The 57,025-nt window shown below is 59.7% G+C and carries 56 protein-coding genes and 1 tRNA gene (2 of these 57 running past the window's edge); 44 read left to right on the plus strand and 13 right to left on the minus strand.

Features of this window, described 5'->3' with window-relative positions:
- Positions 1–328, minus strand: the start of a protein-coding gene (locus tag KW824_RS14080; protein WP_041205015.1) for a methyl-accepting chemotaxis protein. The gene continues 923 nt to the left of window position 1, outside the view; only the first 328 of its 1,251 coding nucleotides appear in the window; its start codon is at positions 326–328; the stop codon falls past the left edge of the window.
- Between the two features lie 32 nt (positions 329–360).
- On the opposite strand from KW824_RS14080, the gene KW824_RS14085 reads away from it, so the two are divergent.
- The 9 genes from KW824_RS14085 (at position 361) to KW824_RS14125 (ending at position 10,215) form a co-directional block, all read left to right on the plus strand.
- Positions 361–1,182 carry a potassium channel family protein gene (locus tag KW824_RS14085; RefSeq protein WP_218410108.1) on the plus strand — a complete coding sequence of 274 codons (822 nt, stop codon included), beginning with the start codon at positions 361–363 and terminating at the stop codon, positions 1,180–1,182.
- Positions 1,183–1,335: 153 nt separating this feature from the next.
- Entirely contained in the window at positions 1,336–1,941 is a 606-nt protein-coding gene (locus KW824_RS14090) for a TIGR04211 family SH3 domain-containing protein (protein ID WP_025328281.1), read from the plus strand.
- A gap of 155 nt (positions 1,942–2,096) precedes the next feature.
- Positions 2,097–2,873 (plus strand): NAD(+) diphosphatase, encoded by a 777-nt coding sequence (gene nudC, locus KW824_RS14095; RefSeq protein ID WP_218410109.1) that lies wholly within the window; start codon positions 2,097–2,099, stop codon positions 2,871–2,873.
- Positions 2,874–3,029: 156 nt separating this feature from the next.
- Positions 3,030–4,097 (plus strand): uroporphyrinogen decarboxylase, encoded by a 1,068-nt coding sequence (hemE, locus tag KW824_RS14100; protein ID WP_218410110.1) that lies wholly within the window; start codon positions 3,030–3,032, stop codon positions 4,095–4,097.
- Positions 4,098–4,284: 187 nt separating this feature from the next.
- Positions 4,285–5,214 carry an ROK family protein gene (locus tag KW824_RS14105; RefSeq protein ID WP_218410111.1) on the plus strand — a complete coding sequence of 310 codons (930 nt, stop codon included), beginning with the start codon at positions 4,285–4,287 and terminating at the stop codon, positions 5,212–5,214.
- A gap of 49 nt (positions 5,215–5,263) precedes the next feature.
- Entirely contained in the window at positions 5,264–6,274 is a 1,011-nt protein-coding gene (gene epd / locus KW824_RS14110; RefSeq protein WP_005332817.1) for an erythrose-4-phosphate dehydrogenase, read from the plus strand.
- Positions 6,275–6,340: 66 nt separating this feature from the next.
- Complete coding sequence (locus KW824_RS14115; RefSeq protein WP_005332815.1) at positions 6,341–7,504, plus strand: phosphoglycerate kinase; 1,164 nt, start codon at positions 6,341–6,343, stop codon at positions 7,502–7,504.
- A 115-nt stretch (positions 7,505–7,619) separates the two neighbouring features.
- Entirely contained in the window at positions 7,620–8,699 is a 1,080-nt protein-coding gene (gene fbaA / locus KW824_RS14120; RefSeq protein ID WP_005332814.1) for a class II fructose-bisphosphate aldolase, read from the plus strand.
- Positions 8,700–8,910: 211 nt separating this feature from the next.
- Entirely contained in the window at positions 8,911–10,215 is a 1,305-nt protein-coding gene (locus tag KW824_RS14125) for an FAD-binding oxidoreductase (RefSeq protein ID WP_218410112.1), read from the plus strand.
- A 37-nt stretch (positions 10,216–10,252) separates the two neighbouring features.
- On the opposite strand, the gene KW824_RS14130 is transcribed toward KW824_RS14125, so the two are convergent.
- The 4 genes from KW824_RS14130 to cutA form a co-directional block, all read right to left on the minus strand.
- Positions 10,253–10,672, minus strand: a complete 420-nt coding sequence (locus tag KW824_RS14130; RefSeq protein WP_218410113.1) for a hypothetical protein — start codon at positions 10,670–10,672, stop codon at positions 10,253–10,255.
- Between the two features lie 79 nt (positions 10,673–10,751).
- Complete coding sequence (locus KW824_RS14135) at positions 10,752–11,285, minus strand: N-acetyltransferase (protein WP_218410114.1); 534 nt, start codon at positions 11,283–11,285, stop codon at positions 10,752–10,754.
- Entirely contained in the window at positions 11,286–13,064 is a 1,779-nt protein-coding gene (locus KW824_RS14140; RefSeq protein WP_218410115.1) for a protein-disulfide reductase DsbD, read from the minus strand.
- Positions 13,061–13,378, minus strand: coding sequence for a divalent-cation tolerance protein CutA (gene cutA / locus KW824_RS14145; RefSeq protein ID WP_005332803.1), 318 nt, complete (start codon positions 13,376–13,378; stop codon positions 13,061–13,063). The genes KW824_RS14140 and cutA overlap by 4 nt, the downstream gene beginning before the upstream one ends.
- Positions 13,379–13,572: 194 nt before the next feature.
- On the opposite strand from cutA, the gene KW824_RS14150 reads away from it, so the two are divergent.
- Positions 13,573–13,914 carry a hypothetical protein gene (locus KW824_RS14150; protein ID WP_218410116.1) on the plus strand — a complete coding sequence of 114 codons (342 nt, stop codon included), beginning with the start codon at positions 13,573–13,575 and terminating at the stop codon, positions 13,912–13,914.
- A 78-nt stretch (positions 13,915–13,992) separates the two neighbouring features.
- On the opposite strand, the gene KW824_RS14155 is transcribed toward KW824_RS14150, so the two are convergent.
- Positions 13,993–14,430: a PACE efflux transporter gene (locus KW824_RS14155; RefSeq protein ID WP_042648741.1), complete on the minus strand. Its 438-nt coding sequence runs from the start codon at positions 14,428–14,430 to the stop codon at positions 13,993–13,995.
- Between the two features lie 129 nt (positions 14,431–14,559).
- On the opposite strand from KW824_RS14155, the gene KW824_RS14160 reads away from it, so the two are divergent.
- The gene (locus tag KW824_RS14160; protein ID WP_171273227.1) at positions 14,560–15,441 is read left to right on the plus strand and encodes a LysR family transcriptional regulator; all 882 of its coding nucleotides are present in this window, start codon (positions 14,560–14,562) and stop codon (positions 15,439–15,441) included.
- 6 nt (positions 15,442–15,447) lie between these two features.
- On the opposite strand, the gene ygfZ is transcribed toward KW824_RS14160, so the two are convergent.
- Positions 15,448–16,353 carry a tRNA-modifying protein YgfZ gene (gene ygfZ, locus KW824_RS14165; RefSeq protein WP_152565375.1) on the minus strand — a complete coding sequence of 302 codons (906 nt, stop codon included), beginning with the start codon at positions 16,351–16,353 and terminating at the stop codon, positions 15,448–15,450.
- Positions 16,354–16,472: 119 nt separating this feature from the next.
- Between ygfZ and KW824_RS14170 the strand changes: the two genes are divergently transcribed.
- Both KW824_RS14170 and KW824_RS14175 read left to right on the plus strand, forming a co-directional pair.
- On the plus strand, positions 16,473–16,742 hold the full coding sequence (locus tag KW824_RS14170; protein ID WP_041205030.1) for a succinate dehydrogenase assembly factor 2: 270 nt from the start codon (positions 16,473–16,475) through the stop codon (positions 16,740–16,742).
- Between the two features lie 18 nt (positions 16,743–16,760).
- Complete coding sequence (locus KW824_RS14175; RefSeq protein ID WP_218410117.1) at positions 16,761–17,159, plus strand: protein YgfX; 399 nt, start codon at positions 16,761–16,763, stop codon at positions 17,157–17,159.
- Between the two features lie 44 nt (positions 17,160–17,203).
- On the opposite strand, the gene nadB is transcribed toward KW824_RS14175, so the two are convergent.
- On the minus strand, positions 17,204–18,811 hold the full coding sequence (nadB, locus tag KW824_RS14180; protein WP_042648726.1) for an L-aspartate oxidase: 1,608 nt from the start codon (positions 18,809–18,811) through the stop codon (positions 17,204–17,206).
- Between the two features lie 181 nt (positions 18,812–18,992).
- Between nadB and rpoE the strand changes: the two genes are divergently transcribed.
- From rpoE to pdxJ, 10 genes are all read left to right on the plus strand, one after another.
- On the plus strand, positions 18,993–19,574 hold the full coding sequence (gene rpoE, locus KW824_RS14185) for an RNA polymerase sigma factor RpoE (RefSeq protein WP_005332791.1): 582 nt from the start codon (positions 18,993–18,995) through the stop codon (positions 19,572–19,574).
- A 23-nt stretch (positions 19,575–19,597) separates the two neighbouring features.
- The gene (locus tag KW824_RS14190) at positions 19,598–20,185 is read left to right on the plus strand and encodes an RseA family anti-sigma factor (protein WP_218410118.1); all 588 of its coding nucleotides are present in this window, start codon (positions 19,598–19,600) and stop codon (positions 20,183–20,185) included.
- Positions 20,186–20,206: 21 nt separating this feature from the next.
- On the plus strand, positions 20,207–21,187 hold the full coding sequence (locus KW824_RS14195) for a MucB/RseB C-terminal domain-containing protein (protein ID WP_218410119.1): 981 nt from the start codon (positions 20,207–20,209) through the stop codon (positions 21,185–21,187).
- A 90-nt stretch (positions 21,188–21,277) separates the two neighbouring features.
- Positions 21,278–21,739 (plus strand): SoxR reducing system RseC family protein, encoded by a 462-nt coding sequence (locus KW824_RS14200; protein WP_218410178.1) that lies wholly within the window; start codon positions 21,278–21,280, stop codon positions 21,737–21,739.
- A gap of 170 nt (positions 21,740–21,909) precedes the next feature.
- Complete coding sequence (gene lepA, locus KW824_RS14205) at positions 21,910–23,703, plus strand: translation elongation factor 4 (protein WP_139434016.1); 1,794 nt, start codon at positions 21,910–21,912, stop codon at positions 23,701–23,703.
- 3 nt (positions 23,704–23,706) lie between these two features.
- Entirely contained in the window at positions 23,707–24,630 is a 924-nt protein-coding gene (gene lepB / locus KW824_RS14210; protein WP_042648729.1) for a signal peptidase I, read from the plus strand.
- A complete protein-coding gene (gene rnc / locus KW824_RS14215) occupies positions 24,631–25,302 on the plus strand; it encodes a ribonuclease III (RefSeq protein ID WP_218410120.1) in 672 nt (223 codons plus the stop codon).
- Positions 25,299–26,198, plus strand: coding sequence for a GTPase Era (gene era / locus KW824_RS14220; RefSeq protein WP_043128418.1), 900 nt, complete (start codon positions 25,299–25,301; stop codon positions 26,196–26,198). Before rnc ends, era begins: the two co-directional genes overlap by 4 nt.
- Positions 26,199–26,906, plus strand: coding sequence for a DNA repair protein RecO (recO, locus tag KW824_RS14225; RefSeq protein WP_218410121.1), 708 nt, complete (start codon positions 26,199–26,201; stop codon positions 26,904–26,906). It begins immediately after the preceding gene.
- Positions 26,907–27,049: 143 nt separating this feature from the next.
- Complete coding sequence (gene pdxJ, locus KW824_RS14230) at positions 27,050–27,787, plus strand: pyridoxine 5'-phosphate synthase (RefSeq protein WP_041205039.1); 738 nt, start codon at positions 27,050–27,052, stop codon at positions 27,785–27,787.
- Between the two features lie 169 nt (positions 27,788–27,956).
- Here pdxJ and KW824_RS14235 read toward each other — a convergent pair whose 3' ends face one another.
- The 3 genes from KW824_RS14235 to barA form a co-directional block, all read right to left on the minus strand.
- Positions 27,957–28,877, minus strand: a complete 921-nt coding sequence (locus tag KW824_RS14235; RefSeq protein ID WP_218410122.1) for an N-acetylmuramoyl-L-alanine amidase — start codon at positions 28,875–28,877, stop codon at positions 27,957–27,959.
- Positions 28,878–28,918: 41 nt separating this feature from the next.
- A complete protein-coding gene (locus tag KW824_RS14240) occupies positions 28,919–29,404 on the minus strand; it encodes a DUF1456 family protein (RefSeq protein WP_005332775.1) in 486 nt (161 codons plus the stop codon).
- A gap of 63 nt (positions 29,405–29,467) precedes the next feature.
- Complete coding sequence (gene barA / locus KW824_RS14245; protein ID WP_218410123.1) at positions 29,468–32,188, minus strand: two-component sensor histidine kinase BarA; 2,721 nt, start codon at positions 32,186–32,188, stop codon at positions 29,468–29,470.
- A 272-nt stretch (positions 32,189–32,460) separates the two neighbouring features.
- Here barA and rlmD point away from each other — a divergent pair, with 272 nt between their 5' ends.
- The 14 genes from rlmD (at position 32,461) to rpoS (ending at position 47,258) form a co-directional block, all read left to right on the plus strand.
- Positions 32,461–33,783 (plus strand): 23S rRNA (uracil(1939)-C(5))-methyltransferase RlmD, encoded by a 1,323-nt coding sequence (gene rlmD / locus KW824_RS14250; RefSeq protein WP_218410124.1) that lies wholly within the window; start codon positions 32,461–32,463, stop codon positions 33,781–33,783.
- Between the two features lie 251 nt (positions 33,784–34,034).
- A complete protein-coding gene (gene relA / locus KW824_RS14255) occupies positions 34,035–36,245 on the plus strand; it encodes a GTP diphosphokinase (RefSeq protein ID WP_182786455.1) in 2,211 nt (736 codons plus the stop codon).
- A 79-nt stretch (positions 36,246–36,324) separates the two neighbouring features.
- Positions 36,325–37,122, plus strand: a complete 798-nt coding sequence (gene mazG / locus KW824_RS14260) for a nucleoside triphosphate pyrophosphohydrolase (RefSeq protein ID WP_182786453.1) — start codon at positions 36,325–36,327, stop codon at positions 37,120–37,122.
- A 141-nt stretch (positions 37,123–37,263) separates the two neighbouring features.
- Entirely contained in the window at positions 37,264–38,901 is a 1,638-nt protein-coding gene (gene pyrG, locus KW824_RS14265) for a glutamine hydrolyzing CTP synthase (protein WP_005332766.1), read from the plus strand.
- A gap of 89 nt (positions 38,902–38,990) precedes the next feature.
- A complete protein-coding gene (gene eno, locus KW824_RS14270; RefSeq protein ID WP_025328247.1) occupies positions 38,991–40,289 on the plus strand; it encodes a phosphopyruvate hydratase in 1,299 nt (432 codons plus the stop codon).
- A 288-nt stretch (positions 40,290–40,577) separates the two neighbouring features.
- The gene (gene ftsB, locus KW824_RS14275; protein ID WP_182786451.1) at positions 40,578–40,895 is read left to right on the plus strand and encodes a cell division protein FtsB; all 318 of its coding nucleotides are present in this window, start codon (positions 40,578–40,580) and stop codon (positions 40,893–40,895) included.
- On the plus strand, positions 40,888–41,598 hold the full coding sequence (gene ispD / locus KW824_RS14280; protein WP_182786449.1) for a 2-C-methyl-D-erythritol 4-phosphate cytidylyltransferase: 711 nt from the start codon (positions 40,888–40,890) through the stop codon (positions 41,596–41,598). The genes ftsB and ispD overlap by 8 nt, the downstream gene beginning before the upstream one ends.
- Before the next feature lie 79 nt (positions 41,599–41,677).
- On the plus strand, positions 41,678–42,154 hold the full coding sequence (gene ispF / locus KW824_RS14285; protein WP_182786447.1) for a 2-C-methyl-D-erythritol 2,4-cyclodiphosphate synthase: 477 nt from the start codon (positions 41,678–41,680) through the stop codon (positions 42,152–42,154).
- Positions 42,154–43,212 carry a tRNA pseudouridine(13) synthase TruD gene (truD, locus tag KW824_RS14290; protein ID WP_182788983.1) on the plus strand — a complete coding sequence of 353 codons (1,059 nt, stop codon included), beginning with the start codon at positions 42,154–42,156 and terminating at the stop codon, positions 43,210–43,212. The genes ispF and truD overlap by 1 nt, the downstream gene beginning before the upstream one ends.
- A complete protein-coding gene (gene surE / locus KW824_RS14295) occupies positions 43,193–43,954 on the plus strand; it encodes a 5'/3'-nucleotidase SurE (RefSeq protein WP_042648740.1) in 762 nt (253 codons plus the stop codon). The genes truD and surE overlap by 20 nt, the downstream gene beginning before the upstream one ends.
- Positions 43,908–44,576 (plus strand): protein-L-isoaspartate(D-aspartate) O-methyltransferase, encoded by a 669-nt coding sequence (locus tag KW824_RS14300; RefSeq protein ID WP_205598792.1) that lies wholly within the window; start codon positions 43,908–43,910, stop codon positions 44,574–44,576. The genes surE and KW824_RS14300 overlap by 47 nt, the downstream gene beginning before the upstream one ends.
- Positions 44,573–45,154, plus strand: coding sequence for a YqaA family protein (locus KW824_RS14305; protein ID WP_043131999.1), 582 nt, complete (start codon positions 44,573–44,575; stop codon positions 45,152–45,154). Before KW824_RS14300 ends, KW824_RS14305 begins: the two co-directional genes overlap by 4 nt.
- A gap of 9 nt (positions 45,155–45,163) precedes the next feature.
- On the plus strand, positions 45,164–46,228 hold the full coding sequence (locus KW824_RS14310; RefSeq protein ID WP_043131997.1) for a LysM peptidoglycan-binding domain-containing protein: 1,065 nt from the start codon (positions 45,164–45,166) through the stop codon (positions 46,226–46,228).
- Between the two features lie 46 nt (positions 46,229–46,274).
- Complete coding sequence (gene rpoS / locus KW824_RS14315) at positions 46,275–47,258, plus strand: RNA polymerase sigma factor RpoS (RefSeq protein WP_043131996.1); 984 nt, start codon at positions 46,275–46,277, stop codon at positions 47,256–47,258.
- An 87-nt stretch (positions 47,259–47,345) separates the two neighbouring features.
- Here the strand turns inward: rpoS and tsaD are convergent, their stop codons facing one another.
- Positions 47,346–48,359, minus strand: coding sequence for a tRNA (adenosine(37)-N6)-threonylcarbamoyltransferase complex transferase subunit TsaD (gene tsaD, locus KW824_RS14320; RefSeq protein WP_043131995.1), 1,014 nt, complete (start codon positions 48,357–48,359; stop codon positions 47,346–47,348).
- Positions 48,360–48,538: 179 nt separating this feature from the next.
- Between tsaD and rpsU the strand changes: the two genes are divergently transcribed.
- From rpsU to KW824_RS14355, 7 genes are all read left to right on the plus strand, one after another.
- Positions 48,539–48,754, plus strand: a complete 216-nt coding sequence (gene rpsU / locus KW824_RS14325; RefSeq protein WP_005309452.1) for a 30S ribosomal protein S21 — start codon at positions 48,539–48,541, stop codon at positions 48,752–48,754.
- 15 nt (positions 48,755–48,769) lie between these two features.
- Positions 48,770–49,213: a GatB/YqeY domain-containing protein gene (locus KW824_RS14330; RefSeq protein ID WP_005331908.1), complete on the plus strand. Its 444-nt coding sequence runs from the start codon at positions 48,770–48,772 to the stop codon at positions 49,211–49,213.
- 88 nt (positions 49,214–49,301) lie between these two features.
- Positions 49,302–51,089, plus strand: a complete 1,788-nt coding sequence (gene dnaG, locus KW824_RS14335; RefSeq protein WP_218410125.1) for a DNA primase — start codon at positions 49,302–49,304, stop codon at positions 51,087–51,089.
- Between the two features lie 183 nt (positions 51,090–51,272).
- Positions 51,273–53,168, plus strand: a complete 1,896-nt coding sequence (gene rpoD, locus KW824_RS14340; RefSeq protein WP_305730020.1) for an RNA polymerase sigma factor RpoD — start codon at positions 51,273–51,275, stop codon at positions 53,166–53,168.
- 190 nt (positions 53,169–53,358) lie between these two features.
- A tRNA-Ile gene (locus KW824_RS14345) sits at positions 53,359–53,435 on the plus strand.
- Between the two features lie 830 nt (positions 53,436–54,265).
- Positions 54,266–55,435 (plus strand): reverse transcriptase family protein, encoded by a 1,170-nt coding sequence (locus KW824_RS14350; protein WP_218410126.1) that lies wholly within the window; start codon positions 54,266–54,268, stop codon positions 55,433–55,435.
- Between the two features lie 4 nt (positions 55,436–55,439).
- Positions 55,440–56,135: a retron Ec48 family effector membrane protein gene (locus KW824_RS14355; protein WP_218410127.1), complete on the plus strand. Its 696-nt coding sequence runs from the start codon at positions 55,440–55,442 to the stop codon at positions 56,133–56,135.
- 526 nt (positions 56,136–56,661) lie between these two features.
- Here the strand turns inward: KW824_RS14355 and KW824_RS14360 are convergent.
- Positions 56,662–57,025, minus strand: the final stretch of a protein-coding gene (locus tag KW824_RS14360) for a plasmid recombination protein (RefSeq protein ID WP_256351383.1). The gene runs 770 nt beyond the window's last position; only the last 364 of its 1,134 coding nucleotides appear in the window; its start codon lies beyond the right edge, outside the window — the gene reads right to left on this strand; it ends in the stop codon at positions 56,662–56,664.

The raw sequence follows: 57,025 nt of genomic DNA on the forward strand, positions 1-57,025 counted from the left end.
TGTGGCTGAGATCCTTGCGGGCGAAGCGCTCCAGCAGACCCACCAGATAGTGCACCTGCTTGACCATGAGCCGGGAGCCGGTCAGCAGCAGCACCACGAAGACGACCCCCATCAGCGCCGTCTCCATCAGACCGGTCCAGAGCAGACGATCGGCAATGGCATTCGCCTTGGTGGCGTCTATGCCCTCGCCGAGCAGGGTGGCTTCCAGGTTGCTGGCATCGAACCAGAGCTTGGCCAGCAAGAGCAGCGTACTGAACACCATGAGCAGCACCACCTTGGGCACCAACCGGATGTTGCTCATTCGCCTCTCCAGCGAGTTTAACTGCATAATCTTTCTCCTTCTTAATGGCCGGTTTTCCTTTGTCCTCAGGGATATCGGCATTATCTTCCTTTTTATTAATTCGCACCGTGCCTAAAGTAGGAAATTGTATGCGACATCACTTAACTCACCTGCGCGCCATGGATCTGCTGATGGCGTTTCTGTCGGTGATCTCCGTTTCTCTGGTCTTCGCCCGCTGGTGGGGTCGCAGTGAGTGGAGCCCGCAGACCCTGCAACTCTTCTATGACGTCGATAGCCTGATCTGCTATTTCTTCCTCGCCCACTTCGCCTACGGCTGGGTGCGGGCCCCCAATCGGATGGCCTTCTTCAAGGCCAACTGGTTCTATCTGCCGGGCAGCCTGCCCATGGTGGAACAGCTGCGCTGGGCGCGGCTGATCCAGCTGTGGCGGGTCTATCAGCTGCTGCGAGACAGGCCGGATCTGCTGGGCATGTTTCGCCGGGAGCGCAACGAAACCACCTTGTCCGGCATTCTGTTCCTCTTCTTCCTGCTGCTGGGGGTGGGCTCCGGTATCATGTACTGGCTGGAGACGGGCCAGCCAGGCAGCCTGATCCAGACCCCCTATGACGCCTTCTGGTGGACGCTTGTGACGCTGTCGACCGTGGGTTACGGGGATCTGGTACCCAAGACCGAGGAGGGGCGCTTCGTCGCCAGCCTGCTCATCCTGTTTGGTGTGGGTCTGTTTGGCGCCCTCAGCGGTTTCATGGCCAGCCTGTTCGTGCATCCCGGCAAGACCAACGACGACACCACCCTGTGGCGACGCCAGCAGAGCGAGCAGCAGGCGCAACTGTTGCAGGAGCTGAAGGCCCTGCGTGCCGAGGTGAGGGCATTGCAACAGAAGTAGCCTGCGGCGTCTGGAATGGTCGCGTGGCAAACGGGAGAGACGGTGAGACGCCTCTCAGTCAGGGGGGCGCCGCTTTTCTTTGCTTGTCCTTTGACCCGCTGGCGGCTTAACATTCGGCCTGCAACCTAATTCAACGAAGAGAATCGATCGACCATGCGCGCCCTTCTCGGGATCTTGATCTGCTTGTGTGCCCAACAGGTACTGGCCGATACCCGTTATGTCTCAGACAACATCTTTACCTATATCCACAACGGTCCTGGCACCCAGTACCGGATCCTCGGCAGCGTCAAGGCTGGTGAGCCGCTGGAGGTCAAGGCGGTGAACAACGACGCCGGTTTCACCCAGGTGGTGGACGGCCGTGGTCGTGAAGGCTGGATCAAGAACAGCGAGCTGCAGGCGGAGATCAGCCTGCGCGAGCGCCTGCCCCAGGTTCAGAAAGAGCTGGATGAGGCCAAGGCCCGTCTGCTGAACCTCAATGGCGACAACGAGCGACGCTTCGCCGAGAAGGATGGCCAGATCACCGAGCAAAGCAAGGAGATCGCCAGCCTGAAGGCCCAGCTCGCCAGCCAGAGCACCGAGATGAGCAGCCTCAAGGAGCAGAACGACGCTCTGACTCAGAGCTATGACAACCAGGAGCACGACATGCAGATGGACTGGTTCATCCGCGGTGGTGCCATGGTGCTCGGCGGCATACTGCTCGGCATTCTCCTCCCCATGCTGCCCCGTCGTCGCAAGAGCAGCGAGCGCTGGATGAACTGATCGCCCGGGCGATCGCCAAGAGAAAGGTCGCCACGGCGGCCTTTTTTCATGGGGGCGCATAGACCATGTCAGGGGTCGCCAGGGGGCCTCTGCGGCCGTAAGATGAGCCCAAGACCCGTGCCCTGCGCACCCTTCTCAACAAGAGCCTTCAACATATGTCATCAACCGAACAGGCCCGCTGGTTCGTGCTGGGGGGCGATCACCTCGTCCTGCTGGATGAACGGGGGCAGATCCCCCATGGCCCCAGGGCCTGCCTGCCCGTCCATCTGCACTCCGCCCATTTTGAGTCTTTCGATGAGTGGGACGGACTGCCCTGTTATCTGTTGGATCTGGGGCCGGATGCCGAGAGCCCTCCCCTGGCGGGGCTGCGCCAGCTGATGGTGGCGGGGGACGAAGAGGGGTTTCGCCTCGCCGGTCGCGCCTGGCAGCTGGCCACCTTCCGCCGCACCCATCGCTTCTGCGGCGAATGTGGCGCCCCCATGACCCCCAAGGCGAGGGAGTGGGCGCAAGGGTGCCTGCATGGTCACGTCGTCTACCCGCGCATCTCCCCCTGTATCATAGTGGCGGTGCGCAAGGGCCCGGCGATCCTGCTGGCGGCCCATCGCCGTCACTATCAGGCGGAGGATCCCATGTATACGGTGCTGGCGGGCTTCGTGGAGGCGGGGGAGAACCTGGAGCAGTGCGTGGCGCGGGAGGTGTTCGAGGAGAGCGGCATCCGGGTGTGCAACGTGCGCTATGTGGCGAGCCAGCCCTGGCCCTTCCCCCACAGCCTGATGATGGGCTTTGTCGCCGACTACCAGAGCGGCGAGATCAAGGTGCAGGACGACGAACTGGTGGCCGCCGGTTTCTTCGAGGCGGACCGGCTGCCACGGCTGCCGCCCCACGGCACCATAGCACGGCGGCTGATCGAGCTGTGCCTCGCAGAGGCGTGATGAGGGGCGGCGTCTCCTGAAAAGCAGGGCCCATGTTTGCGCCCCCTCACATCTTTGCACTCCGGCGAGCTAGCGGCGCGTTTGTGCCGCCCTTAGCCTTGCACAAAGTGGTATCATATCCGCCATTTTATGCTGGATATGAACTCAGGAACTGGGATGAAAGAGCTGAAGAACGATCGTTACCTGCGTGCCCTGCTGCGCCAGGAAGTGGACATGACGCCGGTATGGATGATGCGCCAGGCTGGCCGCTATCTGCCGGAATACAAGGCCACGCGCGCCCAGGCGGGGGATTTCATGTCCCTGTGCCGCAACGCCGAGCTGGCCTGTGAAGTCACCCTGCAGCCGCTGCGTCGCTATCCACTCGATGCCGCCATCCTCTTCTCCGACATCCTCACCGTGCCCGATGCCATGGGGCTCGGTCTCTACTTCGAGCAGGGTGAAGGCCCGCGCTTCGAGCGTCCGATCACCTCCATGGCCGATGTGCAGGCGCTGCCGGTGCCGGATCCGGAAGATGAACTCGGCTACGTGATGAACGCGGTGCGCACCATCCGCCGTGAGCTCAAGGGCGAAGTGCCGCTGATCGGCTTCTCCGGCAGCCCCTGGACCCTGGCCACCTACATGGTGGAGGGGGGCAGCTCCAAGGCGTTCACCAAGATAAAACAGATGATGTATGCAGAGCCGCAAACCCTGCACCTGCTGCTCGACAAGCTGGCCGACAGCGTGATTGCCTATCTCAACGCCCAGATCAAGGCGGGTGCCCAGGCGGTCATGGTGTTCGACACCTGGGGCGGCGTGCTCACCCCGCGCGACTACCGCGACTTCTCCCTGCAATACATGCACAAGATCGTCGACGGCCTGATCCGCGAGCACGACGGTCGCCGCGTGCCGGTCACCCTGTTCACCAAGAATGGTGGTCAGTGGCTGGAGCAGATCGCCGCCACCGGTTGCGATGCGCTGGGTCTGGACTGGACCACCGATATCGCGGACGCCAAGCGCCGGGTCGGCGACAAGGTGGCGCTGCAGGGCAACATGGATCCCTCCATGCTCTACGCCACCCCGGCCCGCATCCGTGAAGAGGTCGCCTCCATCCTGGCCGGTTTCGGTCACGGCAACGGCCACGTTTTCAACCTGGGCCACGGCATCCATCAGGATGTGGACCCGGAGCACGCCGGGGTGTTTGTGAATGCGGTGCACGAGCTGTCGGCTCAGTACCACGGCCGCTGAGCGCGGCAGACAGCACGATGAGAACGGGGCCTGCGGGCCCCGTTTTGCTGCCCGGCCTCGCGGGGGCTGCATCCTGGTCACCGCTCGGGTTACACTGCACCACCACTGAGCACGGTCGCGGACAGGATGGACGAGTGCACCTCCTGACGACCGGGTGAGGGCGTCGTCGAACATGGCAGGAGGCAGGATGGGCAAGAGTGCATGGGACTGGGGAATCGATCTTGGCGGAACCAAGTGCGAATGCGTGGTACTCGAGGGTGACGAGGTGCTGCTGCGCCATCGCATCCCCACCGAGCGCCGTGGCGGTTACGAGCACATGATAGGCCAGATCGCCAAACTGGTGGACGAGTGCGCCGAGCGGCTCGGCCACCGTCCCGCCATCCTCGGCATGGGCACCCCGGGGGCGCGGGATCCCCAGACCGGGCTGATGAAGAACTGCAACACCACAGAGCTCAACGGCAAGCCGTTCAAGGAAGATCTGGAGCGCCGGCTCGGCATTCCGGTGCTGATCGCCAACGACGCCAACTGCTTCGCCCTGGCGGAAACCCATCTGGGGGCGGTGCGCCAGCACCATCCCGATGCCAAGGTGGTGTTCGGTATCATCATGGGCACAGGGGTGGGCTCCGGCATTGTCATCAACGGCCAGATCCTCAACGGCCATCACGGCATCGCCGGGGAGTGGGGCCACAACGTGCTCTCTCCCGACGGCCCCGAGTGCTACTGCGGCAAGCGCGGCTGCGTCGAGACCTTCATCAGCGGCCCGGCGCTGGAGGCCTGGTATGAGGCCAAGGCCAGGCGTCATCTGTCACTGGCCCAGATAGCGGCGGCGACGGCTCACGACCACGTCGCCAAGCTCACCATGGACCGGTTGCACCTGCTGTTCGGCCAGGCCCTGGCCAACGTGGTCAACATCCTGGATCCGGACGTTATCGTCATCGGTGGCGGTGTGGGTAACGTGCAGAGCCTCTACAGCGTCGGTCGGCAGACGGTACTGCCATTTCTGTTCAACCCCCGCTTCGCCACCCCCCTCATTGCCCCGGCCCTGGGAGACAGTGCCGGTGTGTTCGGGGCCGCGCTGCTGGCCAGGGGCGTCTTCCAGGAGGCCCTGCTGTCGTGAACCAGTCAGGGACCCGTCACTTTGTCGCAGGTAAGGACACAGATTTTTCATGATCAAGATTGCCATCAACGGATACGGGCGCATCGGTCGCAACGTGTTGCGCGCCCTCTACGAGAGCGGCCGCGATAACCAGCTTAAGATAGTCGCCATCAACGAACTGGCGGCTCCCGAGGCCATGGTGCACCTCACCCGCTTCGACACCAGCCACGGCCGGTTCCGCTACCCGGTGCAGCTGGCCGGCAGCAGCATGCTGGTGGGGGAGGATCTCATCTCCCTGTTCGCCGAGCGGGATCCGTCGCGGCTACCCTGGCGGGCGCTGGGGGTGGATGTGGTGCTGGACTGCACCGGGGTGTTCGGCTCCCGGGCCGATGCCGAACTGCATCTGGGGGCGGGAGCGGGCAAGGTGTTGTTCTCCCATCCAGCGGATGCAGATGTGGATGCAACCATCGTCTACGGGGTGAACCATCAGGTGCTGACGGGGCGGGAGCGGATCGTCTCCAATGCCTCCTGTACCACCAACTGCGTGGTGCCCGTCATCGAAACATTGCATCGAGAATTCGAGATAAATTGTGGTACTATTACGACAATTCATTCGGCCATGCACGATCAGCAAGTCATCGATGCTTATCACAGCGACTTGCGTCGAACTCGGGCCGCCAGCCAGTCCATCATCCCGGTGGATACCAAGCTGGCAAAGGGGTTGGAGCGAATCCTTCCTCACTTCGCCGGCAAGTTCGAGGCGATCGCGGTACGGGTGCCGACCATCAACGTCACCGCCATGGATCTGAGCATTACTGTTCGTAAAAAAGTGACAGTTAGTGACGTAAATCAAGCACTGCAACGGGCATCCAGAGGTACATTACAGGGTATCCTGGACTACACGGAAGAGCCGCTGGTCTCCGTAGACTTTAATCATGATGCACACTCCTGCATCATTGATGGTACCCAGACCCGGGTGAGCGATGCCAACCTCGTCAAGATGTTGATGTGGTGTGATAACGAATGGGGCTTCGCCAACCGCATGCTGGATACCACCCGGGCCATGATGGCCGCAGGCTGAGAGTCTGCACCGGGCGCAAGGTTACTGTTTTTTTAACATTACCTGAAAATATATAGAGGACTGAATATGTCTGTTATCAAGATGACCGACCTGGATCTGGCGGGTAAACGCGTTCTGATCCGTGCTGACCTGAACGTGCCGGTAAAAGACGGCAAGGTCACTTCCGATGCACGTATCGTGGCGACGCTGCCGACCATCAAGCTGGCTCTGGAAAAGGGCGCCAAGCTGATGATCACCTCCCACCTGGGTCGTCCGACCGAGGGTGAATACAACGAAGAATTCTCCCTGGCCCCGGTAGTCAACTATCTGAAAGACGCTCTGTCCTGCCCGGTCCGCCTGGCCAAGGATTACCTGGATGGCGTAGACGTCGCCGCCGGTGAGCTGGTTGTGCTGGAAAACTGCCGTTTTAACAAAGGCGAGAAGAAGAACACCGAAGAGCTGGCCAAAAAATACGCCGCCCTGTGTGACGTCTTTGTAATGGATGCGTTCGGTACTGCTCACCGTGCCGAAGGTTCCACCTACGGTGTTGCCCAGTTCGCACCGGTTGCTTGTGCTGGTCCGCTGCTGGCCGGTGAACTGGACGCCCTGGGCAAGGCCATGCTGAAGCCCGAGCGCCCCATGGTTGCCATCGTTGGCGGCTCCAAGGTCTCCACCAAGCTGACCGTGCTGGAATCTCTCTCCAAGATCGCTGACCAGCTGGTGGTCGGTGGTGGCATCGCCAACACCTTCATCGCCGCTGCCGGTCACAACGTCGGCAAGTCCCTGTGCGAGCACGACCTGATCGACACCGCCAAGAAGCTGGCTGCCGAAACCAACATTCCTGTGACCACAGACGTCGTCGTGGGCACCGAATTCTCCGAGTCCACCCCGGCCACCATCAAGTCTGTTAGCGATGTGACCGACGGCGACATGATCTTCGACATCGGCCCTGACTCTGCCAAGGCCCTGGCCGACATTATCATGAACGCCAAGACCATCCTGTGGAACGGCCCGGTCGGTGTGTTCGAGTTCGACCAGTTCGCCGAAGGCACCAAGGTGATCGCTGAAGCCATCGCCGCTTCCCCGGCCTTCTCCATCGCCGGCGGTGGTGACACCCTGGCCGCCATCGACAAGTTCGGCATCGCCGACAAGGTCTCCTACATCTCCACCGGCGGCGGCGCCTTCCTGGAGTTCGTAGAAGGCAAGGTACTGCCGGCTGTCGCGATTCTTGAAGAACGCGCCAAAGCCTAATTGACCCGGGACGGGGGGCAAAAGCCTCCCGTTTCGTTTATCATGTGCCCGCTGTGCCGGTTCATGATGAACCCCCCACTTTTTATTAACGGCATACGAGACAGGACGATTAAACATGTCTAAGAAAATTTTCGACTTCGTAAAACCCGGCGTGATCACTGGTGATGACGTTCAGAAAGTGTTCGCCATCGCCAAGGAAAACGGCTTCGCTCTGCCGGCCGTCAACTGCGTCGGTACCGACTCCGTGAACGCTGTGCTGGAAGCTGCCGCCAAGGTCAAAGCCCCGGTCATCGTTCAGTTCTCCAACGGTGGTGCCGTGTTCACCGCCGGCAAGGGTCTGAAGCTGGAAGGCCAGCAGGCTGCCATCATCGGTGCCATCTCCGGTGCCAAGCACGTGCACGCCGTTGCCGAAGCCTACGGTGTACCCGTGATCCTGCACACCGACCACGCCGCCAAGAAGCTGCTGCCGTGGATCGATGGTCTGCTGGAAGCGGGCGAGAAGCACTTTGCCGAAACCGGCAAGCCGCTGTTCTCCTCCCACATGCTGGATCTGTCCGAAGAGTCTCTGGAAGAGAACATCGACATCTGCTGCGAGTACCTGACTCGCATGGCCAAGATGAACATGACTCTGGAGCTGGAACTGGGTTGCACCGGTGGCGAAGAAGACGGTGTGGACAACAGCCACATGGATCAATCCGCCCTGTACACCCAGCCGGAAGACGTGGCTTACGCCTACGAGCGTCTGTCCAAGATCAGCCCGCGTTTCACCATCGCTGCCTCCTTCGGCAACGTGCACGGTGTTTACAAGCCGGGTAACGTCAAGCTGACCCCGTCCATCCTGGACGCTTCCCAGAAATACGTTTCCGAGAAGTTCGGTCTGCCTGCCAAGTCCCTGGACTTCGTGTTCCACGGTGGCTCAGGTTCCACCCTGGAAGAGATCCGCGAATCCATCTCCTACGGCGTCGTGAAGATGAACATCGATACCGACACCCAGTGGGCTACCTGGGAAGGTCTGTTGAACTTCTACAAGACCAACGAAGCCTACCTGCAAGGCCAGCTGGGCAACCCGGAAGGTGCTGACAAGCCGAACAAGAAGTTCTACGATCCGCGCGTATGGCTGCGTGCCGGTCAGACTTCCATGATCGCCCGTCTGGAGAAAGCCTTCTCCGACCTGAACGCCATCAACGTACTGTAATTCGTTACCGTATCTTGATTGCTGAAGAGGCGCCCTGCGGGGCGCCTCTTTCATTTTGGGCCCCTCGGCTGGCCCCTCAAAAGGTGTCCTTCGGGACACCTTTTACATTTCTGTGATCCACGGAGGCTGGAATGGTGACCCTGGGCTGGGTATTATCGATGACACTGCGTTTAATTTAGTAAACAAATGCAACCAAGGCAGGATGCTGAGCATGCAGACAGGAAGACACAACGGACACCAGGAGCACGTGGCCTCCTATTACGCGGCCACCCGCAACGACCATAGGCAGTGGCCCGAGCTCAGCGGTGAGCTGGATGCCGACGTCTGCATCATCGGCGGCGGTTTCACCGGCCTCAACACCGCCATCAACCTGGCCGAGGCCGGTTACAAGGTGGTCTTGCTTGAGGCCAACCGCATCGGCTGGGGCGCCTCCGGGCGCAACGGCGGCCAGCTCATTCGCGGCATCGGCCACGACACCAGCCAGTTTGCCCGCTGGATAGGCGAGCAAGGGGTGCGCGAGCTGGACCTGATGGGGCTGGAGGCTGTGCAGCTGGTGCGCGAGCGGGTCGCACGGTTCAACATCGACTGCGATCTCACCTGGGGCTACTGCGACCTCGCCACCAAGTCACGCCACCTCAAGGGATTTGAGGAGGATGCCGAGCACTTGGCCAGCCTGGGCTACCGGCATGAACTCAGGCTGGTCCCCAAGGGGGAAATAAGGTCAGTGGTGGGGTCGGATCGCTATATCGGCGGCATGATCGACATGGGCTCAGGCCACCTGCACCCCCTCAACCTGGCGCTCGGCGAGGCCCGTGCGGCAGCCAGCCTGGGCGTCGCCCTCTTCGAGCACTCCAGGGTGACCCACATCGAGTATGGCGAGCGGGTCGAGGTGACCACGGCCCACGGCCGTTGCCGCGCCAACTATCTGGTGATCGGCTGCAACGCCTACCTCAATGAGCTCAATCCCGAACTGGGGGGCAAGGTGCTGCCGGCGGGCTCCTACATACTCGCCACCCAGGTACTGGAGAAACGGCTGCGTCAGCGCCTGCTGCCGCAAAACATGGCGGTGTGCGATCAGAACGTGGCGCTCGACTACTACCGGCTATCGGCCGATGGTCGCCTGCTGTTTGGCGGGGCCTGCAACTACTCGGGGCGCGATCCCAGGGACATCAAGGCGTTTATGCTGCCCAAGCTACTGCGGGTCTTCCCTGAGCTCGCGGGCACCGCCATCGAGTTTCAGTGGGGGGGCATGATAGGCATAGGCGCCAACCGGCTGCCGCAGATCGGGCGCCTCAAGCAGCACCCCAATGTGTTCTATGCCCAGGCTTACTCGGGGCACGGCCTCAATGCCACTCACATGGCCGCCAAGCTGGTGGCCGAGGCGATCAGGGGGGAGAGCCGGGGCTTCGATCTCTTCAGTAGCGTGCCCCACATGACCTTCCCCGGCGGACCTGCCCTGCGCTCCCCCTTGCTGGCGCTCGGGATGCTGTGGCACCGGATGAAGGATCTGCTGTAAGTCTAAGGGGGAGGGCTGGCGGCAGGGAGGAGGGCGCTTATCCCTGCTGCGCCGGTTCTGCCAGTTGCCAGCCCTGCTCTGTCTTCATCATCCAGACCTGGCTCTCCTGCGCCAGTGCCTGTCCTGCCTCGAATTCGCCGTATTTGCGTTCCAGCTCCATCAGGGCCATCTCCTGCTGGAAGGGGCCGACCCTGTCATAGACCAGATCCTCGTCATGCAGCACCTGCAGCTGCTCCAGCCCCTGCTTGAAGTGGAGGCGGTAGCTCACCCTGACGAGATAGACCCCCTCCATCCGCTCCTCCTTGCCGAGAATGGCGAAGTCGCTGATCTCGAACAGGGCGGGATCCGTGTCGGCCTGCAGCCTGGCGGTGACCTGGCTCTGGATCGCCTCTTCACCTGGACCTGAGTTGCAGCCATAGAGCCAGCAGGCCAGCAGGGGGATGAACCACTTTTTCATCAAAACTCCGGATGATGCGAGACGGGAAAGGGAAAATTTTGCCATGGCGCCTGTCATATACAAGGGATGGTCAGAAAAATCAACGCGCGGTGGCCGAGTTGCTGGATTCGGGGCGGTATGGATGACTGACGGTGCGCGTCATGACCAGAGTATCGCCAGTGAACCCGGCTATCTGCTTGCGATCCACTTGCTTAAAGCCGTGTTTCGACCAGAAATGCAGGGCAGGGGCGTTGGTCTCGATGACCCCGAGTCGCAGGGTGGTGCAACCCCAGCCAGCCGCCATCCCCATGAGTCGTGCGACCAGTTCGCTACCAACCCCCCGTCGCTGCCAGCACTCCTTCAAAAGCAGCAGGCCAAGATAGGCCGTCTGCTTATCTGGATAACCGCGAACCAGATCGACGCAGCCAAGCAGCAACTCTCCCTCCAGGATGGCCAGCACAAACTTGTCATGCTCTCCTATGCCCGGTGGGCAGGCCCTCAGTATCTCCAAGGCATCCGCAGGGTTGGGTGCCTTGCCTTCTGTCAGCCAACTGTAGGCAGGCGTCGCCAGCACGACCTCCTCCAGCCACTGTATGTGGCTCGAGTGAGCCGATGACAGGCGCCGCAACTCCATCTAGCGCAGCTTGTCCAGCTGGCCGAGGAACTCGGCGGGCCCCATGAAGCCGGTCACCCGCTGACCGCTTACCTCGTTGCCATCGCGATCGAAGAAGATCAGGGTCGGTAGCCCCAGCACGTTCAGGCCGTTGAGCAGCGCCACATCCGCATCGTCGTTGGCGGTGACGTCCGCCTGCAACAGCACCATGTCAGCAAAGCGCGACTGCACCTCGGGATCGCTGAAGGTCTTGTGCTCGAACTCCTTGCAGGCGACGCACCAGTCGGCGTAGAGATCCAGCAGCACCGGCTTGCCGCGGGCGGCCTCGAGTCGGGTCTTGAGGTCATCCAGGGTCTTGATGCGGATGAATTGAGGAGCCTGGATCCCGGTGCTTGCCTTGACGCCAGGCTCGGGCAGCAGCAGGTCCTTGCCCACCACCACCAGAGTCATCATCACCAGCAGCAGCACGAAGCCACCGAGGCTCTTGCCGAGCGAGTGGGCGCGATGCTGGTTGTGGTGATAGAGATAGGCACACAGCACCAGCGCCCAGCCGAGCCAGAGCAGGGTGGCGATCTGCTCGCTCAAGAGCCGTGACAGCAGCAGGATGGGCACCGCCAGCAGTGCAAAACCAAAGAGTTGCTTGATCACATCCATCCAGGCGCCCGCCTTGGGCAGCAACTTGCCCCCCGAGGTGCCGAGCAGCAGCAGCGGCAGACCCATCCCCAGCGACAGGGCATAGAGCGCCGCGCCGCCAAGCCAGCGATCGCCGCTCTGGGCTACGTAAATAAGCGCCCCCGAGAGCGGCGCCGTGGTGCAGGGGGAGCAGACCAGGCCGGAGATCATCCCCATGATGGCAACCCCTACCACGGATCCACCCTGTTGGCGGTTGGAGAGGCCTGACAGCCGGGTCTGCAGGCTGCTCGGCAGTTGCAGGGTATAGAGCCCGAACATGGAGAGCGCCAGCAGCACGAACATGATGGAGAGGCCGATCAGCACATAGGGGTGCTGCAGCGCGGCCTGGAACTTCAAGCCGGCCGAGGCGACGACCAGCCCGAGCAGGGTGTAGGTGACCGCCATCCCCTGCACATAGACGAAGGAGAGCAGGAAGGCGCGGCGGGTGGAGAGGTGCTGACCGGCACCGGCGATGATGCCGGTCAAAATGGGGTACATGGGGAAGACGCAGGGGGTGAAGGCAAGTCCCAGCCCCAGCGCAAAGAAGGCGGCGATGCTGAGCCAGAAGCCCTGGCTGCCGAGGGCGGCCGCCAGTCGATCCTGCTGGCTGCTGGCTGGCGCCTCGATGGCGTCAGCGGGGCCGGCCTGCCCGGCGGCGTCACTGGTGGCAGTGAGAGGCTGCACCGGGATCAGCTTGTCGGTGGGCGGATAGCAGAGACCCTCGGTGCAACCCTGATAGCTTATCTTGAGGCTGGCGGCGTCACCCACCTCGGTCAGGGTGACGGGGATCTTCAGCTCCTGATAGAAGACCCGGGTCTTGCCGAAGAAGTCATCCTCATGTTCGGTGCCTGCAGGCAGCACGGGCGCCTCGAAGGCGAGGTTGTCCCCCTTGACGCCGATGCTGTGGCGATAGAGGTAGTAGCCGTCGGCGAGGCGCAGGGTCAGCAGCAGCTTGTTTCCCTGCTGCTCGCTCTCGAGGGCGAAGGCCTCGTCGACTTTCAGAAATTTGGGCTGGGCATTGGTCTCGATGCCGAGACTGCTGAGCAGATCCTGGCTGCTGGCCTGGACGGGGGCCGCGAGCAGGCTCAGCAGGAGCAGCAGGGGGGAAAGCAGGCGAAACAGTGTCATGAGGTCTCCTGTGTCAACCAGTCGAGATAGGGTTGATGACCCTGGCTTGCGGGGAGCGCCAGGATCTCCGGCACCTGGTAAGGGTGGTGAGCCAGAATGCACTGACGCAAGGGCTCGAACAGCGAGGCCCTGGATTTGATGATGAGCTGGATTTCACGTGCGCGCTCAATTTTCCCCTGCCAGCGATAGACGGAGTTTACTCCCGGTAACTGGTTGATGCAGGCGGCGAGGCGCTGGGTGAGGAGGTGCTCGCAGAGGAGGTCTGCACTGGCTTCATCAGGGCAGGTGCAGAGCACCAGAATGGCGTCGGTCATGGGGTTGGCAGTCTCATCAACGGGGGCGCTCTGGCCCTCTGGAACAGCGGTTACTATACCGGGCAAAGGGGCAAATAGCACCCGGTCCGCGCCCGGCTGGCGGGACGCTCAATTAGTGATGCGCCCGAGATAGACGCTGTGAAAAGGACAGGGCAGAATGAGCGGGCTTGTTCCCACTCTACGTAAGGAAATGTATGACCCAACAGAATGAGCAGCAGAGAAACCGCATGTTGAGCCTGTTGCGTGAAGGCGAGCGTCGCATGTTGGTGCAACTGGCCGGTCTGCTGCGTACCAGTGTCGATGAAATCAATGCTGAACTGGAGAAAGAGGAGCTGCTGTCCGCCCTGGAGCAACCCATCACGGTGGAGTATCTCAACGGCGTGGTGCAGCACCATCTGTTCGAGCGTCTGCACAAGGGGGACATGGTCGCGGCACAGCGCATGCTGAACCAATATCAGAGCGACCTTGAGGCCATGCTGAACCAGGAATCGGCCCAGAGCGAGACGCCCGCCGACGAGGTAAAGGCGCAAGCCTGAATGCCTGTCTTCTGAGGCTCCAGATCAGCACCATCATGCCAGCCGCATGATGGTGCCTCGTTTTATTCCCTTCCTCTGTTAACCCGTGACCCGTTGCGCCCCCTGGCCCGGTATGGGGAACACCTTGTCATAGCTCCAGTTGTAAATGAAGGCATAGACCAGGTAGAACAGCACGAAGCCCAGATCCAGCAGCAACGCCTCCAGCAGGCCGATGTCGAGCCACCAGGACATTACCGGCAGAGCGACGACCAGCAAGCCCCCCTCGAAACCCAAGGTATGCAGCACCCGCTGCCACAGGCTCTTGTGGGTATGGCCCTGCAGGCGTAGCAGCAACCGGTCCACCCCGATGTTGTAGACATAGTTCCAGACGGTGGCGACTACCGAGAAGAACAGGGCAAGCGGGCCCATGTGGTTGAGACCGACGCCGGTGACCCAGCTTGCCAGGGGGGCGGCGATCAGCAGGCCAATCAATTCGAAGCCGATGGCGTGGCGCAGGCGGTCACGGGTATTACGCATCATCTGTCTCTCTATCTAACTCTTTCTGTGGATGGCGGCCAATGTATCGCTATTATTCGATAGGTTCATGTTGGTATCTATCGTTAAAATAGATAGAGCTAGGTCCAAGAGCAGAGTAGGAGCAGACGGATGACCCCTTCACTGGAACAATTCAAGGCGTTGCTGGCGGCGGCTGAGACGGGATCTTTCTCGGCGGCGGCGCGCCGGCTGGGCAAGGCGCAATCGGTGGTGAGCACCGCCATCGCCAACCTGGAGATCGACCTCGGCCTCGAGTTGTTCGATCGCAGCGGCCGCTACCCGGTGCTGACCGAGGCGGGGGCCCGCATCAGCCAGGAGGCGGGGGTGCTGCTGGCCCAGAGCGAGCGGCTGCAGGCCATTGCCGGGGAGCTGGCCAGCGGCATAGAGTCGCGCCTGACGCTCGCCATCGACGATGACTCCCACCTGCCCTGGCTGGGGGCCCTGCTGGAGGAGTTCGCCAGCCGCTACCCGGCGGTGGAGCTGGAGCTGCTGTTCCCGCTGATGGAGGATGTGACCGAGCTGCTCAAGAGCGGGCGGGCCCAGCTCGGCATCAGCTACCAGAAGGCGCACCCCGAGCGGGAGCTGGTTTCCCGCTCCCTGGGGAGCGTCGCCATGCCCCTGGTGGTCTCCCCGGATCATCCCCTGGCCCACAAGACACCGCTGCACGAGAGCGACCTGCAAGGGGCCCGCCAGCTGATGGTGACGGGGCGGCGGGAGGGCACGGAGCGCCATCGCTTTCGCCTCTCGTCCCAGGTGTGGTGGGTCGAGGGGGATCTCGGGATCCTGGAGCTGGTCAAGCTGGGGCTGGGCTGGTCTGCGGTGCCCGAGTTTCTGCTGCACCGGCCGCTGGCGCGGGGGGAGCTGGTGGTACTCAAGCCGGATTTCATGCCCCAGGCCGAGCTGGAGCTGGAGTTGCAGTGGTATCGCGCCCGCCCGCTCGGGCAGGCGGGGCGCTGGCTGAAGGAGGCCCTGCTGGCGCGGGTACCTCGTTAGCCGACCTTACTCGGTCAGGGAGTAGGGCAGGGGTTGCAGGGCAAGGCGGGAGCCTTCCTCCTGCTTGAGGCGGAAACTGGCATCGGCCTCGGTGTCTTTTGGCAGCACGGCGGTGAGCCACAGCTGACCATCCTGCTGCCAGGCGTTCAGCACCATGCCGCTGCGCCGCCAGTTGTCACCGAGCTGGATCTCCAGGGTATCGCCGCTGGCAACGGGGCCACTGGCCTGCCCGGCCAGCACGAAGAGGGCGCGGTTGTTGGCACCGCGGTACTTCGCGCGCGCCACTATCTCCTGTCCCATGTAGCAACCCTTGGTGAAGCTGATGCCGTCCAGGGCCTGCAGGTTCAGCATCTGGGGAATGTACTCACCCTGATGAACCGCCTCCAGGTGCGGGATGCCGGCCTTGATATCCAGACCCCACCAGAGTGATTCCTGTCCGACGGGCAAGCCGATATCGAGCGGTTGTTCGCTCACCAGCAACCATCGTTCGGCTTCCACCTTGACCGCCATGCCCCCCTCGACGAGGCCGGTTTCCTGAAGGCCGTATTGCGCCGCGATCCAGGTGTCTGTGCCCTGACCGGCCACGCCGACCGCCTGGCCCTGGAACTCGCCGATCTCGACCTTGGCGAACACCGCAAATTTCTTGAGCTCGGGCAACTGGCGCGCCAGCACCGACGGCTTGGTCAGCAGCAGCAGGCTTTCATCGAGGCAGAGCAGGCGAAAATCGCTCCACAGTTTGCCCTTGGGGTCGCAATGGCCGCCGAGGGTGCTTTGGCCCGGTTGCAGGGTATTGACGTCGCAGGTGACCTGGCCTTGCAGATATTTCACGCGATCATTGCCGGTGAGGCGGGTGATTGCCAGATCGGTCAGGGGAAACAGGGTTGGCTCGGCAGGAAGAACAGGGGTCGGCAGGCTCACGATGGTATTCCAGAGACAGAAAGTATGTGACCTGCATGGTAAAGACGTAAGGAATGTTTGTCAGCCGGAAAATCCAGCTGCTACCATCCCCGGGTCTTTGTAAGGAGAGTTCCATGTTGAGCCCAATTGAAAAGTCCCGCCTGAAGTGGGCCTGCCGTCGCGGCATGCTCGAGCTGGATGTGATATTTATGCCTTTTTTCGAGCACGAGTTCGACTCCCTGAGCGAAGCACAGCAGCAGACCTTCATCCGCCTGCTGGAGTGCGAGGATCCCGAACTGTTCCGCTGGAGCATGGGCCATGGTGTGCCGAGCGATCCCGATTTCGCCGCCATGATCCCCCTGATCCTGGAACGCAATCAGGCCCGTCATGATCGTCTGAGCTGATCCCCGATGCGGGTCCTGATGCCCGTCATCCCCTCCCGGCGGCAGCGCATGCTGCTGCTTGCCCTGTTTCTGCTGTTGCTCTGGCCGGTTGCCGCTCTGATCCATGGCTGGCAATGGGGGCTGTTTCTCCCCTGCTGGTTGCTGGGGCTCTGGCTGGCCTTGCGCCCCGTCATGCCGAGGGGCGATGCGCTCTGCTGGGACGGAGAGTGGCTGGAGTGGCAAGGCCGACGTCATCGGCTGGATGACCGCAGCCGTATCCTGCCCGGTGTGCTCTGGCTGAGGTTGCAGACAGAAGAGGGCGCCGAGCGCCGCCTCTGGCTCTTCTCCGATGCTCTGGCACCCGCGCATTACCGCGCCCTGGCCCGCGCCATCCACCTCGCCCTGCCCAAACCGCCAGATTCACCCCATAACAGATGACCCCGCCGGGGCGGGGTCATCTGATTGACGGTGGTGGGAGTCATTCACTCCCGATCCGGCGTCAGCACTGTCGGCTTGGGGTTTGCTTGCATGTCCGGGTAGTCGAGGTTGTAGTGCAACCCGCGGGACTCCTTGCGCTCCAGGGCACAGTTGACGATGAGCTCGGCCACCTGCAACAGGTTGCGCAGCTCCAGCAGGTTGTTGGAGACGCGGAAGTTGGCGTAGTACTCCTGCACCTCCTGCTTGAGCAGGTCGATGCGGCGCTTGGCGCGCGCCAGCCGTTTGTTGGTGCGCACTATCCCCACGTAATCCCACATCATCAGCCGCAACTCGTGCCAGTTGTGCTGGATCACCACTTGTTCGTCCGAGTCATCCACCTGACTCTCGTCCCAGGCGGGTAGATGGGGTGGTTCCACGCTGGTCGGGAGCTTGGCCAGGATGTCGGCCCCCGCCTGATGGGCGTAGACCACGCATTCCAGCAGGGAGTTGGAGGCCATGCGGTTGGCGCCGTGCAGCCCGGTGTAGGTCACCTCGCCGATGGCGTAGAGGCCGGGGATGTCGGTCTGGCCGTTGTTGTCGATCATCACGCCGCCACAGGTGTAGTGGGCCGCCGGTACTATGGGCATCGCCTCCTTGGTGATGTCGATGCCCACCGCGAGACAGCGCTCATAAATGGTCGGGAAGTGCTTGATGATGAAGTCGGCCGGTTTGTGGCTGATGTCCAGATACATGCAGTCGGCCCCGAGTCGCTTCATCTCGTGGTCGATGGCGCGGGCGACGATATCACGGGGTGCCAGCTCGGCCCGCTCGTCGAAGTCCGGCATGAAGCGGCTGCCATCGGGACGGCGCAGATAGGCCCCTTCCCCGCGCAACGCTTCGGTCAGCAGGAAGTTGGGGTCATCGGGATGGAACAGGCTGGTGGGATGGAACTGGTTGAACTCCAGGTTCGCCACCCGACAGCCAGCGCGCCACGCCATGGCGATGCCGTCCCCCGAGCTCACGTCCGGGTTTGAGGTGTACTGATACACCTTGGAGGCGCCGCCGGTGGCCAGTGCCACGAAGCGGGCGCGGATCACCTCGACCTGCTCGACGTTGCGATTCCAGACGTAGGCGCCGAGTACCCGGTTGCCTGGCAGGTCCAGCTTGCGGGTGGTAATGAGATCGACCGCGTTGAAGCGCTCCATCAACTGGATGTTGGGGTGGGCGCGTACCTGATCGATCAGGGTGAGCTGCACCGCCTTGCCGGTGGCGTCCGCCGCGTGGAAGATACGGCGATGGCTGTGACCCCCTTCCCGGGTCAGGTGATAGTGGGATTCCCCCTCGGCATCCTCCTCCTGATCGAAGGGGACACCTTGCTGGATCAGCCACTGGATGGAGTCGCGGGCGTTGCGGGCGGTGAACTCCACCACGGCCGGGTCACACAACCCGGCGCCAGCGTTGAGCGTGTCGCTCACATGGGATTCGATGCTGTCGGTCTCGTCGAACACGGCAGCGATGCCTCCTTGCGCATAGAGAGTGGCCCCTTCACTGATGGGCCCCTTGCTCAGAACCAGGACTTTGGCCTGGTCTGCCAATCGCAACGCGAGGGACAGACCGGCGGCACCGCTGCCAATGATCAGTACGTCGCAAAGGTATTCAACACTTGCTTTCATAAGTATCATTGGCCTGGATTAAGAACTGGCCCCATGGTAGCCCAAGGGGGGTTGTGATGCAGCCTGCATCACATTTTTTTCAATGCAAGCGAACTTTCTCTGATTCCTCCTGTCTGAACTTGTGCGCTTAGAAGGGGCCGGAAAAGAAGAACGATAACCTGATGGGGGTTTTACGGCTCTGATGAGCGACCAGAATCTACTGGACGAACAGCTGGTTGAACGGGTCCAGCGTGGCGATAAAAATGCATTCAACCTGTTGGTAAGAAAATACCAGCATAAGGTGGTCAACCTGGTGGCCAGGTATGTCAACAATCCGGGCGATGTGCCGGATGTGGCGCAGGAGGCCTTTATCAAGGCTTACCGGGCGTTGCCGACATTCCGTGGCGAGAGTGCGTTTTACACTTGGTTGTATCGGATCGCCGTCAACACGGCCAAAAATTACCTGACCTCACAGGGGCGCAGACCGCCCAGCAGTGATGTCGAAGCGGACGAGGCTGAATATTATGGTGGTGGTGAAGCCCTGCAAGAAGTGGCCACCCCGGAAAATCTGGCGCTGACCGACGAGATCAAGCGTACCGTGTTTGCCGCCATAGAAGCCTTGCCAGAAGACTTGAGAACAGCGATCACCCTTCGTGAAATGGAAGGGCTGAGCTACGAAGAGATTGCGGAGATCATGGATTGCCCTGTGGGTACGGTGAGATCCCGTATCTTTCGGGCGAGGGAAGCAATCGATAAAAAGCTGCAACCTCTGATCGAGAATTAAACTGGGGAAAGACAGGCAAACTTATGGCAAATAAAGAGCAACTTTCAGCCCTGATGGATGGTGACCTCAGCGACATGGAGGTTCTGAACGAGCTGGGAACGGATCCCGCTCTGCAAGATACCTGGGCTCGTTACCATCTGATCGGTGATGCCATGCGGGGAGACCTGCCGGTCAATCTGCAACTGGATCTCAGTGACAGCATCATGCTGGCACTGGAAGACGAACCCGTCATACTGGCACCCAAGCCGGTGCAACCCGTTGTCCCTCAGGTGAATCCTGCCGGCAAGGTGATACCTTTGGTCCGTCGCTTTGGCCAGCAAATGGGACAGTATGCCATTGCTGCCTCCGTGGCCGCCGCCGTCATCTTCGGGGTGCAGCAGTATCAGGGCAGCGACGGCATGCCGGCCAACCCTGTGCTCAACACCATACCGGTCGGTGGCAGTGCGGCGCCAGTGAGCGTGCACTATCCCCAGGAGGGCAACCGCGCCACTCCTCGCCAGCAAGGCTTGAACGAGCAAGAGATGCAGGAGCAGCGCGAGCGTATCAATGCCTTCCTGCGAGACCATCAATTGCAACAGCGTCTGCTGCAAGACAAGCAGATTCAGGAATAACGCATCTTTAGGGATCAGACCGTGCGCCAGTCCAGCCTCATTCTGCTGGCCTCTCTCCTGCTTATTTGTGCCAAGGCCTCGGCCGACGATCTGTCGGCCGAGGCCTTGTTGCAGCAGATGCAGAGTGCCGTTTCGCAACAAAATTTTGAGTTGTCCATGGTCAAGGCCCGTCAGGGACGCCTCGAGCCCATTCGCTTCAGTCACGGGGTGATCGATGGCAAGGAGGTTGCTCATTTGAGCTACCTCGACGGCAAGGCGGTGGAGTACCTGCAACGCCAGAATGAATACACCTTCTTCGAGAACACCCACGAACCCTACACATTGAAGGGGGCGCGTTTTCCTGGCGTCTGGTCGAGTCTGGTGAGGATGCCGCTGCCCCGGGTGCTGGAAAGCTATGACCCCGTGCTGGCCGGTCGTAGCCGAGTGGCTGGTCTGGTGGCGCAAGTCGTGAGACTGGTGCCCAAGGAGGCGGACAAGTACGGCTTTGTACTCTGGGTCGATGAGCAGAGTCATCTGCTGCTGCGGGTGGACATGGTGGACAAGGAAGGCAACCTGGTGGAGCAGGTGCTGGGGGTGGATCTGGACAGGCAACCGGCGCCCGCGCCCTGGCTTGTCACCCTGGCCCGCAGCAAGCTGCCCGAAGCGCTGGCATTGGAAGACGCCTATCCCGCTCCCCAGCAGACCCTGAACTGGCACCTGACCTGGCTGCCGGGTGGATTCAAGGTGCTCTCTCAGGACAGGCACCAGCTGGTCAACACCAGCCTGCCGGTGGATTACATGATGCTGTCGGACGGTGTGGTGGATCTCTCCGTCTATGTCTCCCGGGTCGATCCCAAGCAGGCGGTGCGTCAGCAATTGATCCGCCAGGGGGCCACTTCGCTGGTGAGCTTCGTCAACGAGGTTGGGGTGGAGATCACCGTGGTCGGGGAAGTTCCCACCGAGACGGCCAAGCGCATCGCCGAGTCGGTGCAGCCGCTGGCCCGCAACGAGGCGGTACAGTGAGGAGGCATCCGGCCACTTGCCGAACCGGGATGACCGTGCTGAGATCGGGTAAATCCATAGCCGTTCGTCTGGAGTCATCCTGTGAGTAACATGAGCGAAGAGTTGGCAACCGTGGTGGCCGTCGAGGGAGCTTATGCTTGGGTGGAGTGTGAACGGCGTTCAGCCTGCAGCGGCTGCCACCAGCAGCCCAATTGCGGTACCGGCACAGTCGCCAAGGCCTTTCCCCTGAAGTCGCAGCGACTGCGGGTGGCGCTGACCGCCGAGGTTCTGGTCGGTCAGCAAATCAGGCTTGGCATTCCCCAGGCGAGTATCCTGCGCGGCGCGGCCCTCGTTTATGTGCTGCCGCTGTTCTGCCTGCTACTCGGTGCCCTGCTCGGCCAGCTCTGGTTGGCGCCGCTGCTGTCGGCGGGGGAGGGCGTCACCATCCTCAGTTGCTTGCTCGGTGGCACCATCGGATTTTTACTGGTTCGTTACTTTTCTGCCCGGCTCGAGCAAGGGGAATATGGTCCCCGCATGCTCGGCATGGTACTCAATACCCGTCACCTCTCCTGAGCGGCGTTACCCTTTTCTGGCTCCGTCGCCGCCGTTTTGGTGCCGAGGGCCCGCCAGACAAGGCGCTATTTCTGGTGCCTGCCGACTAAAGATTGGCCGTCGACCTGGTTATCCAGTAAAATCCTGCCCTCATATCCGACCCTAACTTAATTTTGAGTGATTCTTGCTCGATGAAACACATTCGTAACTTTTCGATTATTGCGCACATCGACCACGGTAAATCGACCCTGTCGGACCGTCTGATCCAGACTTGTGGCGGCCTGTCCGACCGCGAGATGCAGGCTCAGGTGCTTGACTCCATGGATCTGGAGCGCGAGCGCGGCATTACCATCAAAGCACAGAGTGTGACCCTGAACTACCAGGCACAAGACGGTAACACCTATCAGCTGAACTTTATCGACACCCCGGGCCACGTGGATTTCTCCTACGAGGTTTCTCGCTCCCTGGCGGCCTGTGAAGGGGCTCTGCTGGTGGTGGATGCCGGTCAGGGGGTTGAGGCACAGACTCTGGCCAACTGCTACACCGCCATGGAGATGGAGCTGGAAGTGGTGCCGATCCTGAACAAGATCGATCTGCCTGCCGCAGAACCCGAGCGGGTCGCGGAAGAGATCGAGGACATCGTCGGCATAGACGCGGTGGATGCGGTGCGCTGCTCCGCCAAGACCGGCCTGGGTGTCGATCTGGTACTGGAAGAGATCGTGGCCCGTATCCCGGCACCTGAAGGTGACCCGGACGCCCCGCTGCAGGCGCTGATCATCGACTCCTGGTTCGACTCCTACCTGGGCGTCGTCTCCCTGGTGCGCATCAAGAACGGTTCCCTCAAGAAGAACGACAAGATCAAGGTGATGAGCACCGGTCAAGTGTGGGGCGTGGATCGCATCGGTATCTTCACCCCCAAGCAGGTGGACACCATGGGGCTGGGTTGTGGCGAGGTAGGTTGGGTCGTCTGCGGCATCAAGGACATCCACGGCGCTCCGGTGGGCGATACCCTGACGCAAGCCAAGAACGGTGCCGACAAGGCGCTGGCTGGCTTCAAGAAGGTGAAGCCGCAGGTCTATGCCGGTCTGTTCCCCATCTCCAGCGATGACTACGAGTCGTTCCGTGACGCCCTCGACAAGCTCTCCCTGAACGATGCCTCCCTGTTCTTCGAGCCGGAAAGCTCCACCGCGCTGGGCTTCGGCTTCCGTTGTGGCTTCCTCGGCATGCTGCACATGGAGATCATCCAGGAGCGTCTGGAGCGGGAATACGATCTGGATCTCATCACCACGGCACCGACCGTAGTGTATGAAATCGAGCTGAACAACGGCGAGACCATCCACATCGACAGCCCGGCAGCCATGCCTGCGGTCAACAACATCAAAGAGATGCGCGAACCCATCGCCGAGTGCAACATCCTGTTGCCCCAGGAGTACATGGGCAATGTCATCACCCTCTGTATCGAGAAGCGTGGCGTGCAGACCAACATGGTCTATCACGGCAAGCAGGTGGCGCTGACCTACGAGATCCCGATGGCGGAAGTGGTGCTCGATTTCTTCGATCGCCTCAAATCCACCAGTCGCGGCTACGCCTCCCTGGATTACGGCTTCAAGCGCTTCGAAACCTCCGACATGGTGCGTCTCGACATCATGATCAACGGTGAGCGCGTCGATGCCCTGGCCATCATCACCCACAAGGAGAACGCCCAGTATCGCGGTCGCCAGGTGGTGGAGAAGATGCGCGAGCTGATCCCGCGCCAGATGTTCGACATCGCCATCCAGGCGTCCATCGGCAACCAGATCATCGCCCGCAGCACAGTCAAGGCCCTGCGCAAGGACGTGACCGCCAAGTGCTACGGCGGTGACGTGAGCCGGAAGAAGAAGCTGCTGAACAAGCAGAAAGAAGGCAAGAAGCGGATGAAGTCCCTGGGCCGTGTCGACGTGCCGCAAGAGGCCTTCCTCGCCATTCTCCACGTCGGAAAGGATTAATAGATGGCAAGCACCTTTTCCCTGATCCTGGCCATAGTCACTCTGCTGACCGGCATCATCTGGACAGTCGACAAGCTGGTCTGGTCCAAGCAGCGGGCGGCCAAGATTGCGGCCGCTCGTGCCAACGCCGGCTCGAACATCGATGAGAAGACCCTGGCCAAGGTGGCCCCCATGCCGGTCTGGATCGAGCAGACCGGCGGTGTCTTCCCGGTCATCGCGCTGGTGCTGATCCTGCGTTCCTTCATCTTCGAGCCGTTCCAGATCCCGTCTGGTTCCATGATGCCCACCCTGCTGGTGGGCGACTTCATCCTGGTGGAGAAGTTCGCCTACGGCCTGCGTGATCCCGTGACCAACACCAAGTTCCTCGAGACGGGTTCTCCCGAGCGTGGCGACGTGGTGGTGTTCAAGTATCCGCTGGATACCCGGGTGGACTACATCAAGCGGGTGGTCGGCATGCCGGGCGATCGGGTGATCTATCGCAACAAGGAGCTGATGATCCGGCCCAAGTGCGAGGAGCAGGAAGGGAAAACGTGCCCGGGCTTCAAGAAGCTCGACGTCAAGTTCGAGCAACGGGGTGAGTTCAGCCAGATGGGGATCCCGCTGGATCGCTACACCGAACAGTTGGGCACAGTTTCTCACGAGACCCTGCGCAACCCCCTGATGCCGGACCTGGTGGATCGCTACTATCGCCAGCCCGGTACCTACCCGGATGAGTGGGTGGTGCCGGAAGGCCACTATTTCGTGATGGGTGACAACCGCGACAACAGTACCGACAGTCGTTTCTGGGGTTTCGTGCCCGAGCAGAACCTGGTGGGCAAGGCGGTTGCCATCTGGATCAGTTTCGAATTTGAGCGCGAGGAAGGATCCAGCTTGCCAAGTTGGGTGCCGACCGGTGTGCGCTTCAACCGCATTGGCGGAATCAAGTAAATGAATATCAAGATGAACAGACTGCAGTCCCGTCTCGGGCATGTCTTTCAGGATCAAGAGCTGCTGACTCGGGCGCTGACCCACCGCAGCGCCGGTTCCCGTCACAACGAGCGACTGGAATTTCTGGGGGACTCCATCCTGAGTCTGGTGATTGCCGATGACCTCTTCCATCGCTTCCCGCAAGCGGCGGAAGGGGATCTCAGCCGGATGCGCGCCACCCTGGTGCGGGAGAAGACGCTAGCCGAACTCGGCCGGGAGTTTGACCTCGGGGATCACCTGATCCTGGGGCCTGGCGAGCTGAAAAGCGGCGGGTTCCGGCGCGAGTCTATCCTGGCCGACACTGTCGAGGCGGTGATCGGCGCCGTCTATCTGGATACCGATCTGGAGCGGGTGCGAACCCTGTTGCTCGGCTGGTACGCCAGCCGCCTGGACGAGATACGCCCGGGTATAGAGCAGAAGGATCCCAAGACCCGGCTGCAGGAAATTTTGCAGGGAAGCCGCAAATCCCTGCCGACCTACACAGTGACCAACGTCAAGGGCGAAGCCCACAACCAGGAGTTCACCGTCCAGTGTGACGTGGATGGCCTGGATGGTCCGCTGGTCGGGGTCGGCACCAGCCGCCGCAAGGCCGAACAGGCCGCGGCGCAGCAAGCACTGGAAAAACTGTCATGACAGATACGACTTACTGCGGTTTTGTCGCCATAGTGGGCCGCCCCAACGTGGGCAAGTCCACCCTGCTCAACAAGCTGCTTGGCCAGAAGGTCAGCATCACCTCGAAGAAACCCCAGACCACCCGTCACCGGATCCTGGGGATCGACACCGAGGATAACTACCAGACCATCTATGTGGATACCCCGGGTCTGCACATCGAAGAGAAGCGGGCCATCAACCGCCTGATGAACCGCGCCGCCACCAGTTCCCTGGGGGACGTGGCCATGGTGGTGTTCATGGTGGACGGTACCCACTGGACCAAGGACGATGAGATGGTGCTCGGCAAGTTGCGCCACCTCAAGTGCCCTGTGGTGCTGGCAGTCAACAAGATCGACAACGTCAAAGAGAAAGAAGATCTGCTGCCCCATCTGGAGTGGCTGGGCCAGCAGATGAACTTTGCCCACATTCTGCCCATCAGTGCCGAGAAGGGCACCAACGTGGAGAAGATCCGCGAGTGGGCCAAGCCGTTGCTGCCGGAGAACGTTCACTTCTTCCCGGAAGACTACGTGACCGACCGTTCGTCCCGCTTCATGGCCTCCGAGATCATCCGCGAGAAGCTGATGCGCTTCACCGGCGAGGAGCTGCCCTACTCGGTGACGGTGGAGATCGAGCGCTTCAAGGTGGAAGAGAACGGCCTCTACCACATCCATGGCCTGATCCTTGTGGAGCGCGATGGCCAGAAGAAGATGGTCATCGGCAACAAGGGCGAGAAGATCAAGACCATAGGTACCGAAGCGCGCCTCGACATGGAACGACTGTTCCAGAACAAGGTGCACCTGGAGTTGTGGGTCAAGGTCAAGTCCGGCTGGGCCGATGACGAGCGCGCCCTGCGCAGCCTGGGTTATGGTGACGACTGATTGCTGAACCCGGCTTTCGTCATCCACAGTCGGCCCTATCGGGAGACCAGCCAGCTGGTCGAGGTCTTCACCCAGGATAGCGGCCGATTTACCCTGGTGGCTCGCGGTTCCCGCGGGCCACGCTCCCCTCTGAAGGGGCTGCTGCAACCCTTCACCCTGCTCACCATGAGCTGGCGTGGCAAGGGCGATCTCAAGAACCTCGCCCAGGTCGAATGCCCGGATCACTCCCTGCGACTCGGCGGCGATCGCCTCTTCTACGGCCTCTATCTCAACGAGCTGGTCTACTACCTGCTCGAAGCCCACACCCCCTTCCCCGAGGTGTTCGACGCCTATGCCCGTGCCCTGATGGCGCTGGCGGACGGCGAGACGCCGGAGCTGCCCCTGCGCCGCTTCGAGTTCCTGCTGTTGCAGGCCCTCGGTTATGCGGTGGATTTCGAATATGCCGCCGACGATGACACCCCGATCCAGCCCGATCTGCTCTACGGCTTCGAGCGGGAGCTCGGCTTTGTCGCTTGCGAGCGGGCGCCCGATCCCCGTACCCTGTTCCTCGGCGCCCACCTGCTGGCCTTCGCCGAGGGGCGATTCGATACCCCTCCCTTGCTGCAGGCGGCCAAGCGCTTCAGCCGGCTGGCGCTGCAGCCCTATCTTGGCAAACGCCAGCTCAAGAGCCGGGAGCTGTTTTTGAAACGACGAAGCAGCTTGGGCTGATCCTTTCGCGGCGTGACCCAACGGGTAACCATGTTACCGGCGTCCGATTACGCTGCGCTAATCGAACCTACGAACGGATATCGGCGCGGGCATGATTTCGCTGACCGCGCAGTCAACAGATGAAGAGTTTCAAGGAGTCCTCAATGAGTGAAATCTATCTGGGTGTGAACATCGACCATATCGCCACCCTGCGCAATGCCCGCGGCACCCAGTATCCGGATCCTGTCCAGGCCGCCTTCGTGGCCGAGCAGGCCGGTGCCGATGGCATTACGGTTCACCTGCGTGAAGATCGCCGCCACATCACCGACCGCGACGTGGAGATACTGCGCCAGACCATCCAGACCAGGATGAACCTGGAGATGGCGGTGACCGAGGAGATGATCGGCATCGCCTGCCGTATCAAGCCCCAGTTCGTCTGCCTGGTACCGGAGAAGCGCACCGAGGTGACCACTGAGGGCGGCCTGGACGTCGCCGGTCAACTGGACAAGGTGACCGATGCGGTGACCCGCCTCGCTGCCGTCGGTGCCCAGGTGTCGCTCTTCATCGACGCCGACCCCATCCAGATCGATGCGGCCGCCGAGAGTGGTGCCCCCTTCATCGAGATCCACACCGGCCGCTATGCCGATGCCACCACGGATGCGGAGCGCAACGCCGAGTTCAAGCGCATCGCCGCCGGCGCCTCCTATGCCGCCGGCAAGGGCTTGAAGGTCAATGCCGGTCATGGCCTGCACTACCACAACGTCAAGGCCATCGCCGCCATTCCCGAGCTTTATGAGCTCAACATCGGTCACGCCATCATAGGCCGCGCCGCCTTCGACGGTCTGGCCAAGGCCGTGAGCGACATGCGCCTGCTGATGCAGGAAGCTCGTCAAGGGATCTGATAGCCCCTGGGGATGAGACAGAAAGAGGGACGCCGCGGCGTCCCTCTTTCGTTGTCAGGAGATGTATTCAGTCCGCCTCGGGAAGGTCGTGAGACTGGCTTGGCACTCGGCATCTGACTCCCCGGTGATCAGCACGGTGGGACAATTGAACTCGGTAGAGAATCGTCTCTCAGCCCTGCTCGGGAAAGTAGCGCTCGAGCAACGCCATCAGGATGGCCTGGCACTCGGCATCCGGTTCGCCGCTGACCAGGGTGGGTCGGAAATGGAGTTGGAAGGCACGCATTGCGGCGCGGCTCTGCTCATCCCAGGCGCCACTCGGCAGGATACCGTAGCCGTAGCGGGCGAGCTGCTGCTGCCAGGCGAGGGCATTCCAGACGGGGGGCGGCTGCTGGCGCAGGGCTGCGACTCTGGCCTCGTCGGGCCAGGCGCCAACGCCATAGCGCAGGGCCAGCTCGCGCCAGGGGAAGTGAGGGCCGGGATCCTGCTTGCGTTCTGGTGCGATGTCGCTGTGGGCCAGCACCTGGGTGGGGGGAATGTGGTAGCGCTGAACCAGCTCCTGGCTGAGGGCGCCAAGGGCGGCGATCTGGGCCCGGGTGTAGGGTTGCCAGTGCCTCAGGTGAGCGGGGAGGGCCGCTTCTTTCTCGTCATAGCCCAGATTGACTATCTCGATGCCCAGCGAGCTGGCATTGAGCCCGGCATACTGATGCCAGCGGCTGCGACCGGCGTGCCAGGCGCGCTGGCTGTCGGGCACCAGTTGGTAGACGGGAAGTGGCCGTTGCTCTGTGTCGCGGGGGATCAGGTAGTGGGCACTCACCTTGTGTTCGGGTTCAGTCAGCAGGCGCAGGGAGCGGGCGTCATCCTCGTCGGTGTAGTGGAGGATCAGAAAGGCGATACGTTCATTCTGGTTGGCACTGGTATGGCGGGTGGATAGCTCATAAGGTGCCGGTTGGCAGGCGCCAAGCCCCAGCAACAGGCTGAGTGACAGCAAGCTGGTGCGGCATTTACCTGGCCAGGGGGAACAGGAAAACAGGGATGGCCAGCGCGGCCTGCCGCCCAGGCGGAATGACGGGGGGCAGGCGCGCTGGCCCATGGCTCAGGCGCGCCGTCTGGCGGTGACGCGCGCGCGCGGGCTCATGGTTCGGACCTGTACTTGGCGGTGAGGCCGATGAGGAAGTTGCGCAGGATCTGATCCCCGCAATCCTGGTAGTGCTTGTGATCCTTGGCGCGGAACAGGGCGCTCAGCTCGGACTTGGAGAGGTTGAAGTTGGCGAGCTTGAGGGTGCCCAGCATGTCTTCTTCCTTGTAGTTGAGGCCGATGCGCAGCTTGCGCAGGATCAGGTTGTTGTTGATCCGGTTCGGGATCACCTGGGGTGGGGCATCTTCCCGCACACCGCGGCGCACGACGATGAAACCGTCGAGGAACTGGCTCAGTGCCGCGTCCGGGCAAGGGACAAAGCCCGGGTCCTGCTCTTCCCCTTCCGCCGCCTCTTTCAGCAACCAGCTGTGGAGCTGGGCGTGGGTGACGGTCAGGTTGCCCTTGGCAAACATCTCGACCATCTGATCGTTGCTGATGGTAAGGGCGTAGCGCAGGCGGCGCAGAATATCGTTGTTGGTCATGTTGACTCCTGTGGAAACGGCGCGATTTTACCATCTGCGGGCCTCGCAGTCAGAAAAAGCGCCTCATTCGATCAGGGCCAGGTAGCGAGGGGCCTCCCGCTTCACCTGCTCCAGGGCATCTTGCAGCTCCAGCAGCTCGGGTTCGAGCTCGCTGACGGCCACACCGTCGCGCAGTTGCTGCTCGAGCTGGGAGAGCAGGCGTTGCAGGCCGGGCACCCCGGAGTAGGCACAGCCGCCGTTGAGGCGATGGAGCTGGGCCAGCACCTCGTCATCCTCCACTCCGCCCGTCAACGCGGCTTCCAGCATGGGATCCACCTCGTCGAAGCTGGCCAGCAACATGGTCAGCATCTCTTTGGCGAGTGCCTCTTTGCCCGCCGCCTGGCGCACCGCCAGGGCCCAGTCTATCTGTTGATCCCCCTGGTTCTGATGACGCCTGTGGGCGAAGTCGGTGATGAGCTGCGCCAGCATGCCCTCGTCGATGGGCTTGGACAGGTAGTCGTCCATGCCTTGGCGGATCAGACGCTCCCGCTCACCCGGGATGGCATGGGCGGTGACCGCGACGATGGGGGTCTCGGTGTTGAGGGAGTGATGCCGAATAGCCTGGGTGGCGCTGATGCCATCCATGACGGGCATCTGGATATCCATGAAGATGATGTCGAACGGCTGGCTCTGGGCCAGGTTGACCGCCTCCTTGCCGTTCTTGCACACCACCACCTCGGTCACCATCTCCTTGAGCATGGCGGCGATGAGCTTGAGGTTGGCCGCATTGTCATCCACCGCCAGCACCTTGACGGCTTGCACCCGGCGAGGCGTCGGCGCGGGCAGCGGCGTTCGCCTGGCCGCTTCGGGGGAGAGCAGGGCGTGCAGCAGTTTGCGATGGTTGATGGGCTTGGAAAGGCAGTGGGCGGCGCCATGGGCCAGCATGGCGTCATAGAGCGCCGGCTCGTGGCTGCTGAGCAGCACTATAGTGTTCTGTTGCCCGCTGAGGCCATCGAGACGGGCTATCACCTGTTGCGGGGTATGCAGGGTACTGCCGCCGATGATCACCATGTCCTGGCTGCCCATCTCCGGCCAGCCGTCTGCCATGGTCAGCGACTGCACGTCCAGTTGCCATTCATCCAGCAGGGAGAGCAGGGAGGCGTGGGTGAAGGGGTCTGGCTCCAGCAGCCAGACCCGCTTGCCCAGGATGCGATCCAGCGGCAGCCGTTCGGTCTGGGGCAGGGGAGAGACTTCCAGCTCCAGATTGAACGAGAAGACGGAGCCCTTGCCAAGCTCGGACTCGAAGCGGATCTGGCCTCCCATCTGCTGCACCAGCTTCTGGGTGATGACGAGCCCGAGCCCGGTGCCGCCATAGCGGCGGGAGATGGAAGAGTCGGCCTGATTGAAGGCCTGGAACAGCTGGCGCTGCTGCTCTTCCGAGATGCCGATGCCGGTATCGCGGATGAGGACCCGCAGGCGCACCTTGTTGCCGTTGGGGGCCCCGGTCTGCTCGACACGCACATCGACGTTGCCGCGCTCGGTGAACTTGATGGCGTTGCCGGTGAGGTTGGTCAGCACCTGTTGCAGGCGCATGGGGTCGCCGGTGAGATAATCTGGCACGGCGGCATCCACCTGCAAGGAGAGCTCGAGTTGCTTGTCATGGGCACTCGGCCCCAGCAGGTGCATGGTCTCGTTGAGGGTGTCGCGCAGGCTGAACGGTATATGCTCGAGCTGCAGCTTGCCTGCCTCCAGTTTGGAGAAGTCGAGGATGTCGTTGATGATGCCGAGCAGGTTGCGCGCCGACTTCTCTATGGTCTGCATGTAGTCGGTCTGACTCGGTGTCAGGCTGGTTTTGAGCAACTGGCGGGTGAAGCCGATGACGCCGTTGAGCGGGGTGCGCAGCTCGTGGGACATGTTGGCAAGAAACTCGGATTTGACCCGCGCCGCCTCCTGAGCCCGCTTCTTCGCCATGTCGAGTTCGACGTTCTGGATCTCTATCTGCTCGAGCGTCTCTCGCAGATCCGAGGTCGCCTGATCGATGTTCTGCTGCATCTCTTCATGGTATTCGGAGAGTGCCTTGGCCATGGCATTGATGCCGTTCTTCAGCATGTCCAGCTCGCCGGTGAGCTGACCGCTGACCCGGGTATCGAGGCGACCCTCCCTGATCCTGTGCACCGCCTGCACCATGTCGGTGATGGGCTGGGTCACGCTCTTGACCAGGCGGAAGCCGAACAGGGTACTGATGGCGAGGCCGATGAGCACGATGATCACCGCGAAGAAGGCGTCGCGATACTGCAGGACGATGGCTCTGTCGGTGGCGAGCTGCATGGAAATGTAGCCGATGACCGGCGGCTCCAGATCGCTCGGCAGGGGGAAGCCGTCCAGGCTGGTCTCGGCCTGGATAGGGGTGCGCAAGATGATGTCATCACCGTTGAAAGAGACGCTGGTCAGCGCCGGGATGGCGCTGCCGTCCGGCAGGCGCAGCTGGCTGAAGTCCCTGTGATAGTTGGACGTCACGAACAGCTGGTTCTCCTGGGTGAAGACGGCGATGGACTTGATGAAGGGGGAGTTCTTGCGATGGGTCAGTCCGATCAGCCGCTTGAGGGATTCGCGACTGTGCTGGGTCATGCCGTATTCACTGGCGATGGCTAGGGGCTCTATGATGTTGATGCCCTGATCGATCAGGTTGTTTTCCAGCTGATGGTAGCGGTGGAAGGTAAAGTAACCGGCGATCAGGCCGCCGATGATCAGGGTTGGCAATATGGTAAATGCCAGTACACGGGCTCTGAGGCCGTACTTGGTCATGCTGATAAACCGCCGGCAAACATGATGAAGATCATAGCCCTGGGAGCGTGTGGGCGCAGGGGGAGGGCTGGCAATACAGGCGATGTCACCGTACGGGCGCTCAGGCCGTATCCTGTCATATCAATGGGCCACTTATGGTCAGATTGGGCAATGGTGCAGAGGCTGCAGCTCGGGCCCTCAGGCCGCATTTGGTCATACTATTATTCTTGTGGGACAATGGCCTGCTGCAGATTCCACAATCATGACATAGCCACCTATAGGCACCAAGTTTTATGGCCCAGTTTTTCAAGCCCCAAAAGAAATCAACCCAGCCCCAACGTATTGAATTTACGATAGACAGTCTGGACCACCACTGTGTCGGTGTCGGCCGTCATCAGGGCAAGGCCATCTTTGTCGAAGGGGCACTCCCTGGTGAGCTGATCAAGGCTCGCATCGTTGATGACAAGAAGCACTATGCCCACGCCGCCCTGCAACAGATAGTGACCCCGGTAGCCAATCGCATCGATCCCTTCTGCCCCCATTATCGCGAGTGCGGCGGTTGCAGTGCCCAGCACCTCGGCGAAGCGGATCAGCAGGCGGTCAAGGAGGCCGGGCTGATCAGCCTGTTCGAGCGCCTTGGCAACATCAAGGCACCGGCGCTCGAGCCCGTGCTCAAGGGAGAGTCCCGCAGCTATCGCCGGGTCTGCCGTCTCGCCATCAAGTTTGACAAGAACGGTCGCTGCACTCGTGTGGGGTTCCGTCGCCGTCAATCCAATGACCTGGTGGAGGTGGCGGGCTGCCCCGTGCTGGCCGACCCCCTCTCTGCCCTCATCACCCCGCTGCGCGAGTGCCTCAATCGTTTGAAGAGCCAGCGCGAACTGGGGCATGCGGAGCTCATCCAGGCCGAACAGGGCATCATGATGCTGCTGCGCCACACTGGTCGTCCTAACGAGGCGGATCGCGCCCTGCTGGTGGCATTTGCCGAGGCCCAGGGGATAGACCTCTATCTGCAGGCGGCGGATGAGCGCATTGAACCCCTGCGTCAACAATTTCAGCCGAGCTACACCCTCGATGGCCTGTCTCTTGCATTCGCCCCTGGCGACTTCATTCAGGTCAACGGCCCCATCAACCAGAGCATGGTGACCCAGGCGCTGGCGTGGCTGGGGGCGACCAAGGACGACAAGGTGCTGGATCTCTTCTGCGGCATCGGCAACTTCACCCTGCCGCTGGCCCGTCAGGCCCGTGAAGTGGTGGGAGTCGAGGGGGAGCTCGCCATGGTGGCCCGTGCCGAGGAGAACGCCCGTCGCAACGGCATCGACAACGCCCGTTTCTACAAGGCGGATTTGAGCGGCGACATCGTCGGCATGTCCTGGGCGCGGGAAGGCTTCGATCTGGTGTTGCTGGATCCGGCCCGGCCCGGGGCGCTGGAAGTCATGAGCCACGTGGCGGCACTTTCGCCCAAGCGGGTGGTCTATGTTTCCTGTAACCCGGTCACCCTGGCCCGGGACAGCCAGGTGCTGGTGAAGGGGGGTTATCGACTGGCCCGTCTGGGGATGCTGGACATGTTCCCTCACACCGGTCATCTGGAGTCCATGGCGCTGTTTGAACGGGATTGAGCAGGCTGTTTTGAGATTGCCGGTGCTGCGTTTTGTCGGCCTTCCGATGCCGGTAGCGCTGTTTGCGCAGGGGTGATTAGGGTAATCTAGATCTGCAAAAATGGGCCTGATGTGCGAGAGAAACCTGTTGCCGGGATCGGCAACATGCCTTGAAAACTCTCCCGCGCATCCCCATTTGAGGCAGTCATCAGCTGATGAGGGGATGGCAGAAAGCATCGGCTTTCGGCCCCACAATTTTAAGGATTGATACCATGGTTGCGGTGCGCGAAATTCATTTGAAAGACAATTTCACTCTGGAGGAGTGGGTCAGTTCCCTTACCCTGAGTGAAAGCGACAAGAATCAACTGCGAACCGTCTACCAGTACTGTCTGACGCTTGGCGACGAGGCGCTCACCAGCCGCCTGCTGGTGCGTGGCGTCGAGATGGTGGGCATACTGTTGATGCTCAGCATGGATCTCGCCACCCTCAAATCGGCCATTCTCTATCCCTTCGTCGAAGCCGGCCTCATCAAGCAGGAGAAGGTGAACGAGGACTTCGGTCCCAAGATCGCCAAGCTGGTGGAAGGGGTGCTGGAGATGGAGGCCATCCGCTCTCTGCAGACCCTGCACCGCAGCGAGACCTCACCGGAGCAGGTGGACAACGTGCGCCGCATGTTGCTCGCCATGGTGGAGGATGTGCGCGCTGTCGTCATCAAGCTGGCGGAGCGGATCGCCTGCCTGCGGGAAGCCAAGCTGGCGGATGAGGAGACCCGGGTGCTGATGGCCCAGGAGATCACCAACATCTATGCGCCCCTTGCCAACCGCCTCGGCATAGGTCAGCTCAAGTGGGAGCTCGAAGATCTCGCCTTCCGTTACCTGCACCCGGATACCTACAAGCAGATCGCCAAGCAGCTCGACGAGAAACGACTCGATCGGGAGCGCTACATCCGCGAGTTCGTGCAGTCCCTGCGCGATGCGCTTGCCGAAGCCGGGGTCGAGGCCGAGGTCTATGGACGACCGAAACACATCTACAGCATCTGGCGCAAGATGCAGAAGAAGCATCTCGAATTCAACGAGCTGTTCGACGTGCGTGCGGTGCGGGTGATCACCAAGCGGCTGCAGGATTGTTATGCGGCGCTCGGCATCGTCCACACCCATTTCCATCATATTCCCCGCGAATTTGACGACTATGTCGCCAACCCCAAGCCCAACGGCTACCAGTCCATTCACACAGTGGTAGTGGGGGAGGAGGGGAAGACGGTGGAGATCCAGATCCGCACCGAGCAGATGCATCAGGATGCCGAACTCGGCGTGGCGGCTCACTGGCGCTACAAGGAAGGGGCCCAGGCTGCAGCCAAGACCAGTACCTTCGAAGACAAGATCGAGTGGCTGCGCAAGCTCCTCGCCTGGCAGGAGGATCTCTCCGAGAGCGGCTCCCTGCTGGACGATCTGCGCAGTCAGGTGTTCGAGGACAGAGTCTATGTGTTCACCCCCAAGGGGGACGTCATCGACCTGCCGGCGGGGGCTACCCCGCTCGATTTTGCCTATCACGTTCACAGCATGATCGGCCACCGCTGCATCGGGACCAAGGTGGATGGCCGCATAGTGCCCTTTACCTACACGCTGCAGACCGGTGATCAGGTGGAGGTGATCACCCAGAAGGAGCCGAACCCGAGCCGCGACTGGATGAACCCCAATGCAGGCTTCCTGCGCTCCAGCCGGGCGCGGGCCAAGGTGGCGACCTGGTTCAGAAAGCTGGATAGGGACAAGAACATCGCCGCCGGCAAGGAGCTGCTGGAGAAGGAGCTGGACAGGCACAACCTGACGCTCTCCAAGGTGGACAAGGTGGTGCTGGAGCGCTTCCATGCGGAGGAGCTGGAAGATCTGCTGGCCGGCATCGGCAGCGGCGACATCCGCATCAACCAACTGCTCAACTACCTCGACACTCGTTACAACAAGCCGACGGCGGAGGAAGAAGACCGCCGCCTGCTGGAGAAGCTGGAGCAGAAGGCCAATGCGCCCTTCCGCCCCAAGGCCAAGGATCACATCGTAGTGGAGGGAGTCGGCAATCTGATGACCCACATTGCCCGCTGCTGCCAGCCCATCCCGGGGGACTCCATCCAGGGTTTCATCACCATGGGCCGCGGTGTCTCCATCCACCGGGAGGATTGTGAGCAGCTCAAAGAGCTGTCGCGCCGCAACCCTGAGCGACTGATCGATGCGGTCTGGGGGGAGAACTACTCCGGCGGTTATGGCCTCACCATCCGCATCCTCTCCAATGACAGATCCGGCCTGCTGCGTGACATCACCACAGTACTGGCCAACGAGAAGATCAACGTCATGGGGGTGCGCTCGCGCTCCAACGTGCGCGAGCAGACTGCCGAGATCGACATGGAGCTGGAGATCTACAACATCAACGCCTTTAACCGGGCCTTGGCCAAGCTCAGCCAGCTCAACGACGTGATCAGTGCCAAGCGCCTCTGATACCCGATAAATAGTGACCGGCCCCCGTGGCCGGTTGTGCTTTATGACCCTTCTTGAACGAATCGAAAGCGAAGATCCCATGTCCCAACGTTACGACCTCCCTCAATTGCTCGACATCATGGCTCAACTGCGCTCCCCGGACGGGGGTTGCCCCTGGGATCTCAAGCAGAGCTTCCAGACCATAGTGCCCCACACCCTAGAAGAGGCCTACGAGGTGGCCGATGCCATCGAGACTCAGGATTGGGATGGATTGAAGGGGGAACTCGGGGATCTGCTGTTCCAAGTGGTCTTCTACGCCCAGCTTGGCAAGGAGCAGGGACTGTTCGATTTTGCCGACATAGTCGATGCGGTGAGCGAGAAGCTGATTCGCCGCCACCCCCATGTGTTCTCCGATGCGGACCTCGGTGACGAGCAGGCGGTCAAGGTGAACTGGGAGGCGGAGAAGGCCAAGGAGCGGGCCGCGCTGGATAAAGAGAGCGTGCTCGATGACATCCCCCTCTCGCTACCAGCCCTGACCCGGGCAGCCAAGATCCAGAAGCGTTGCGCCACCGTCGGTTTCGACTGGAAGACGCTCGGGCCGGTAGTGGACAAAATCCACGAAGAGATCGAGGAGGTGATGGAAGAAGCGCTGATGGTCGATGTGGAGGAAGAGAGGGTGAGCGACGAGCTCGGCGATCTGCTGTTTGCCACCGTCAATCTGGTGCGGCACCTGGGCAAGGACCCTGAACAGGTGCTGCGGGGCGCGAACGCCAAGTTCGAACGACGTTTTCGTCAGGTTGAGCAGTTTATTGCAGCGGAAGGGCTGAAAATGACGGATTGCACCCTGGAGAAGCTGGATGCCGCCTGGGGCCGGGCCAAGGAAACCGAGCAAAGTTGATTTGGCGCAAGACGAGGGAGCGGTGAGCCTGATAGATTTTTGTTCATTGTTTGGGAGAGGGGGTTTTGGTATACTGTTTCCCCGTCCTGCTTCATCCCCGAAGCACCCCTTAAAATTCCCTAAACTTCTTTCAGGTTCAGCATGACGACAAAATATATTTTTGTAACTGGTGGCGTTGTTTCATCCCTCGGCAAAGGCATTGCCGCAGCTTCTCTGGCAGCCATTCTGGAAGCCCGTGGTCTGGATGTGACCATCATGAAACTGGACCCCTATATCAACGTGGATCCGGGCACCATGAGCCCGACCCAGCACGGTGAAGTGTTCGTAACCGAGGACGGGGCTGAGACCGATCTGGATCTGGGCCATTACGAGCGTTTCATCCGCACCAAGATGACCCGTCGCAACAACTTCACCACCGGCCGCATCTATGCGGACGTGCTGCGCAAAGAGCGTCGTGGTGACTATCTGGGCGCCACCATCCAGGTCATCCCGCACATCACCAACGCCATCAAGGAGCGGGTGATTGCCGGCGCCGAAGGCCATCAGGTGGCCATCGTCGAAGTGGGCGGCACAGTGGGCGACATCGAGTCCCTGCCGTTCCTCGAAGCCATTCGTCAGCTGGCTGCCGAAGTGAGCCGCGACAATGCCATGTTCATGCACCTGACGCTGGTGCCTTACCTGGCCGCCGCCGGCGAGGTGAAGACCAAGCCGACCCAGCACTCCGTCAAAGAATTGCTCTCCATCGGGATCCAGCCGGATGTGCTTATCTGCCGCTCCGATCGCGCCATCCCGGCCAACGAGCGTGCCAAGATTGCCCTGTTCTGCAACGTGCCGGAGCGCGCCGTCATCTCCATGAAGGACGTCGACTCCATCTACAAGATCCCGGCCCTGCTCAAGTCCCAAAATCTGGATGACTACTTCATCGCCCGTTTCGGCCTGGAGTGCAAGGAAGCCGACTTGTCCGAGTGGGAACAGGTGGTCTACGAAGAGGCCAACCCGACTGCAGAAGTGACCATCGGCATGGTCGGCAAGTATGTATCCCTGCCGGATGCCTACAAGTCCGTCAACGAAGCACTCAAGCACGGCGGCCTGAAGACGCGTCTTTCCGTCAACATCAAGTACATCGACTCCCAGGACATCGAGACCCGTGGCTCCGAGCTGCTGGAAGGTCTGGACGCGATCCTGGTGCCGGGTGGCTTCGGTGAGCGTGGCGTGGAAGGCAAGATCCTGGCCGCCCAGTATGCCCGTGAGAACAAGATCCCTTACTTGGGTATCTGTCTCGGCATGCAGGTTGCCATGATCGAATTTGCTCGCAACGTAGCGGGCATGACCGGTGCTCACTCCTCCGAATTCAAGAAAGATTGCGCCTATCCGGTTGTCGGCCTCATCACCGAGTGGGTGGATGAAGAGGGCAACGTCGAGACCCGTACCGAGAAGTCTGATCTGGGCGGCACCATGCGTCTGGGTTCCCAGCTCTGCCACCTGGTGGAAGGCTCCAAGGTGCGCCAGATGTACGGCAGCCCGACCATTTACGAGCGTCACCGTCACCGTTACGAGGTGAACAACAAGCTGCTGCCGCAGATCGAAGCGGCCGGTTTGAAGGTGACCGGTCTTTCCGCCGACAAGAAGCTGGTGGAAATTATCGAGATTCCGGATCACCCTTGGTTCGTGGCTGCGCAGTTCCACCCGGAGTTCACCTCGACTCCCCGTGATGGCCACGCCCTGTTCGCCGGTTTTGTTAAGGCGGCAGGCGAGTATCAGAAGCGTAATTTGAAGTAATTGAAAATAAATGCGGTTGGGGCTCTGTGCCGCAGCCGCTTTTTTTGGCATATTTTTGTTGTTTTTTTACGAAACCTGAGGAAATACACATGTCCAAGATCGTTAAAGTGATCGGTCGTGAAATCATCGACTCCCGTGGTAACCCGACCGTTGAGGCCGAAGTTCACCTGGAAGGTGGTTTTGTTGGTATGGCAGCCGCTCCGTCTGGCGCGTCCACCGGTTCCCGCGAAGCGCTGGAACTGCGTGACGGCGACAAGAGCCGTTTCCTGGGTAAAGGCGTGCTGAAAGCCATCGAAGCCGTAAACGGCCCGATCGCTCAGGCTCTGCTGGGTAAAGATGCCAAGGACCAGGCCGCTATTGACCAAATCATGATCGACCTCGACGGTACCGAGAACAAATCCAAGTTCGGCGCCAACGCCATCCTGGCCGTTTCCCTGGCTAACGCCAAAGCCGCTGCTGCTGCCAAGGGCCTGCCGCTGTACGCCCACATCGCCGAGTTGAACGGCACCCCGGGTGTCTACTCCATGCCGCTGCCCATGATGAACATCATCAACGGTGGTGAGCACGCCGACAACAACGTCGATATCCAGGAGTTCATGATCCAGCCGGTTGGCGCCAAGACCCTGAAAGAAGCCATCCGCATGGGTGCCGAGGTCTTCCACAACCTGGCCAAGGTACTGAAGTCCAAGGGCTACGCCACTGCAGTGGGCGACGAAGGCGGTTTCGCACCGAACCTGAAGTCCAACGCCGAAGCGCTGGAAGTGATCGCCGAAGCCGTTGCCGCTGCAGGTTACAAGCTGGGCACCGACATCACCCTGGCCATGGACTGTGCCGCTTCCGAGTTCTACGACGCAGAGAAGAAAGAGTACAACCTGAAGGGCGAAGGTCGTATCTTCACCTCCAACGAGTTCTCCGACTACCTGGCCGACTTGACCACCAAGTTCCCGATCGTCTCCATCGAAGATGGCCTGGACGAATCTGACTGGGAAGGCTTCGCCTACCAGACTGCTGAACTGGGCAAGAAAATCCAGATCGTGGGTGACGACCTGTTCGTAACCAACACCAAGATCCTGAAGCGCGGTATTGACAACGGCATCGCCAACTCCATCCTGATCAAGTTCAACCAGATCGGTTCCCTGACCGAAACTCTGGCTGCCATCAAGATGGCCAAGGACGCTGGCTACACCGCCGTCATCTCCCACCGCTCCGGTGAGACCGAAGACGCGACCATCGCCGACCTGGCCGTGGGTACCGCTGCTGGCCAGATCAAGACCGGTTCCATGAGCCGTTCTGACCGTGTTGCCAAGTACAACCAGCTGATCCGTATCGAAGAAGCCCTGGGTGCCAAGGCTCCGTTCCGCGGTCTGAAAGAAGTCAAAGGCCAGTAATTACTGCCTGCAATTCTTAAGCTGTTGAAAAGCCCCGCCACTCTGGCGGGGCTTTTTTGTATCCGTCGCCACCCCATTGTCAGGCCAGCCGCTGATCGGCGGCGGTTTTCGTATGGTTGCCGCCAATCTGGCGCCAAGGCCGCCCGTCCTGGGAACTGCGCAGTTTTTTGGCCCTCGTCTGCGGGGCCCCGCCATCTTTTTTAGTCCCCCGGCCCGTCTGGCACACCGGCTTTCTTTTGTCTTGCCTGCGAATATGGGAAACTAGGCCGCTTGAAGGAGACTCAGTGCATGCGGCTACTCACTCTTATCCTGCTCCTCCTGTTGGGAGGACTGCAATATGACTTCTGGCTGGGGAAAAACGGCCTCTCCGATTATCGGGATCTCTCCAATGCCATCGAGCGGCAACAGCAGGACAATCTGGTTCTCAAGGACCGCAACAACCTGATTTACCGGGAGATTGACGATCTGACCTCGGGCCTTGAGGCCATCGAGGAGCTGTCGCGCAACGATCTTGGCTACATCAAGCAGGGCGAGACCTTCTACCGGATCATTCCCAAAGACAAAGACCAAGCAACGGAGCCGGACGGCGTCCCCTACGATGACTGATTGCCACAGCGGGCTGACCGCCATAGTTCCGGCCGCCGGTATCGGCAGCCGCATGGGAGCAGACTGCCCCAAGCAGTACCTGACACTGGCGGGGAAGACCATCCTGGAGCATACGCTCGGCTGTTTACTGTCCCATCCGGCTATCGTTCGGGTGATAGTGGCGCTGGCGCCGCACGATGAGTGGTTCGAGCAACTGGCCGTGGCGGCCGACCCGCGGGTGCTGCGAGTGGAAGGGGGAAGCGAGCGTGCCTATTCGGTGCTCAACGCCCTGCATGTGGCAGAGGGGAAGTGGGTACTGGTGCACGACGCCGCCCGTCCCTGTCTGACCCAGGGGGATCTCGATGCCCTGATAGCCTGTGCCATGGCGTGCGATGGCGCCATTCTCGGCAGCCGGGTACGTGACACCATGAAACGCACAGACGGGGCTGGCAACATAGTGGCGACCGTCGAGCGCGAACAGCTTTGGCATGCCCTGACGCCGCAGATGTTTCCCACCGGCACCCTGAAGCGGGCGCTGGAGGAGGGGCTGGCCCTGGGGGCCCTCATCACAGACGAAGCCTCCGCCATGGAGCGCGCCGGTTTTACCGTGAAGATGGTGGAGGGGCGTGCCGACAACATCAAGGTGACCCGCCCGGAAGATCTCTCCCTGGCCGAGCTCTTTTTACAACAACAGAGTGCGCGCCAGCAGGCGCGACCCGATTGACCCGCAGAGGGGCCCGCATGATCCACATTGGACATGGTTTTGATGAGACAGATTTCTGTGTATTGAGGGGGGATCAGGCATGATGCGAATTGGACATGGTTTTGACGTGCACAAGTTTGGCGGGGTTGGCCCCTGCATGCTGGGTGGCGTCCCGGTACCCTATGAGCAAGGCCTGCTGGCCCACTCCGACGGCGACGTCGTGCTGCATGCGGTGAGCGATGCCCTGCTGGGGGCCATAGGCGCCGGCGACATCGGCCGTCACTTCCCCGATACCGCCGCCGAATTCAAGGGGATCGACAGCCGCATCCTGCTGCGGGACGTCTTTGCCCGGGTGCAGAAGTCGGGCTATGCCATCGGCAACCTGGATGTGACCATCATCGCCCAGGCTCCCAAGATGGCACCCCATATCGAGGCCATGTGCGCCGTGCTGGCGGCCGATCTGCAATGTGATTTGAACCGGGTGAATGTCAAGGCGACCACCACAGAACAACTCGGGTTTACGGGGCGCAAGGAAGGGATCGCCACCGAAGCCGTCGTCTTACTGGTGAAACAATGATGCTGGAACAGCTGAGCTATCTGCACGGGGCGCCGGTCGCCCGCGGTATCCTCAAGGCCGAGGCCGCCGACTTCGTGGTGAATGAAGATCTCGGCTTCGAACCCTGCGGGGAAGGGGAGCACATCTTCGTGCGGGTGCGCAAAACCGGCGAGAACACCGCCTGGGTCGCGGGTCTGCTGGCCGATGCGGCCGGCGTCAACCGCAATGCGGTGACCTGGGCGGGTCTCAAGGATCGCCACGCGGTGACCGAGCAGTGGTTCGGCATTCATCTGCCGGGCAAGGGCGAACCGGATCTCTCTGTCATCCAGAGCGACAGCATCCAGATCCTGCAGGCCAAGCGCCACAACAAGAAGCTGCGGGTTGGCTACCTCAAGGGCAACCATTTCACCCTGCGCCTCACCGGTCTGGAACAGGCAGGCGATCTGGAAGCCCGGCTGCAGGCCATCGCCACTCAGGGCGTGCCCAATTACTACGGCGAGCAGCGCTTTGGCCGGGATGGCAACAACCTGGACGCGGCCAAGGCGATGTTTGCCGGCAAGCGGATCAAGGATCGCAACAAGCGCTCCCTCTATCTCTCCGCCGCCCGCAGCATGCTGTTCAACGCCATTGTCAGCGCCCGCATCGAACAGGGGCTGGCACACCAGCTGCTGGCCGGTGACTGTGTGATGCTGAGGGGCAGCCACTCCATCTTCAGTGAAGAGGTGCTGACTCCCGAGCTGGAGGCGCGCCTCGCCTCCGGCGACGTGCAGCTCACCGCCCCCCAGTGGGGCCGTGGCCGACTGGCGAGCCAGGGTGCCGCCGCCGAGTTTGAACAGGCAGTGCTGGCCCCTTACGCCGAATGGTGTGACGGACTGGAGAAGGCTGGACTGGATCAGGACAGGCGTCCACTGCTGCTCAAGCCGGAGCAGATGAGCTGGCAGCAGGATGGCGAGGTGCTGACTATCTCCTTCTTCTTGCCGGCCGGTGCCTTTGCCACCAGCGTGGTGCGCGAGTTAATGCAGGCCGAAGAGGCCGATCACGGTTTCAGGAACCCAACCGATGCGAATTCTGGTCAGTAATGACGATGGAGTACATGCCGAGGGCATTCGTGCCCTCAGCGAGGCGCTGACTGCCTGCGGCGAAGTCATTGTGGTGGCGCCGGATCGCAACCGCAGCGGCGCGAGTCACTCCCTGACGCTGGAAGTGCCGCTGCGGGTTACGCGCCTTGGCGAAACCGGCTTTAATGGCCGCGAGAGCTATGCGGTGAAGGGCACCCCGACAGACTGCGTGCACCTGGCGGTCAACGAGTTGGTGCGCCCGGAGCCGGACATGGTGGTGGCCGGAATAAACCACGGCGCCAACCTGGGGGATGATGTCATCTACTCGGGCACGGTCGCGGCGGCCACCGAGGGGCGTCACCTTGGCTTCCCCTCCATCGCCATCTCTCTGGTGGGCAAGACCCACTTCGCCACGGCGGCCCACTACGCGGCCCTGCTGGTGAAGGGGCTGATGAAACATCCCCTGCCTGCCGACCAGATCCTCAACGTCAACGTGCCGGACCTGCCCCTCGAGCAGATCAAGGGGATCAGGGTGACCCGCCTTGGCAACCGCCATCCCGCCGAGTCGGTGATCCGCAGCGAGGATCCCCGTGGCCAGCCCATCTACTGGATAGGCCCTCCCGGCAGCCAGCAGGATGCGGGAGACGGCACGGATTTCGCCGCCATCGAGCAGGGTTATGTCTCCATCACCCCGTTGACCATCGACATGACTGCCTATGACAGTCTGGCGAGTCTGGGTGCCTGGCTGGATCTGCAGGGATGACGTTGTGATAGTACAGCGCCTGTTGAATCAACTGATTGCCCAAGACATTCGTGATTTCCGCGTGCTCGCGGCGATTGCGAAAGTGCCGCGCCAGCTGTTTGTGGATGAAGCCATGGCCCACAAGGCCTGGGACAATACGGCCCTGCCCATCGGCCACGGCCAGACCATCTCCCAGCCCTACATAGTGGCGCGGATGACAGAGTTGCTGATCCAGAACGATCCGGCCCATGTGCTGGAGATCGGCACTGGCTCCGGCTATCAGACCGCAGTGCTGGCCCACCTGGTGGAACATGTCTACACGGTGGAGCGGATCAAGTCGCTGCAGTTCCAGGCCCGGCGCCGGCTGCGCCAGCTCGACCTGCACAATGTCTCGGCCAAGCACGGCAACGGCTGGCTGGGCTGGCCCAACAAAGGGCCGTTTGATGCCATCCTGGTGACGGCCGCGGCGAGCGAGGTGCCCAAGGCCCTGACCGATCAGCTGGCTGAAGGCGGGCGTCTGGTACTGCCGGTGGGGGATAGCCAGCAGACTCTGCAGCTGATCGAGCGATCCGGCTCCCAGCTGACCAGCCGGATCCTGGAGCCGGTGCGTTTTGTTCCCCTGATTGACGGAGATGTGGAGTGAAGTTGTTTTCCCGTTTGTACGTACTGGTGATGCAGTGGGCCCGCCACAAGCACGCCCCCTGGTATCTCTCCATCACCGCCTTTATCGAGTCGGTGTTCTGGCCTATTCCGGTGGACGTGATGCTGGCCCCCATGGCGCTCGCCAAGCCACACAAGGCGTGGCACTACGCCGGGTTGGCAACCCTCTTCTCGGTGCTGGGGGCGCTGTTTGGTTATGCCCTTGGCTATGCCCTGTGGGAACCCGTGGTCCAGCCGCTGGTGATCTCGGTTGGCTATGAAGACAAGATTGCGCTGGCCGAGCAGTGGTTTGCGCAGTGGGGGGTCTGGGTGATTTTTATTGCCAGTTTCACGCCGATCCCCTACAAGGTGTTTACCGTTACGGCGGGCTTGCTCCACATGGCACTGCTGCCCTTTATCCTGACCTCGCTGATCGGCCGAGGCATGCGATTTTTCCTGGTAGCGGGTCTGATGCGGTGGGGTGGTGAGAAGATGGAGCGCAAGCTGATGCACTATGTGGATGTGCTCGGTTGGCTCTGTATTGGTTTGGCCATTGCGGCCTATTTCTGGTTTAGTCGTTAAGGATCCACTATGCGTTCGCGTGTTTGGCAAGGAAGCAGTGTCATCGTATTGTCATGGCTACTGCTTGCCTGCTCTTCCAGCAAGACTGCTGCCCCGGTACAGAGTCTGGGCAATGACCCCATTGCCTCGACCATCCCGACTCGTCAAAACATGGCCAATTCGGGCATGCAGGGTGGCAGTTACACAGTGGTGAAGGGGGATACCCTGTACTCCATCGCATTCCGTTCGGGCATGGATGTCGCATCCTTGGTCAGCCTCAACGGGATCAGCCCCCCCTACAACATCTATCCGGGCCAGCAGCTCAGGCTGGATGGCTCTTCCGGCGCTGTGGTCAGCACCGGCATAGCGATGAGCCGCCCTGTCACTAGCGGCAACGGTACCTATGAGGTGCGTCGTGGCGATACCCTGAGCAGCATAGGCCGCCAGTTCAATGTGTCCAATCAGACTCTGGCACAGCGCAACAACCTGCAGGCACCCTATTCACTCCATGTTGGCCAGGTGCTCAACGTGGGGGGCGCGGGGTCCTCGACTGGTCAGATGGTGGCGGCAACCACGCCTGTCGTGACCAGCACAGGTCCCAAACCTCTGGCGACGGCGCCGGCAGGTACGACCACACCGTTTATTGCTCAGAAAACGATTGCTCCTGCACCGTCAACAGCATACGCTCAGGCGAAAGAACAAAAAAACATCAGTTCCCAGTCAACTCTCTCCTGGCATTGGCCAGCGAAAGGACGGGTCGTTGAAGGCTTCTCCGTTGCAGAACAGGGCAACAAGGGCATCGACATCTCCGGCCAGAAGGGTCAACCCGTTTACGCCGCCAGCGGCGGCAAAGTGGTCTACGCGGGTAGTGCACTCAGGGGTTACGGCAAGCTGATTATTCTCAAGCACAACGATGACTACCTCTCTGCTTACGCCCACAACGACGAGCTGAGGGTCAGGGAGGGAGACTCCGTCAAAGGCGGAGCCGTCATCGCCAACATGGGTAGCACGGATGCGCCGGATGTGCGCTTGCACTTTGAAATCCGGTACAAAGGCAAGTCAATCAACCCGATGGGCTATTTGCCAAAGCGTTAACCCAGAGAGCTAGGTCTTACTCTGGTTCAGGTCAGGGAGACATATCATGAGCCAAGAACAACTGGTAATGCAGGATGCAGAGTTAGAGTTCGACGAAGAGCTGGAGGCCCAGGAGGAAGAAGAGGTTCAGGAGGTTGCCGCCGAGGCTGAGGAGACCATTTCCGATGAGCTCATGGTGCCGGAACTGAACAAGGTGATGGACGCCACCCAGCTCTATCTGGGGGAGATCGGCTTCTCCCCCCTGCTCACCGCCGAAGAGGAAGTCTATTACGCCCGTCGTGCCTTGCGCGGTGACAAAGCCGCGCGCAAGCGCATGATCGAATCCAACCTGCGCCTGGTGGTCAAGATTGCCCGGCGCTACAACAACCGCGGCCTGGTGCTGCTGGATCTCATCGAAGAGGGCAACCTCGGTCTCATCCGCGCGGTCGAGAAGTTCGACCCGGAGCGCGGCTTCCGTTTCTCCACCTATGCCACCTGGTGGATCCGCCAGACCATAGAGCGGGCCATCATGAACCAGACCCGCACCATCCGGCTGCCGATCCATGTGGTGAAGGAGCTGAACGTCTACCTGCGCACCGCGCGCGAACTCTCCCACCGCCTAGACCATGAACCCACCGCCGAAGACATCGCCTTCGCGCTGGATCGCTCGGTCGACGATGTGAACCGCATGCTCAAGCTCAACGAAAAGATCACCTCGGTGGATACTCCCATCGGCGGCGATCGCGACAAGGCCCTGCTCGATGTCCTGTCCGATGAGCGAGGCATGGGGCCAGAGCTGGAGTCCCAGGAAGATGACATGCGCAGCAGCATAGTCCACTGGCTGGAAGAGCTGAATCCCAAGCAGCGTGAGGTACTGGCTCGCCGCTTCGGCCTGCTCGGTTATGAGCCAGCGACGCTCGAAGACGTGGGGGCTGAGATTGGCCTGACCCGGGAGCGGGTGCGCCAGATCCAGGTCGAGGGGTTGCGCCGCCTGCGGGAGATCCTGCTGGGACAGGGGCTCTCCATCGAGGCCCTGTTTAGAACCAATTGATCCGAACTAGCTGACGGCTGTTATGCCGAGGACAGTCACAACAAAGGGGCCAGAGGCCCCTTTTTCATTGCGAGAGGATCCTTGGGATCACACGGGATCCAGGGTATCCAGCGGCCAGCGCGGCACCGCCTTGACGACCAGCGGCTCGAACACGCCCGCCTTGAGGCGTTGCATGCCGGCATAGGCGATCATGGCGCCGTTGTCGGTGCAATACTCGGTGCGCGGATAGAACACCTCGCCCTTGAGGCTCTCCATCAGCTCGGCCAGCTGGGCGCGCAGATGACGGTTGGCGCTGACACCCCCGGCCACTACCAGGCGCTTGAGCCCGGTCTCTTTCAAGGCGCGGCGGCACTTGATGGCCAGGGTATCGACCACAGCATCCTCAAACGCCCGGGCGATGTCGGCACGGGTCTGCTCATCGTCACCATTGGCGGCTATGGTGTTGGCGGCAAAGGTCTTGAGGCCGGAGAAGCTCATGTCGAGCCCGGGTCTGTCTGTCATGGGGCGGGGGAAGGTGAAGCGTCCCGTGGTGCCCTTCTCGGCCAGACGGGAGAGCAGAGGGCCGCCCGGGTAGTCCAGTCCCATCAACTTGGCTGTCTTGTCGAAGGCCTCGCCGGCGGCATCGTCGATGGATTCTCCCAGTAGTTGATAACTACCTATGCCGTCGACCCGCACCAGCATGGAGTGACCGCCGGAGACCAGCAGCGCCACGAAGGGGAACTCGGGGGCCCGCTCCTCCAGCATGGGAGCCAGCAGGTGGCCCTCCATATGGTGCACCGCCACGGCGGGTTTACCCCAAGCCATGGCGAGGGAGCGGCCTATGGTCGCCCCCACCAGGATGGCGCCAACCAGACCCGGCCCCGCAGTGTAGGCGATGCCGTCGATGTCATCTTTACCCAGTCCCGCCTCTTGCAATGCGGCCTGGATCAAGGGGATCGTCTTGCGGACGTGATCCCGGCTGGCGAGCTCGGGGACGACGCCACCGTAGTCCGCATGCAGCTTGACCTGGCTGTACAACTGGTGGGAAAGGATCCCTTTTTGATCGTCGAAGATCGCGATCCCGGTTTCGTCACAGGATGTCTCTATGCCCAATACACGCATTGCTAAAAAATTTCACTGCTAAAATGAGACGGCTATGGTAACCTTCGCGGGTTTTTTAAACCAGAGCGATCTCTGCGGGTTTACTTTCATTCCCTGTCCAGAGTATAATTTCGCACCATTTTAAGACATGCTGATCGATTGAAGATCAGCTAACCATATATCACTGAGGTGAAAGGCACATGCCAGTAATCAAAGTCCGTGAAAATGAGCCGTTTGACGTTGCTCTGCGTCGCTTCAAGCGTTCTTGCGAAAAGGCCGGTATCCTGTCTGAAGTTCGTAGCCGTGAGTTCTACGAGAAGCCGACTACCATTCGCAAGCGTGCCAAAGCGTCTGCCGTCAAGCGTCACGCCAAGAAGCTGTCCCGCGAAAACGCACGTCGTATCCGCCTGTACTAATCGGGGGATCATGCCGTGTCTCTGAAGGATCAACTCAAGGATCAACAAAAACTCGCCATGCTGGCCAAAGACAAGGCTCGCTTGGGAGCGATCCGTTTGTTGATGGCAGAAATCAAGCAGCGTGAAGTCGATACCCGTGTCGAGCTCAATGATGAGGATATCCTCGCTGTCGTGACCAAGATGGTCAAACAGCGCCGCGATTCCATCAGCCAATTTGAAGCTGCCGGTCGTCAGGATCTTGCCGACAAAGAGTCCGCCGAGATTCTGGTGCTGCAGGAATTCCTGCCGCAACAGCTGACCGCAGAGGAAATTGCCGTGTTGATCGAGCAAGCCATCACCGAAAGTGGGGCTGCCGTCATGGCGGACATGGGTAAAGTCATGGCTGTCTTGAAGCCGAAAATTCAGGGGCGTGCCGATGTCGGCGCCGTCAGTGCTCAGGTGAAAACCCGCTTGGCGTAACAGGCATTTCTCTTGTTAGTCGAAAGAAGCCGTGCTTCCCTGTGAATGCGCGGCTTTTTTATTTTCTCTGCAGTGAAACAGGACGGTTATGGCAGGCAGGATCCCACAATCCTTTATCGATGATCTGCTCGTACGCACAGACATAGTCGAGCTGATCGACTCGCGAGTGCGGCTGAAGAAGGCTGGCAAGAACTATCAGGCTTGTTGTCCTTTTCATAACGAAAAAAGCCCCTCTTTCACCGTCAGTCAGGAGAAGCAGTTCTACCACTGCTTCGGTTGCGGTGCTCACGGCAATGCCATCGGCTTTGTCATGGAGTACGACGGACTCGAATTCCCGGACGCCATCGAAGAGCTCGCCAGCATGCAGGGCATGCAGGTACCCCGCGAGCAGAGTCTAGGCGGCTCTGCAAGCTCTCAGCCTGCCGTCAGCAAGGATCTGTTCGAGCTGATGAATCAGATTGCCCGCTTCTATGAGAGCAATCTCAAGAACGCGCCGCAGGCGGTGGAATACCTTAAGGGGCGCGGTCTGACCGGTGAAGTGGTCAAGCGCTTCAACATAGGCTATGCCCCGGGAGACTGGGATCAGGTGAGGCGCCGTTTCGGGTCCAGCCGGGATCACGAGCAGTTGCTTATCTCCGGCGGCATGTTGATCCCCCGCGACAGCGGCCCAGGCAGCTATGATCGCTTCCGCGATCGCATCATGTTTCCCATCCGTGACAAGCGGGGCCGGGTCATCGGCTTCGGTGGCCGGGTGCTGGGGGACGGCACTCCCAAGTACCTCAACTCCCCGGAAACCCCCATCTTCCACAAGGGGCGTGAACTGTTCGGCCTCTACGAGGTGAAGCAGGCACACAAGGATCCTCGCCGGATCCTGGTGGTGGAGGGCTACATGGATGTGGTGGCGCTCGGTCAGTACGACATCGACTATGCGGTGGCCGCGCTGGGCACCGCCACCACCAGCGACCATATCCACACCCTGTTTCGCACCACGGCCGAGGTGGTCTGCTGTTACGACGGTGACAACGCCGGCCGTGAGGCGGCCTGGCGGGCGCTGGACAACGCACTCTCCCATCTGCAGGACGGGCGCGAACTCAAGTTCGTGTTCCTGCCCGATGGAGAAGATCCGGATTCGCTGGTGCGCCAGATTGGCAAGGAGGGGTTTGAGGCCTTGCTGGACGAGGCCCAGCCCTTCGCCGATTTCATGTTCGAGCGTCTCGGGCGTGATGCCGCCCTCTCTGGTGAGGCGGGCAAGTTTGAAGTGGCCAACAAGGCTGCCGAACTGATCCGTCGCGTGCCGGAGGGCTTTACCCGGGAAGGATTGATCACCCGGCTCTCCAGCATGATGCGTTGGGGGGAGAACAAGCAGCGGATCGCCGAGCTGTTTGCCCGCAATAGCCAGCCCAAGGGCGAAGTCAATAAGCCCAAGGCCGCCAAGCTGACCCCCATTCGCCGGGCACTGGCTCTGATGGTGCAATATCCGGCGGTGACGGCCGAGCTTCCCCCCATGCCGGAGCTGGCTGGACTGCGGGTGCAGGGCATCAAGTTCCTGTTGCAGCTGCATCAGCAGATCCTGACTCAGCCAGGGATCACTACCGGCATCTTGTTGGAGCACTGGCGTGGCACCAAGGAGGGGGAGATCCTGGCTCAATTGGCCATGCACGACCTGTTTGAAGAGATCAAGCTCGACCAGGGGCCGGATATTCTGGGAGAATTGCAGGATACCTTCGTCGGTTTCATCAACCAGTTTCTGAAGCAACGAATCGAAGAATTGCAGGCCAAGGTGGCTCAGGAAGGGCTAAGCTCTGAGGAAACACAGGAGCTGATGATGCTGATCAGAGAGGTACAGATTGAGAAAAGAAATGAGAGCGGGGCTTGATATTTGAGTGATTAGTCCCAATATGAATACCGTTGCCCGAATCGACGGGATTAAAAGCAAACATTTTATAACCGCCTGGCCCCGACAATACTGCGGGCAGGGGTTTCTCATGACCGACGCCGCAACCAGACATAGCATGTCTGGCGGTTTTCTATTAGAATTGGCTATTTGCGCAGCAGCGCACTGTACGCGCAACCTAGCAACACCAACCGGATGAGTTCTATGGAGCAAACCCCGCAGTCTCAGCTTAAACTCCTCGTTGCCAAAGGTAAAGAACAGGGCTACCTGACCTATGCCGAGGTGAACGATCACCTCCCGCAAGACATTGTCGACTCTGACCAGATCGAAGACATCATCCAGATGATCAACGATATGGGTATCCAGGTAGTGGAAAACGCCCCGGACGCCGATGATCTGATCATGGCCGAAGGTGGTACCGCCGATGAGGACGCTGCCGAAGCAGCGGCCCAGGCTCTGGCATCTGTTGAATCTGAGATTGGTCGCACGACCGATCCCGTCCGCATGTACATGCGGGAAATGGGTACCGTCGAACTGCTGACCCGTGAAGGCGAAATCGACATCGCCAAACGGATCGAGGACGGTATCAATCAGGTACAAAGCTCCGTTGCCGAGTACCCTGAAGCCATTACTTACCTGCTCGAACAGTACGACAAGTACGAAGCCGAGCAACTGCGTCTGTCCGACATCATCTCCGGCTTTATCGATCCGAACGAAGCGGACGACGTGGCGCCGACCGCCACCCACATCGGCTCCGAACTCAGTGAAGACGATCTCGCTGACGAAGACGAAGATGAAGACGAGGATGAAGACGAAGACGGCGACAGCTCCGACGACGACGGGGACGGTGGTCCGGATCCGGAAGTCGCCCGCGAGAAGTTCGGTGAACTGCGTGCCCAGTACGAAGTCACCCGTCTCTCCATTCAGAAGAATGGTCGTGCCCACGACGATACCCAGGCCGCTATCGCCCAGCTGGCCGATGTGTTCCGTCAATTCCGCCTGATGCCCAAACAGTTCGATCGTCTGGTCAACAACATGCGCGAGATGATGGAACGGGTTCGCGTGCAGGAACGCATCATCATGAAGCTCTGCGTTGAGCAGGCCAAGATGCCGAAGAAGACCTTCGTCGCGGCCTTCACCAACAACGAGTGTGAGACTGCCTGGTTTGAATACCAGAAACAGGCTGGCAAAGCCTGGTCTCCGCGTCTGGTCGAGATGGACGAAGACGTGCTGCGTGCCATCGGCAAGCTGCAGCAGATCGAAGAAGAGACCGGTCTGTCGATCGCCCAGATCAAGGACATCAACCGTCGCATGAGCATTGGTGAGGCCAAGGCCCGCCGTGCGAAGAAAGAGATGGTCGAGGCCAACTTGCGTCTGGTTATCTCTATCGCCAAGAAGTACACCAACCGCGGTCTGCAGTTCCTGGATCTGATCCAGGAGGGCAACATCGGTCTGATGAAGGCGGTAGACAAGTTTGAATACCGTCGTGGCTACAAGTTCTCGACTTACGCTACCTGGTGGATCCGTCAGGCCATTACCCGCTCCATCGCGGATCAGGCCCGTACCATCCGTATCCCGGTACACATGATCGAGACCATCAACAAGCTCAACCGTATCTCCCGTCAGATGCTGCAGGAGATGGGTCGTGAACCGAACCCGGAAGAGCTGGCCATGCGCATGGGCATGCCGGAAGACAAGATCCGCAAGGTATTGAAGATCGCCAAAGAGCCCATCTCCATGGAGACGCCCATCGGTGATGATGAAGATTCCCACTTGGGCGACTTCATCGAAGATACCACCCTGGCGCTGCCAGCCGATGCCGCCACCAGCGAGAGCCTGCGCAACGCCACCCGCGAAGTGTTGGCTGGCCTGACCGCTCGTGAGGCCAAGGTACTGCGTATGCGCTTCGGTATCGACATGAACACTGACCACACCCTCGAGGAAGTGGGCAAGCAGTTCGACGTCACCCGTGAGCGTATTCGTCAGATCGAAGCCAAGGCGCTGCGCAAGCTGCGCCACCCGAGCCGCTCGGAAGTGCTGCGTAGCTTCCTGGACGAATAGTCCAGAGGCTTTTCCCTGAGCAGTCTCAAAAGCCCCGCCACGCGGGGCTTTGTTTTATCCGGTTTGGCGCTATGGTTGCTCCGGAGCACAGATTGGGTGATAGATGGACAAAAACTCGCCAAGTGGTTGATCTGCCTATGGACGGCTTATCCTGCATCCCCTATAATCCACGCCGCAAAACCAACATCATGGCCCCTTAGCTCAGTTGGTTAGAGCAGTCGACTCATAATCGATTGGTCGCCCGTTCAAGTCGGGCAGGGGCCACCAAATTCTAGAGGGTTAGCGTGATAGTATCCGCTAACCCTCTTTTCATTAGGATTCCTATAGGATTCCATGTGGGAGACTGCACTGCCCTCAAAATTTTGCGTCATCCTCCCAAAAATTTTCCTGATGGTTATCTATGAAGCTCCTATCGAAACCATACGGTTCATCTCGTTTACGTGAACTCCCCATACTTGCTTATCTCTATATCGAGAAAACTGTGTTACATGGGCTGTGAGGCTATAACAGGGCTCTAATTCAGCCGTGACGCAGCTTTGTGCTGTAAGGCCAGTTAAGGTTACACGCGCGGGAATCAGGATGGAGGTAAGCCTACGGCTCTTGTCTAGCAAGACCCACCACTTTTTCATTAAGGGTGTAACCAGTATTCTCTAGCCTCAAGAGGTTATAGGAGGATAGGGTGAACGCGCTATGCAAGCTTCAGATATGAATGCCTCCCACGTGACAACTACTTCACAATAAACATCAATATCAATTACCTAAACTACTCATTCTCATTTGGACATATCTTTATTGATTACCTTCTCGAATCATGTAATTATCATGGATGTAGGCGGTTAGCTTACTTGCTAAAAAATGCTCTTATACACAGGTGGCATGCCAGAAATGGCGACTCGAAAGAGTCTTCTGGGGCGGAGGTGCCGCTCGTGCCGGTCCGCTCAAACCTGCGAAGGCCAAGCAACCAGCATGACGAACCGACAGTGCACAGTTAGATAAGGCAGGTGAAGAACGGTGGAATTTATACACCTGGTTTGAGCATTCATACGCAACCATCGTTCTGGCCGAAAGGACACCTTGCCTTTTTCTAAGTTGAATTTATGAACAATAGACCAACATACCATGGTGGTGTGATAAGTAACCCACTAACTCTTGCCCGTGTTCTTGGTATCGAGCTAGCTGATTTATTAGCCATGTCAGTTGATACTGTGTCTCATTACAAAGCCAAAGAGATAAACAAGAAAACTGTAGGTGCAGGAAAACGTGTAATTCACATGCCTGACGAAAGTATCAAGAGGCTTCTTCGCAGGGTAAATTCTAGAATATTTAATGGCGTGACGTTCCCTGGCTATCTTTATGGTTCTATTTCCGATCAAGAAAATCCCAGAGATTACATCAAGTGTGCGGAACTGCACTGTCGCGCCAGTGTTCTAATCAAGGTTGATATTAGCAATTTTTTCTCTCAGATTACTACTGAGCATGTCTATAAGATATTTCTTAAGTTTTTTAATTTTTCTCATGAAGTTTCAGAGATTTTATCAAAGATCACTACTGTGACTGGCTTTGTGCCACAAGGTGCTCCAACTAGTACATTTATTGCGAATCTTTGCTTTTTCGAGACGGAAGCCTCACTCGTCACATATTTACATGGTGCAGGGTTTCGCTACTCAAGATTAATTGATGATATAACAGTAAGCACATTAAACAATAAGTTACCATGGCAATATGTAGAAGATAGAATTGTTAGATTCTTAGACAAAGAGGGTTTTTCAATAAATGCTGACAAAACGGAAAGCATATCTACCCCTTCTGCTCAATCCTTCAAAGTTCATGGCCTCTGTATTGGTGATGAGAAACCAAGATTTTCCAAAAAGCACATTGATGAAATAAAAAAATCCGTCAATTGCGTGCTTAAAAAAGCATTATTTAGTGATAAAAACAGGAAGGAAAAAAGTTATCATAAGCTTTTTTATAGCACACAAGGTAAAACCACAAAGCTTAAAAGAGTAAAGCACAATAGCTATCCCAGTTTGAAAAAAGCACTGGGGCGTTATGCTCTTCCTTTGCCAGATGAACGTGAAAGTTACCGATTAAACATAGCAGTAAAAAACCTAGAGCGAGACTATCCGACTCTTTCAAGTAAGCTGGCGTATAGAAATAGATACTATAAAGCAAAATTTAGAGTTGGCATTCTATCTAGAATTTATAGACGCGATGCGACCTTGCTTAATAACAGGCTTAAAGATATTCTGCCGACATATGAAGACTAACCGTATGGCAACAACTTACCTGAGAATAATCAGTTATATAATCGGCGTTTCGATTTTATCGATCATAATATTTTCGATAATTCAGATGTATTTAATTGAAGATGAAACCCCCCTTGAATTTTGTTTTAATAGTAAGTGCTTCGATTATTTTACTGTGGTGTTTAAAGAACCATTATCAAATCTCTCCAATATATTTAAAATATTCCCAGCTCTAGCATTCATTGTTGCAGCAAGAACCTATTTGTTAAATGTGAGGAATGCATCAATCACGAACAAATCAAATTTATATAAAGAACTTACATCTTACTTGGATTCGCTAAAATATAAAAAAATAAAAATAAATGAGATCGTTAATTACCGCACGCTATTTAGATGCGGTTTCGATATGGATAATATTGAAGGGCAATATGTTAGCGGGTGTTTTTTAAAGGTGATATCCGAACTTGAAGAGGGGATTAAAATAAGCTCAAAAGGCTATGGTGTAGCCAATACAAAATTTGTGTGTCAGGACCACATAAATAAAATATGTGCCACCCTCAATGAAATTGGTGTTAAGCCAAATATTGATGTAGGGAAACGTGATTGGCCAGATGTAGAAAAAGACCTGTTATCCCTTATTGATAATTTGTCATTAGACTGGTTTTCAAAAGAAACAAATCTAACAACTATTGAGAGAACTTATACTGTTGCTTTTTCATAGAATACCTTTTAGATAAGGTGGAAATAAGTAACCTCTAAAATGAAACTGAAATTTTTAGCCGCTTTAAGTTCAAATTATGACAGACGCAGTTTTGTGTTTAATGACTTATTTACACCCATTCAAAATGAAAGGCTGTGAATAATTATGAAGGGTTGTTTTCACCACCTAGAACCTATCTCAAGCTAGTACTGGCGCAAGGCATAGCCATAAAGCAATGGTCTTTCAAGTGAACGGAAATCCATACAAGAAGCACGCAGGTAAGGTGGAGGTTGTACTGCGGCTTATGGGAGCTGGCAGGGCCGCAACCGGCCACCATGCTACCTCTAACGTACGTTCTCGCGTCCCTAGAATAAACGCAGCCTTCATGGCTGAATCAGTAGTGGGCTTCTGATGTGGTTATACGTGGGATGGTAGTTCAGCGACTTAAGGCCAGTGTATCCGGCGTGGATACACTGGTAGAGGTGGGGATTTCAGAAAGTTTGAGGGAACACCCCCTCAAGGGTTAACCGCGAGCGGATCTCTACAGTTAGAGGTCAGGTTCAAGCCCAAGCGCCTGATTGACTTTGTTGGATTTCTTAGCTGCCTTTGCGACTGGATAGAGCACTTGCTGGATCTCTATGGCCAGCGGACGCCACTCAGCCAGCGATGCAATCGCGGCATCCGCCTCGGCCTTGGGTTCTATTGCTTTGGGATCGCGCAGAATGGCCGCGAAGGCAGCCAGGATAGGCGACAAAACCATCCTCATCCGCTCTTCCATGGCGGTGACGGTCTGTTTGGCCCAGCTTTCGGCCCGTATCGCCATCGCCTCGGCCTGCTCGGCCTTTAACAAAGACTTCTGTACACGAGCCTGCGCCTTTTCCTCGGCTTCCTTGATCCGCTGAGCTGTCTCA

The sequence above is a fragment of the Aeromonas sp. sif0611 genome (assembly GCF_019218845.1).
Taxonomy (GTDB): Bacteria; Pseudomonadota; Gammaproteobacteria; order Enterobacterales; family Aeromonadaceae; genus Aeromonas; species Aeromonas media.

Coding starts and splice junctions, on each gene's coding strand:
- KW824_RS14155 (WP_042648741.1), bottom strand. CDS start 14,430: ATGCGTAATACCCGTGACCGCCTGCGCCACGCCATCGGCTTCGAATTG.
- KW824_RS14310 (WP_043131997.1), top strand. CDS start 45,164: ATGCGTTCGCGTGTTTGGCAAGGAAGCAGTGTCATCGTATTGTCATGG.
- KW824_RS14125 (WP_218410112.1), top strand. CDS start 8,911: ATGCAGACAGGAAGACACAACGGACACCAGGAGCACGTGGCCTCCTAT.
- KW824_RS14115 (WP_005332815.1), top strand. CDS start 6,341: ATGTCTGTTATCAAGATGACCGACCTGGATCTGGCGGGTAAACGCGTT.
- KW824_RS14090 (WP_025328281.1), top strand. CDS start 1,336: ATGCGCGCCCTTCTCGGGATCTTGATCTGCTTGTGTGCCCAACAGGTA.
- KW824_RS14135 (WP_218410114.1), bottom strand. CDS start 11,285: ATGGAGTTGCGGCGCCTGTCATCGGCTCACTCGAGCCACATACAGTGG.
- KW824_RS14170 (WP_041205030.1), top strand. CDS start 16,473: ATGTTGAGCCCAATTGAAAAGTCCCGCCTGAAGTGGGCCTGCCGTCGC.
- dnaG (WP_218410125.1), top strand. CDS start 49,302: ATGGCAGGCAGGATCCCACAATCCTTTATCGATGATCTGCTCGTACGC.
- KW824_RS14240 (WP_005332775.1), bottom strand. CDS start 29,404: ATGACCAACAACGATATTCTGCGCCGCCTGCGCTACGCCCTTACCATC.
- KW824_RS14235 (WP_218410122.1), bottom strand. CDS start 28,877: ATGGGCCAGCGCGCCTGCCCCCCGTCATTCCGCCTGGGCGGCAGGCCG.
- surE (WP_042648740.1), top strand. CDS start 43,193: ATGCGAATTCTGGTCAGTAATGACGATGGAGTACATGCCGAGGGCATT.
- epd (WP_005332817.1), top strand. CDS start 5,264: ATGATCAAGATTGCCATCAACGGATACGGGCGCATCGGTCGCAACGTG.
- KW824_RS14200 (WP_218410178.1), top strand. CDS start 21,278: ATGAGCGAAGAGTTGGCAACCGTGGTGGCCGTCGAGGGAGCTTATGCT.
- rpoS (WP_043131996.1), top strand. CDS start 46,275: ATGAGCCAAGAACAACTGGTAATGCAGGATGCAGAGTTAGAGTTCGAC.
- cutA (WP_005332803.1), bottom strand. CDS start 13,378: ATGACCGACGCCATTCTGGTGCTCTGCACCTGCCCTGATGAAGCCAGT.
- ftsB (WP_182786451.1), top strand. CDS start 40,578: ATGCGGCTACTCACTCTTATCCTGCTCCTCCTGTTGGGAGGACTGCAA.
- KW824_RS14140 (WP_218410115.1), bottom strand. CDS start 13,064: ATGACACTGTTTCGCCTGCTTTCCCCCCTGCTGCTCCTGCTGAGCCTG.
- KW824_RS14150 (WP_218410116.1), top strand. CDS start 13,573: ATGACCCAACAGAATGAGCAGCAGAGAAACCGCATGTTGAGCCTGTTG.
- nadB (WP_042648726.1), bottom strand. CDS start 18,811: ATGAAAGCAAGTGTTGAATACCTTTGCGACGTACTGATCATTGGCAGC.
- relA (WP_182786455.1), top strand. CDS start 34,035: ATGGTTGCGGTGCGCGAAATTCATTTGAAAGACAATTTCACTCTGGAG.
- rpoE (WP_005332791.1), top strand. CDS start 18,993: ATGAGCGACCAGAATCTACTGGACGAACAGCTGGTTGAACGGGTCCAG.
- KW824_RS14160 (WP_171273227.1), top strand. CDS start 14,560: ATGACCCCTTCACTGGAACAATTCAAGGCGTTGCTGGCGGCGGCTGAG.
- ispD (WP_182786449.1), top strand. CDS start 40,888: ATGACTGATTGCCACAGCGGGCTGACCGCCATAGTTCCGGCCGCCGGT.
- fbaA (WP_005332814.1), top strand. CDS start 7,620: ATGTCTAAGAAAATTTTCGACTTCGTAAAACCCGGCGTGATCACTGGT.
- eno (WP_025328247.1), top strand. CDS start 38,991: ATGTCCAAGATCGTTAAAGTGATCGGTCGTGAAATCATCGACTCCCGT.
- hemE (WP_218410110.1), top strand. CDS start 3,030: ATGAAAGAGCTGAAGAACGATCGTTACCTGCGTGCCCTGCTGCGCCAG.
- KW824_RS14350 (WP_218410126.1), top strand. CDS start 54,266: ATGAACAATAGACCAACATACCATGGTGGTGTGATAAGTAACCCACTA.
- mazG (WP_182786453.1), top strand. CDS start 36,325: ATGTCCCAACGTTACGACCTCCCTCAATTGCTCGACATCATGGCTCAA.
- ispF (WP_182786447.1), top strand. CDS start 41,678: ATGATGCGAATTGGACATGGTTTTGACGTGCACAAGTTTGGCGGGGTT.
- KW824_RS14355 (WP_218410127.1), top strand. CDS start 55,440: ATGGCAACAACTTACCTGAGAATAATCAGTTATATAATCGGCGTTTCG.
- rpsU (WP_005309452.1), top strand. CDS start 48,539: ATGCCAGTAATCAAAGTCCGTGAAAATGAGCCGTTTGACGTTGCTCTG.
- KW824_RS14175 (WP_218410117.1), top strand. CDS start 16,761: ATGCCCGTCATCCCCTCCCGGCGGCAGCGCATGCTGCTGCTTGCCCTG.
- KW824_RS14190 (WP_218410118.1), top strand. CDS start 19,598: ATGGCAAATAAAGAGCAACTTTCAGCCCTGATGGATGGTGACCTCAGC.
- lepB (WP_042648729.1), top strand. CDS start 23,707: ATGGCAAGCACCTTTTCCCTGATCCTGGCCATAGTCACTCTGCTGACC.
- pyrG (WP_005332766.1), top strand. CDS start 37,264: ATGACGACAAAATATATTTTTGTAACTGGTGGCGTTGTTTCATCCCTC.
- pdxJ (WP_041205039.1), top strand. CDS start 27,050: ATGAGTGAAATCTATCTGGGTGTGAACATCGACCATATCGCCACCCTG.
- tsaD (WP_043131995.1), bottom strand. CDS start 48,359: ATGCGTGTATTGGGCATAGAGACATCCTGTGACGAAACCGGGATCGCG.
- KW824_RS14105 (WP_218410111.1), top strand. CDS start 4,285: ATGGGCAAGAGTGCATGGGACTGGGGAATCGATCTTGGCGGAACCAAG.
- KW824_RS14130 (WP_218410113.1), bottom strand. CDS start 10,672: ATGAAAAAGTGGTTCATCCCCCTGCTGGCCTGCTGGCTCTATGGCTGC.
- rlmD (WP_218410124.1), top strand. CDS start 32,461: ATGGCCCAGTTTTTCAAGCCCCAAAAGAAATCAACCCAGCCCCAACGT.
- KW824_RS14300 (WP_205598792.1), top strand. CDS start 43,908: ATGACAGTCTGGCGAGTCTGGGTGCCTGGCTGGATCTGCAGGGATGAC.
- era (WP_043128418.1), top strand. CDS start 25,299: ATGACAGATACGACTTACTGCGGTTTTGTCGCCATAGTGGGCCGCCCC.
- truD (WP_182788983.1), top strand. CDS start 42,154: ATGCTGGAACAGCTGAGCTATCTGCACGGGGCGCCGGTCGCCCGCGGT.
- lepA (WP_139434016.1), top strand. CDS start 21,910: ATGAAACACATTCGTAACTTTTCGATTATTGCGCACATCGACCACGGT.
- nudC (WP_218410109.1), top strand. CDS start 2,097: ATGTCATCAACCGAACAGGCCCGCTGGTTCGTGCTGGGGGGCGATCAC.
- barA (WP_218410123.1), bottom strand. CDS start 32,188: ATGACCAAGTACGGCCTCAGAGCCCGTGTACTGGCATTTACCATATTG.
- rnc (WP_218410120.1), top strand. CDS start 24,631: ATGAATATCAAGATGAACAGACTGCAGTCCCGTCTCGGGCATGTCTTT.